Raw genomic sequence first — 54,515 nt, 5'->3', positions numbered from 1 at the left:
GATACGCGATCTCGTTCTCGATCTTCTCCGCCGGCAACATATTCAGCCGGCTGACGAGGATCGCGGCTTCAAGCACCGCGGCTTTCGCCCGGTTCATGCCGGTGAAAGGCCGGTGCTGACCCGAGGCGATCACCTTACAGAAATAGCGCGGCCGGGTGTCGTGTGCGGTGACGCTCTCAACCTGAAGCACGTCATGCGCCAGCGCCGCCTCGAGACGCGGGACCGGACAATTGTCGATCGCGGTCAGCGGCCAGTCCTTGCGGCCGGTGAGGCAGCCGGCAAAGATCTTCGCCTCGTCGGTGTAGTTGACGACAGCCAGGCCGTTCGCCGCGATGTTGGTCAGCGTTGTCGACGGCCGGAACGGCGCGATGACCCAACCATCCTTCTCCTCGATGATCCCCAGCGGCGCGAGATGGACTGTGCCGTCTGCCGAGACCGTCGTTAGAATGCTCTCGCGGATATAGGGCATCGTCTCAACTCCCCTCGCCGGTCTTCTTCGAATCTCGGCTCGCCGACCGGCCTGACGCTTTTTTTGCCTTCAAGGTATGGCCGGCGTCCTCCAGCCGGGTGCGGTCCACCGCTTCCCTCGGCAGGCCGACGCCGAAGTCGAGCGGCGTATCCTGGGCGTAGCGCTTGCCGAGCCGCCAGGCGATCTCCGCCTTCTGCAGTTCGGCCCCGAGATAGAAGGCGTGGCCGACATCGCCATCGACCGTGATATGCGGGAACAGATCGAAAGCATCGCGCGCCACCACATGAATGTCGCGATTGTAGAGATGGATGCCGTCCGCAGCGGTCTCGATCCGGTAGTTCCGGTCCTTGATCGACGCCGCCAGCGCGTCGAGCTCGTCCGGCGTGACGGTGAAGGGCTTGACGTCATGGACCTGCACCAGCGCGCTGGAATAGCCGCGCGGCAAGGCGTTGTCCTCGCGGGCGGCAAACAGCATGCGCCGCGCCGCGTCATGCTCGGCGATGGTCGCGCGGGTGTGCGGGCTGACATGGACGACGAGGAGATGGCCAATCGACAGCTCCGAGCAGATCCCGAGCAGCATCGCCGTGACGCCTGAGGTGTCGGCGTCGGTCAACTCGGTGAGGTTGCCCGTGCCCATCAGCATGGAAATGTCGGGATGGCGCCGGCGCAGCTCGTGATAGCGCGAGAGCGAGGCGGAAAAGCCGAAATGGATCGGATCGAGGATCGGGTCGGCGATAAAATCGATCCCCATCGCTTCGGCTTTGGCGATCGCCCTGTCGAGGGACTCAAGATCGTGCGGCACGACCGGCACCAGGATCGGCACCGCATCGCCCTCCATGGCGATCGCCAGCGTCGCCTCGTTGAGGCTGAGGAGGTAATCCGCCCCGGCGCGGTTGGCCCGCGACAATTCGCGCGGATTGGCGGAATCGACGCTGACCGCATGGCCGGCGGCCTTCAACGCCGCGATCGTGTCCTCCAGATGGTGGAACGGCGTGTCCGGCAGGCAGCCAAGATCGATGACGTCGGCGCCCTCGGTTCGCATCGCATTCGCCCGGGCAAGAATCACATCGATCGGATGGGCGGTCGCATCGACGATCTCGGCGAAGATCCGCATGGCGTGGCGCGAAAGATCCGGCGGCTCGCCCTTGCGGCCGAGAAAGGCCGGCAGATCGGCGAGTTCGTCCGGCCCGCGCACGAAGGGCACCTTGAACGTCTCCGCCAGCCGATCGAGATCGGCGCGGCAGCGGCCAGGCAAGATCACCCGATCCGCCTCGACAGGCCGCGCCAGCCGCCGTTCGATGATGTCGCCGGTCGCGAGCGCAGCGACCTTCACGCCGATATCGGCGATCGCCCAATCGAACTCCGGCGCATCCAGACCGGAGAGGATCCGTTCGAGCCGAGGGCGGGCCAGATGGCCGGTGAGAAAGAGGAACCGCGGTTTCGCCATGCCGGCTTTGTCAATCATTCGCCGGCGGTTGAAAAGGTTCGATCGGCGATGAGGGCCGCGATCATCCGGCCGCGGCGACGAGGCCCATTTCGAAGGCCGCGATGGTGTGGCCGGGAATCTTGCCCTCGGCAAAGCGCGAAGCCGCCTTGGACAGGTCGCCAGGGCCGGCCACATGCAACCGCGAGGCGCCCTTCAGATGCTCGGCGAACATCTCGTCGACGATCTGGGCGCCAACCAGCGCATCGACGCTCGCCCCGTCCGGCACGTCGATCTGCTTGATCAGGCAGAGATCGCCGGCCGCAAGCCGATGGGCGAGCCAGGCGGCGAGCGAGTCGGACGTGACGTTCCAATTCTCAGCGATCTCCGAGGTCCCAAGAACGACGTCGCGGGCGAGCCAGACCGGAATGCGCCCGGCCTCGAGCGCCGTCTCGATGTCGGCGCGGTCTTTCGCGCGGACCATGCGCGGCTCCATGCTGATCAGCGCAAGGCCGAACTGCTCCATGCCGAGGATCGCCATCTCATGGGCGGCGCGATCGTCAAAACCGAGTTTTGGCTGATAGCGGCGCACCGTATTGGCGAAGGGACCGCCGCCAGGCACCACCACCGTCGGCTGTTTAGCCTGACCGATCGCGGCCACCCATCGCGCCAGATCCGGCGAGGATGCCGAGCTGCCACCCAGTTTGACGACGAGGAGATCATCACGCGTACCCATTGCAACCTACCCCGACGCTTCCTTCCGACGGCGTGAGGCGGCAAGGTGAAATGCCAACGCCCTCGGCCGGCCTCTGACGAGCCGCTCTTTTGAAATCGCTTCAAATGAAACGCAAGCCAAGGCGTGGCGATCCGCGCCCCGATCACTGCCTGCAACATTCCTGAAATGGAAGTGAACGCCAAGAACGCGCCGCACGCAAGAGCCAATTCGCACCGACCGCTCTCCGGTCGCCCCTAAAATACCAACCGGTTTCGCAGATGACACAGTTCGGCCAGTACCTTCCTAAGCGGCAAGAGGGCGCGGGGCACGCGCTCTTGGCCCGACCGAAAAGCCACTCTCAGGAGGCCATCTCGCCCTGTCGGCGGGTCACTTCGATGCCGACGGCGCCCGGCCCAAGTTCGAGCTTGGCGATCGCAACGCTGACCTCGAAGACACGACCATCGCTCAAAATTTCCCGGCACAGATCGAGCGCCAGCGTCTCGACGAGATCGGTATGGCCGGCGTCCGCCCGCGCGCGGATGGCGTCGATCAGCACGTCGTAGGAATAGACCTCGGCGATGTCGTCGTGGCGGGTATCGATCCGGGCGATCTTCGCCTCGATGTCGAAGCGAACCTTCTGTCGGCGGCCATGCTCATGGCCGTAAGCGCCGATGTCGAGATCGAGAACAAAGTCGCGCACGAAAATGCGGTCGAGGGATTGCGGTCCCGGCCTGGGCGGTTCGCCCGCCGCCTGGCCGTCGCCCGTTCCGGCGATCAGCCGCGCAAGCCGCGCCACCTGTGCCGCGTCGATCCGCTCGCCCCGCGCGCCACGGGTCAACGCCCCGCGAAAGCCGAGATAATCAGGCCGCAGCGGCAACAGACGCGGGACGTCCGGCGGTTCGAGCGAGCCGGCCAATCCGGTCACGAGGTTGAAGGCGCGGGCTCTGGAGACGAAACGCGACAGGGCCGGCAGCGACAGCGTCGACAGCAATCCGTCGCCGCCCTTGCCCATCGTATCGATCATCGCCCCGTAAAAACCAGCGGCCGCGAGGGCCTCCAGAAGACCGAAATCGGGATCGCCGTCGGCAAAGAACACCGCCACCAGCCGAACCGTCTCGGCGAGACTTGCCAGCGCGTCGATCACCGCCAAACGCTCGGCCCGCGGCGCCGGAAACAGGCCGATCTTGACGAAGTCGGCTTGGCCCCGCGCCGCAACCGCGTCGATGACGGCAGCCGGCTGCATCGGCAGATCGCCGGCCACGGCCGAAACCGGCCGGCGCCCGGCGATCTCGCGTAGCGTCGCGGAAAGGATGGCGGGAGCCACCGCCCCCAGCGCGCCCTGAGCCGGATCCTTCAGATCGATGATGTCGGCGCCGCCGGCCAGCGCGATCGTGGCTTCCTCAGGACCGGTGACGCTTGCCAGAAGTTTCGTCACCGGGCCTTCTCCAGCTGCGCCTTCAACCGGGTCTTAAACAGATATTGCAAGCCACGATCCCAGCTTTCATCGGTGTTGGAGCGAATGTCGGCACTGCCCCGCGCGATCGTCTTGCCGCTTTTGATATCAAAGGCATAGGCGTTGATGTTGAGAATGAGGTTGGAGACCTTCTGCACGGTCCCGACCACGGCGACATCGGCACCGATCTGGCCGGCAAAGCGCAGCGCGCAGTTGCCGCAGCTCTGCAGATTGGCGTCCCCGGCTTGCTTTTCCACCGGCTGGATATCGACGATCTCATATCCCGGCAGCGCGCCGATATCCTCGCGCAGCATCGGCGCCATGCGCTTCAGCCGGGCATCCTGCGCCGCGTCGTCGCCCATCATCGATCCCTCCAGGCTCGAATCGATCAATTCGAAGTCGAAGACGGCGACCTTCTGCGCGGCCGCCATCGCCTGCCCCGCTACTGTCACGGCCCCTAAGGCGAGAACAACGGGAAAAAGTCGCGCTTGCCTCAAAAGGTTCACTCCGCAACACATCATAAGCGCAAACATTCGGCTCCTCCCTGAGCGCTGTGCCCAAGCCCTTGTGATAGAGCGCGGAATCGGAAGGAGCAATGAAGGCCGCACCGGGCCCGATCGCCGCCCGGCGCGCCAAGCGGGAGGAAAATCACCATGTTCGATCGTCGTCGCTTTGCCGGCGGGCTGCTGCCGTTCGCCCTTGCGTCACTTTTGATCGCTGTTCAGCCTTCACCATCGGCGTTCGCCCAACAGGCCGCGGGCACCACCGCCGCGCCAGTCGCTGGCCAGAAGACGATGGAAACCGTCCGGATCGGCTATCTGCGCAGCTACGAGCCGACCCTCGCCCTGTCGGTACTCGACGTGCCACCGGAAAATATTGGGCTCGCCGGCGCCAAGGTGGCAATCAAGGATAACGACACCACCGGATCCTTCATGGGCCAAAAATTCGTGCTCGATCCGGTGACGATCAAGCCGGGCGACGACGTCGCCGCGCCGGTACAGAAGATGCTCGATAGCGGCGATCACTACATCGTCACCGATCTGTCCGCCGACGACACGCTGAAGGCGGCCGATCTCGCCAAGGCCAAGGGCGCGATCGTCCTCAATGCCGGTGCGGAGGATGACCGCCTGCGCAACAAGGACTGCCGCGACAACATGTTTCACATCGCGCCGTCGCGCTCAATGCTGACCGACGGGCTGGCGCAATATCTGATGTGGAAGCAATGGCGCAACTGGGCGCTGGTCGAGGGCTCGCACCCGAACGACAAGCTGTTCGCCGAGGCGCTGAAGCGTTCGGCCAAGAAATTTGGCGGCAAGATCGTCGGCGAAAAGGTCTTCGAGGATCGCGGCAGCGCCCGCGAAACCGATTCGGGCCAAGCGCTGGTGCAAAAGCAGATCCCGCTGTTTCTCCAGAGCCTACCGGATCACGACGTCCTGCTCGTCGCTGACGAAAGCGAGGTGTTCGGCACCTATATCCCCTGGCGCACCTGGATTCCGCGGCCCGTCGCCGGCACTGCCGGCCTCGTCCCCGCCTCCTGGCATCCGGCCAGCCAGCAATGGGGCGGCGAGCAAATGCAAAGCCGTTTCCTGCGCGAGGCGGGCCGACGGATGCTGGCCAAGGACATGCAGGCCTGGACGGCGGTGCGGGTGATCGGCGAAGCGGCCTCGCGCACCCAGTCCGCCGATCCGGCCAAGCTCGACGCCTTCATCCGCAGCGACAAGTTCACCGTCGCCGCCTTCAAAGGCCAGCGCCTGACCTTCCGCGATTGGGACTGGCAGCTGCGCCAGCCGATCCTGCTCGCGACCTACAAGTCGGTCGTCTCGACCTCGCCGCAGGAGGGGTTCCTGCACCAGACCTCCGAACTCGACACGCTCGGCTTCGACAAGCCGGAAACCACCTGCAAGTTCGATCGATAGCCGCTACCATATCGGTCGCTTGAGATCCGGTGGAACCTCCGTCACGGCGACCCGCCGGAATGTCCCGGTTGAGTGCGAAATGGGAGCGTCCATGAGGCAGCAGACATCGGCCATTCCGTCCCCTTCGCGCGGTGGCTCGATGTCGCTGAAGGCCCGGCTCGCCGTCACGCTGGCCGTCGCATTCGTGGTGATCGTCGTCATCGGCTCGGTGCTGACCTTCTTTCAGGCCCGCGACACCATTCGAACCGAACTCGAGGCGGCACGCAGCGTGGCAACCAACCGGGTCGCCCAGCTCGTCGCCGAACTGCCGGCCTCGCGGGACGTTCCGGCGAAGCTTGCAGGCTTTGTGCGCACCTTCAACGGCGACCGCCGGGTGAAGATTCTTTTGATCGACTCGCTCGGCGTCATTCGCGATCAGTCGGTGCTCGGCGAGGACACGACCGCCCTGCCCGAGTGGTTCGTCAAACTGCTCGATGCCGATCCCTTGACCACCATCATGCCGCTGACGGCGGCCTCCGAACCGATCACCGCGGCGGCGATCGTCGTCGATCCGCGCAATGAACTGACCGATGCCTGGTTCGATCTGTTGACGTCCTTCGGCCTGCTGGTCTTGTTCCTATCGCTCGCCTTCGGCGCGGTCTGGGTGGTCGCCGACCGCGCGTTGCGGCCGCTGCGAGCGATCCACACCGCCTTCATGCGCATCGGCGACGGCGTCTACGCCGCGAAGGTCATGCCCGAAGGGCCGCCGGAAATGCGCGAGCTCGCCCACGGCGTCAACACGCTGATGGACCGGCTCGACGCGATCTCGACGCGCAACCGACGCCTTTCCGACCGGCTGCTGCATTTGGAGGACGAGGAGCGGGCGCAACTGGCGCGCGATCTCCATGACGACGTCGGCCCGCTGCTCTTTGCCATCGACGTCGACGCGTCGCGCATCCGCCGGGCGGCGAACACTTCGGCCACCGACGCGGAGGCGATTGCCGAGCGGGCCGCAGCGATCGTCTCGGCCGCTCACCAAGCCCGGCGCGAATTGAGGCGCATTCTCGGCAATCTGAGGCCCGGCACCATGCCCGGCCTTGGCCTGAAGGGCAGTATCGAGGAAATGATCGCCGACCTTGCGATGCGCCATCCGAACGTCGCCTTCGATGCTGCGCTTCCCGACGGCGATTTCGGCGCGACGATCGAGACCCTGGTCTATCGCGCCGTGCGCGAAGCACTCACCAATGCGCTTCGCCACGGCGATCCCGGCACGATTACACTACGGATCGAGGCGCGCGGCGCACAGTTGTATTTCGCGGTTGAAGACGATGGCGGCGGTTTTGCCGATGCGGCGCCGGAAAGCGGCTTCGGCTTGGTCGGCATGCGCGAGCGGATCGAGGCAGCGGGCGGCGATATGACGGTTGCCGAGATCCGCCGGCCGCGTGGCGTGCGGGTCTCGGGCGGCGTGCCGCTTTCAGCCAGCGCCCTTGCGGAGACCGACATACCGGCTGATAGAATGGAGCTTAGTGAGTCCACCGCGGCCAGCGCGACGACAGCAGTGAAGGACGGGCAATGAACATCCTGATCGTCGACGATCACAAGGTGGTTCGGGACGGTATCCGCAGACTCGTCGAGGATCTGGCGATCACCGGGATCTTCGAGGCCGAAAGCCCCTCCGAAGCGCTTGCTGAGTTCCGCAAGAGGCGGCCGGACATCACCATCCTCGACATCAATCTGAAGAACGGCAGCGGCCTCGACGTTTTGCGGCGCCTGCGGGCCGACGATCCGAAGGCGAAGATCGTCATCTTTTCGATGTATTCCGACCTTGTCTACGCCGTTTCGGCGAGGCGTGAGGGTGCACTCGGCTATGTCTCGAAAAGCGCCCCCTCCGACGAGTTGCTGATCGCGCTGGAAAAGGCGATGGCGGGCGAATCCTATGTCGACAGCGAAACCGCCGCCCTGATGAGCGAGCACACGACCCGGGAGACCGGCGTCAGCGACCTGACCCGACGCGAGCTGCAGATCCTGCACATGCTCGGTGAAGGCAAGAGCCTGTCGGAAATCGCCGATGGCCTCGGCGTCGCCTACAAGACGGTCGCCAACACCTCCACCCGCATGAAGGAAAAGCTTGGCATCGAGCGGACCTCGGACCTTGTCCGCTTCGCATTGGAGACCAAGGGCGGCCGGATGCTGGAGGCCGGCCACTGAGCTCGTTTGACCGGCTCGGCCATTCCGGGAACAGTTCCTGTTGCGCTCGGATGAAACCTTACGTTAGCACTTGCATTGTCGCCGGTCCGATCCGGCTCGTCTCTCCCAAGGACAAGCCGGATCGGACCGGATGGCACCGCAAGGGCCACCAAACACAATCTTCGGACGCGATCGTCGAGACCGCCGCGGAACGGGAGTCAATCCGCGACGACAGGGCCAGCGCCCCGCGCTTGAATGGCCAAGGCCCAGTTCGGACGGGCGTCGAGCCATCATCGGGATTGATCGGCCGGTCTTCGCAAGATCGACGGATCGAGACAGACAAAGGCCAGTCCCGGCGGCCGGAGGTGCGATGGCGATCGTCGCATGCTGCTTCGGGTTCGGCTCCAGGGAGGAATGATTGAGATCATTGTCTTTGACGGTGCTCGCCACCGCGCTCGTGCTGTCGGCCAGTCCCGCTTTCGCCTACAAGATCTTCGTCAGCAACGAGAAGGGCAACGACGTCACGGTGCTCGACTCGGACGGCTTCAAGGTGGTCGATACCTTCAAGGTCGGCCAGCGTCCGCGCGGCATCGCGATCAGCCCGGACGGCTCGAAAGTCTATATCTGCACCAGCGACAGCGACACGATCCAAGTCTACGACACCAAGACCCACGCCTTCCTGAACACACTGCCGTCGGGGCCGGACCCGGAGCTGCTCGCCCTCTCGCCGAACGGCGATCAGCTCTATGCGGCGAATGAGAACGACAATCTCGTCACCATCATCGACACCAAGAGCGGCGAGCGCATCGCCGAGGTGCCTGTGGGTGTCGAGCCCGAGGGCATGGGCGTTTCGCCGGACGGCGAGACGATCGTCAATACGTCGGAAACGACGAATATGGCCCATTTCATCGACCGCAAGAGCCAGCAGATCGTCGCCAATGTGCTGGTCGATTCACGGCCGCGCTTCGCCCAGTTCAAGACTGACGGCTCGGAGGTCTGGGTGTCGTCCGAGATCGGCGGCACGGTGGCGGTGATCGACGCCAAGACCAAACAGATCAAGCACAAGATCACCTTCCAGATCCCCGGCATCCGCTCCGAGGCGATCCAACCGGTCGGCATCAAGATCACCAAGGACGGCTCCAGGGCCTATATCGCGCTCGGACCTGCCAACCGCGTCGCCGTCGTCGACGGCAAGACTTACGAGGTGCTCAACTATCTGCTGGTCGGCCAGCGTGTCTGGCACATGGCGTTCTCGCCGGATCAGAAATACCTCTTCACCACCAACGGCCTGTCCAACGACATTTCGATCGTCGACGTCGCCGCGGACAAGGTGATCAAATCCGTTCAGGTGGGCCAACAGCCCTGGGGCGTCGCAGTGACGCCGAACTAGTGGTTCGATTCCGGCATTTGATACCGTGTCGTGGAGACTGTTCAGCTCATGTCGGAATCGAAGTGACCACGCGCCAAGGTTATGATCCTCGTGGATTTTTTCGAATTTGACATTGGATTCAATGGACGGCCCCAGCTGGGATTCAAATGTCGAATTCAATCCACCAGAGCGGCGCTTTGCATCGTCACGACGAACAGACGGGACAACTTTCGGGAGGGACACAATGAAATCACCCTGGCTGCCCATCCTCGCCACGGCGCTCGCCTTTGGCGTTGCCAGCGCACCGGTGAGCCGCGCGCTGGCTCAATCCGGCAGTGACGACGACGGCGACAAGCCGGCATCCGCCGCGACAGCCAAAGCCGGCGATTCCGACGATGACGACAATGTCAGCCACGGCGCCAAGATGGTGCCCGCGGCCGACGGGCTGACGATTCCGCCCGGATCGGACCTGATGCCGGCGGCGGCCCTCAATGGCGACCAGATCGGCCTGCCGAAGAAGACGCTGACGACGCAGATCATCACCCCGCTGGTGATGGGCGTCGACGGCAACTCGTTCCAGACCAACCACAAGGACTTCTACCTGCGTGCCGGCCAGCCCTATCGCTGGGACATCAAGTCGGCCGGCGACATCGAATACAAGTTCATCGCGCCGGACTTCTTCCGCAATGTCTGGATGAACCAGATCGTCATCAACGATCTCGAAGTCCACATGGCGGGCGCGCCGGCCTGGCTCGAATATGATTCCCACGGCACGATCACGGTGCAGTTCCAGACCGTCCGGCCGGGCCGCTACCACTGGCATCTCGGCAATCTCGACAAGAACCACGTCGTCGAAGGCACGATCACCGTGGTCCCTTAAGGCCTTGCCGCCCGCAGATTTGACGAACAGGCCGTGGCGTTGAATCGCCGCGGCCTCCCGTCACGGACGTCCCGTGCCCGATGATTTTTGCTAAAGTGCCGGGTGGGACCGCACAAAGACACGAGACCGACGCCATGCCGGACGGCAGCATCACCGCCACGACCAACCCGCGCGACGCCAGCATCAAGGCCCTGTCCGTCGAAGGCGTCAGCCATGCCTATGGCCAACGCAAGGCGCTCAACGACGTGTCGTTCCACGTTCCGCAGGGCTCCTTCACCGCCCTGCTCGGGCCGAACGGCGCCGGCAAGTCGACACTGTTTTCGCTGATCACCCGGCTGTTCAACGTTCGCCACGGCACCATCCGCATTCTCGGCCACGATCTCACACGCGAGCCGGGCGAGGCACTCCGCCGCCTCGGTGTGGTATTTCAGGCCCGCACCCTCGATCTCGACCTGTCGATCAGCCAGAACCTCGTCTACCACGCCGCCCTGCACGGCATCTCGCGCAAGCCGGCGAAAGCCCGGATCGCCGAGATTCTCGCCAGCTCGGAGCTGAGCAACCGGCTGCGCGAAAAGGCCCGCAACCTCTCCGGCGGCCAGCTGCGCAGCATCGAGATCGTGCGCGCCTTCATGCACCGCCCACGCCTGATCCTGCTCGACGAGCCGACGGTCGGGCTCGACATCCGCTCGCGCGCCGCGATCTTGTCCGAAGTGCGCCGGCTGGTGCGCGAAGAGGGCGTCAGCGTGCTCTGGGCGACCCATCTGATCGACGAGATCGGCGACAGCGACCGCGTTGTTGTCCTGCATCACGGCCAGGTGCTCGCCGAAGGTTTCGTTCCCGAAATTGTCGCAACGGAAGGCGCCAAGACCATCGGCGACGCCTTCACGCGGCTGACCGGAATTCGGACACGGCCGCCGGGCCCGCAGGAGGCTGCCGCATGAGCGATGCGACCATTCCCCACGCACCGCCGCTCAGCACGCGAAAAGGCTTTCCGCTCTCGGCCTATCTGATCTGCGCCGGCGGCATCATCTGGCGCGAGGCGCTGCGCTTTCTGCACCAGCGCCAGCGCTTCGTCTCGGCGATGGTGCGGCCCCTGCTGTGGCTCTTCATCTTCGCCGCCGGCTTCCGCCAGGTGCTCGGCGTCTCGATCATCCCCCCTTATGAGACCTACGTGCTCTACGAGGTCTATATCGCGCCGGGCCTGGTCGGGATGATCCTGTTGTTCAACGGCATGCAGTCGTCGCTGTCGATGGTCTACGACCGCGAGACCGGGACGATGAAGACGCTGTTGGTCTCGCCGCTGCCGCGGTGGTTCCTGCTGGTCTCGAAGCTTTTTGCCGGGGTCGCGGTCGGCATTCTGCAGGTCTACGTCTTTTTCGCCATTGCCTGGTTCTGGGAGGTGCAGCCGGATTGGATCGGCTATCTCTACGCTCTGCCGGCGATCATGCTCGCCGGGCTGATGCTCGGCGCCCTCGGCATGCTGCTTTCCTCGCTGATCCAGCAGCTGGAGAATTTTGCCGGGGTCATGAACTTCGTGATCTTTCCGATGTATTTTGCCTCCTCCGCACTTTATCCGCTCTGGCGGGTGCGCGAGTCGAGTCCGCTTCTCTATCAGATCTGCGTCTTCAATCCGTTCACTCACGCGGTCGAGCTGATTCGCTTCGCGCTCTACCAGCAGTTCAACCTCGACGCCTTCGTGATCGTTGTCGGCTGCACCGCGGTCTTTCTTGGCGGCGCGATCATCGCCTATGATCCGGCCCGTGGCCTGATCAGCCGAAAGCGCCAGTGAGCGCATCGATCGGTGGGCGCCGACAATTGATCATGGGAGGAACAATCATGGCGCGCAGCATCAGGATGAGCCGGAGGATCTTGGCCGCGACGCTTTGCGGCGGGTTGGCGGGCGCGATGGTTCTCCTCGCTCCCCTCGCCGCATCCGCCCAGGACGGAGCGAGCCCGAAGCCGATCCCGAAAAGCTTCGTCCTGCCCGGGCCGCCGCCGACCAACGCTCCGGCCGGCACCGGCAATGCACCGGACGCCAACGCTGCCCGGCCGCCGGCCACCAATCCCGCCGCCAAGCCGAGCACCGTCATCGGTGGCGGACAAACGGTGCAGAACCCGATGGCCTTCGCCAAGGCGCCACCGCCCGGCAAGACCAACTGGCCCTGTGTGCAGCGGCGGGTGGAAGAGATTTTCCCCGGCCAGATCTGGGGCGGTCCGCCGCTCCCCAAGCTCAGCGCGATCACCCCGGACGCGGATATGCGCCGCCTCGTCGACACGGTCGTAGCCCGCCGCATGCCGCTCGATGAGGCCGAAACGGCCGTCGCAGATTTCGTGTCCAAATATCCCAAGGCCGATCGGGGCGCAAAAGCCGGGACCATCGTGGTGATGCTGCTCAATCGCCTCAACACCGAGCGCGACCAGGTGATGCGCGGAATCGAACGCTACGGCGCCAAGCAAAAGGCGCTGGCGGCCAAGCTGCGGGGGGAAATCAAGACGCTCGACACCCGTCAGGACAACCCGACGGCCAACCCCACCGCCCTCGACGCCGCCCGCCAGGAGCTGCTCTGGGACACCCGGATCTTCCACGAGCGCCGCCAGTCTTTGAGCTATGTCTGCGAGGTGCCGACGCTGATCGAGCAGCGGGCGTTCGCCCTCGGCCGCGCCGCCGAACAAGCCCTGTGACGGCCGCAAGCGACGCTTCGACCGCCCCTGGCGGTGAACCGGTCAGCGTGACGTTGCGCGTCCTCGACGGCGCCTACGCCATCGCGCGTCTGGATCCGGATGCCGCCCTGCCCGACTGGGCGGACGGCTCCGGCTTCGTCTCGATCGCCCGCAGCGCGGAGGAGCTGTCGATCCTCTGCCGCGCCGACCGGGTGCCGGCGACGATTCGCGCCGATGCCGGCTGGCGGGGCTTCCAGTTTCTCGGTCCCTTCGCCTTCGATCAGACCGGCATAGCCGCTGCCGTGCTCACGCCGCTCGCGACAGCCAAGATCGCGGTCCTGCTGATCGCGACCTTCGACACCGATTATCTGTTCGTGAAAATCGAAAATGCCGGCCGCGCAGCCGAAATCCTGACCGCCAGCGGCCACGTCGTCGCAGCGGCCGCATAACCGTCACCGATCGGCGCGCCTTGCAGCACCAGCACAGAGCGCCGACGGCTGAGCAGAGGCGGAAATCTCGAGGATCAGAGGCTGAAACTGGCAGGGGCAGCAGGGCTCGAACCTGCGACCTGCGGTTTTGGAGACCGCCGCTCTACCAACTGAGCTATACCCCTTCAACCGGGCTGGGAATAAAGCTTCGGCAGCCCGGATGCAACAGCAATCTTACGCCGATCGACGCTTCGCAAGGCAGATCGGCACCGCGGCTTTCGCCGCGCGGTCGCCCGCCCGCCGATCGGCGCGAGATCAGCCTCGAGATCAGGCCGATATGCGCGCGCCCTGCGGCTGGTGACCGCGGCCCTCGGCGACGATCCGCCGGATCACCAGCATGATCACGATCACCATTCCATAGGCCAGAAGCTCGCTTGCCGAAGGCTGCGACGCATAGCCGAAGAGCACATGGGCGATGCGGCCGGGAATGCTTTGTTCGGACAAGATGCCGCTGGTGTTCCACAGCGGCGTCACCCAGTTCGCCAGCCAGCCGCCCTGGGCCAGAAAGCGCATCGCCTGGGCCGCCAGCCCCGCCGCAAGCAGGGTGATCAGCGCCGAGAGGACGCCGAAGAGATAGCGCAGCGGAATGGCGATCAGACCGAGATAGAGCAGTGCCGAGATCACCGCGCCGCCGGCAATGCCGATCAGCCCGCCGACGATGATGCTACTGGCCGTCGTCTGGCCCGCCGCCGCGACACCGTACAGAAAAAGCACCACTTCCGAGCCCTCGCGCAGCACCGCCACGGCGCAGACGATGGCGAGCGCCATCAGCGACTTACGGCCCGCCTTCACCTCCTCGCCGACGGCCTTGAGGCTTTGCGCGAGTTCGCGGCCGTGACTCGCCATCCAGGCGTTATGCCAAATCAGCATGGCCACGGCGACGAGCAGCACACCAGCGTTCAAGGTCTCCTGCCCGGAGCCCTCGAACAGGTCGGCAATCGCACCGGCGAAGAAAGCGACGCCACACGCCCCGAGAAATCCCGCCAAGATGCCGCCCGCGATGAAGCGGCCCCGGTCGACAAGGCCGCGGGTGGCGGCCAGCACGACGCCGACCACCAGACCGGCCTCGATGACCTCACGAAAGACGATGACGAACGCCGCCAGCATGGCGTTACTTCGCGATCACGACGCCGCGAGCGGTCGCCGAATGATATTCGCCCATGAACTTGTAGGTTCCCGGCTTCAGCGCCTGAACGCGGATAATGCTGGTCTTGCCGCCGCCGACGACCTTTTCGACGCGCAGATCGTCGGAGTCGAACTCGTCCGCCGACTTGTCGACGTTCTTCAAGCGGATCTTGAACGGCTTGCCGGCCGGCACCTCGATCTTGTCCGGCGAGAACTTGTGGTCCTTCAGCGTAACGTCGACGATATGGTTCGCCGAGGCGGCCATGGCAGGCGCCGCCACAAGGGCGATGGCGGAGGCCAGAACAAGCATGGCCGAGCGAGACTTCGAAAGCTTCATTGTCGTTCCAGATTGGGGATGGACTACACAAACGCCGCGCCAGCAACCTCAGCGATCGGGATCATGGCAAGCCACGGCAAAAGACGAATGCCGGGCGCACGAGTCCGATCGAAGCGGAAGCCGCGATGGCGGGCGCCAGACCCGCCGGCGCGGCGAGACATACCGCCGAACACGGAACGTTGACAGTTGCGATCAGTTTAAATGGCATTCACATTCCCGTGATCAATATCAAAACGAAAAATTTCCCGCAAGACGCGTGATTTATTATTGATATCTATTTTAAGATGACGAAATCAACAAGATGCTTTGCCCTTATGATCATAAAAAATACTTACAATCATCATAATTACACAGGTGTCATATTATATTCTTGTCGTTGCCAACGAGGACACCCCGCCTTCCTTTGCGACGACATTCTCTTGCCCCTTCCTGACGATCCAGAGCGAGGCTCGAGAACGCACCCTTCCGCCTCAAGGTCAAGGGCTCGTTGCGGTGAGCGCCGCCCGACCTTCAAGCGGCCGAGCAAGCGTTATTCGGCTCATTCGGCAGTGCAGACGCCTCGAACTTGTGGTCAAAGGACGCGGCGTCGCGTAAGCTGCCACTGAAGCGGGACATTCAGAATCAAGCCGGCGTGGGATGGGTCGAACCGGCCGTCATCCGGCCTTGGGAAAAGCGGCGTTGAGCATCCACACACAGTCTGAGAGGCAAGCGACCGAGAGCGGAGCGCGGCAGCGCTCGAGTGACTGGCTGTCGAAGCTGTGCCGGCAGGCGACCAAGCGGCTTTGGCGCCGTCCGACATTGCTCGTTCATCTGGTGACCTTCGCCCTGTTCGTCGTGATCCCGCCGCTGTTGTTCAGCGCATTTCTGATTGTCCAATTTTCCCAGCAACAGACCGAAATCGCCGCTGCCCAAGTCAACGACACCGCCGAGATCGTCTCCAACGCCGTCGACCGCGAAATCTATGGCCTGATGACCTCCGGTCGCGTGCTGGCCGCCTCGCCGACGCTGCTCGACGGTCGACTGGAGCAGTTCGATCAGCGCACCAAGGCCGCTCTCGCCGTTGCCCAGACCACCGCCGAACTGGTTCAACCCGACATGTCGGTGGTGGTCGACACGCAGGAGGCCTTCCCGCCACCCGTTACGCTGTTTCCCGAAAAGGCGGTTGCCGAGAAGGTCTTCGCCACCAAGCATGCGACGATCTCCGGCGTCAGCTTCCGCAAGAAGCGCGGCGAGTTCGTCTATCAGGTAGCATTGCCGGTCCACGATGGCGATACAATCAAATATGTTCTTGTCCTGTCCAAGGCGACCACCTCGTTCGAGGCGGTGATCGCCGATCGCAATCTGCCGCGCGAATGGTCGGCGATCATCAAGGACGCGGCCGGCAAACGCGTTTTTGCGGCGGTGACCAGCGATGGCCGGATGCGCGCCCGTCAGAGCGTCTCCTACGACAATCCGTCGATCGTCGAGGCCATCGGCAACACCGGAATGGGCGCGGATCTGATCGAGGCCTCGACGGTATCGAACCTATCCGGCTGGACGACGACGGTGGCGGTGCCGAACGCCGTGATCGGCCGACCGGTGATCCGCTCATGGCTGATGCTGATCGGCGCCGGTGCCGTCCTTCTGGCCTTTTCCGTCGCCCTCGGAATCACGTTCGGCCGGCGTCTCGCCGCACCCATCCTCAAGCTGAGCCGTCAGGCGGAACAGATCGGCCGCGGCGAACCGGCGACGATCATCGCCACCGACATCGCCGAAATCGGACAGGTCTCGAAGGTGCTGGCACAAGCCTCCCGCGAGCGGCGGGAGGCGGAAGAGCAGAACCGCTTCCTGATGCGGGAAATGAGCCACCGCGCCAAGAACCAATATGCGCTGATCGCGGCGATTGCCCGCCGCGCCGCCAATGAGAGCGCCGACACCACGCAGTTTCTGGCGACCTTGTCCGAGGCGCTGAACTCACTCGCCCGTTCAGCCGATCTTCTGTCCTCCGGGGGCTGGGAGAGCGTTTCGATGGTGCAGCTGGTCGAGAGTCAGCTCAAGGCCTTTGGCTCGAACAGCGAACAGATCGTCCACGAAGGCGCCGACCTCTCGCTCAATCCGACGGCGGCACAGACCATCGGCCTCGCTCTGCACGAACTCGCCACCAATGCCGCGAAATACGGCGCCCTCTCGACGCCTGAAGGCACCGTCCGCATCGCCTGGTCCGGCGGCACGGACTTCGCGCTGACCTGGCGCGAAAGCGGTGGCCCGCCGGTCGTCGCGCCGCGGCGCTCCGGCTTCGGCACCCTGGTTACCCAGAAGATGACGGCGCGCGGGCTCGGCGGCTCCGTCACCATGGACTACGCCGAATCCGGCGTCGTCTGGACGCTGACCGCCCCGCTCGATTCGATCACCCCGCGGCCGGACGCACCCAGTGGCGACACCCAGGCGTGACCTTGAGTTCAGCGGCGGCACTCAAGCCACCACTTGACCGGTCGTCGTGTGACAGTCAATGCCATCGATTATTCGACCTTGAAACGATCGTCTCGATGACGCATCCCACGCCATCAAGACCGAAGGACGACGACGCGCTGACGCGTCCGTGCCAGCGTCGAGGGCTTGGGCATTTGGAAGACCGCATATGATCGAGAGCTATCACTTCGACGGAACCAAAGTCGTGCATCAGGCCGTGAGCGCCGGCGAATTGTCGCCCGCCGCCATCTGGATCGATCTTCAGGCGCCAACCGTGGATGAAATCCGCGCCGTCGAGGCGCTCTGCGCCATCGCCATCCCGACCCGCGAGGAGATGAGTGAGATCGAGGTGTCGAGCCGGCTCTATTCCGAGGACGGCGCCGATGTGATGACCGCGAGCGTCGTGCATGGTGCCCAGAAGGGCGCGCCGGCCTTTGCGCCGGTAACTTTCATTCTGGCGCAGGGGCGCCTGGTGACCGTGCGCTACAGTGAACCGAAAAGCTTCAAGATCTTCGTCGCCAAGCTCTGCCGCGATCCCGCGACGCTGCCGCCTCATCACGACCACGCCGAAGCCGGCGAGATCGAACGCATCGCCGACCGGCCGCCCCGTGCCGAGCAGCTTCTCGTCGGTCTCCTGGAAGTCGTCGTCGACCGCATGGCCGATCTTCTGGAGATGATCTCCGCCGATCTCGACCGGATCGGCGACGATATCTTTTCCTCCTCCGCCCGCAAGAAGCCGACCGGCACCGGCGATTTCAAGAAGCTGCTGCAACGCATCGGCGCCGCCGGCGATCTGACGTCGCGGGTACGCGAGAGCCTCGCCACACTCGACCGCCTGCTGCCGTTCCTGCAGCTCGTGCTCGACAGCCGCAAGGGCAACGGCATGAAGGAAGGCAAGGCGCGCGTGAAGGTGATGGTTCGCGATATTCACTCGCTGAACGACTTCGTCTCGTTTCTCTCCAACAAGACCACCTTCCTGCTCGACACCACCGTCGGCATGATCTCGATCGAGCAGAACGCGATCATCAAGATCTTCTCGGTTGCCGCCGTCGCCTTTCTGCCGCCAACGCTGGTGGCCTCGGCATACGGCATGAACTTCAAGATCATGCCGGAGCTGGAATGGACCTACGGCTATCCCTATGCGCTGGTGCTGATGGTAGTCTCGGCGCTCGTGCCGCTAATCTATTTCCGCTACAAAAACTGGCTCTGAGCCGATGCGGGAGAACGACGAGCGCCGCCGGATCCTCGCCGTGCCGACCGGCACTGCCAAGACCGGACGACGCCGGCGCCCTCAGGCGGCCGACTGAACCGGCTTGAGCAATGTCTTGGCGAGCGGATCGACAAAAACAAAGACTTGCCCCCGCCCCCGGCGTTTGGCCTCGTACATCGCCATGTCGGCGGAGCGGATCAGATTGGTGACGGTGCAGTCTGGGGTGTTGCGCACCGCAACGCCGATACTTGCACCGATTTCGACGCGGCAATCGTCGACCCAATAGGGGGCCGAAATCTCCCGAAGCATCCGATCAGCCGCCGCCTTCGCCGCGGCGACGCAATTGCCGCTCGACAGAACCGTAAATTCGTCACCGCCGACGCGAGCGACGATGTCGGCGGGATCGCAGACCGAAACGAGCCGCGCCGCGACGGCCCGCAACACCGCGTCGCCGACGGCGTGGCCATATTTATCGTTGACCGGCTTGAAGCCGTCGAGATCGATGAAGATCGCCGCGACCGGCGCATCGCGCGGAATTTCCCCAACTGCCTCTTCGAAGGCGCGTGCGTTCAAGAGACCGGTGAGCACGTCGGTCCGGGCCGCCACGCGTTCGCGATAGCGGCCGTTGAACACCTCCATGAGGATCCGGCTTTGCTGATGGCTCATAGTGATCACGCTAAGCGGCAGAACGAACATCAGCGCCGCAACGGCAATCAATTCCGGCCGCCCCGACATCAGAATGAACGGGATCGCGCACAGCCCCGGCGCCATCGCCTGTGGCAGACCGATCAGCGGACGAACGGCGGCGTAATTGATCACTCCCATGGAAAAGGCGGCGAGCAGCGCCGACATGATTGCAAAGCTGAGATCGTCGCCTGCCATCGCGGTCATTCCCGTCGTCAAACCGACGCAGACCGCCGATGGAACGCCGAACATCGCGTAAAGCAATTGTAGCTTTTCGAGCAGCTCCCGACTCCGGATCCGACCAATCCGCTTTCTGAGGTGCAAGATAAGAACGGCGCGCGCGAACATGATCGACACGCCGACGGTCGATGTCCACAAGATCACGTGATTGCCAGTCCGGGCGTAAACGATCGACGCCGCTGTCGCGTAACTCATGCTGGCGGAAAAAACCGCGCCTCCGGACCCGAATAAAAATTTGACGACATCACGAAGGACGGAGAATTCAAGATGCCTCCCGAGCATCCTGCCGTAGAAATTCATCTGTGGTAAACTCCACTGAATATTCGGCGAACCCCTATGTCCGGCGAGTTTCGATATATTTAAAACGACCTGGAAAATTGCCCGAAGCGCCGCCCAGGCCCCGGCTGAACACTACCGTTGATATTATAATTTATTATTACCTTCTTTAAATTGAAAACCATCTCATCGTGAAAGCCGGGCTTGTGTCGACAATCGTTTCACCGCAATGCCACCACTCGCTGCAACCCATTCCGCGCTGTGAACACTGCGGCCACGGCCGACCGCCCCTCTTTTCGCGCGGCAAGAGTAGAGCCATCTCAAGCGCAGGACGTCGTGTCGCAATCGATCCGGAGCAACGATCATGCCCCTCTTCTCCGTTCTCGACCTTTCGCCGGTGCCCGATGGCAGCACAGTTCACGACGCCTTGCGCAACTCGGCCGCGCTTGCCCGCCACGCCGAGACGCTGGGCTATACGCGCTTCTGGATGGCCGAGCATCACAACATGCCCGGCATCGCCAGCGCCGCGACGGCGGTGGCGCTGACCTATATCGCCGGCCAGACGGAGACGATCCGCGTCGGCGCCGGCGGCGTCATGCTGCCCAACCACGCCCCGCTGGTAATCGCCGAGCAGTTCGGCACCCTGGCAACGCTTTACCCGGGCCGCGTTGATCTCGGCCTCGGCCGCGCGCCCGGCACCGACATGGGCACCGCCCGCGCCCTCAGACGCAACCTCGCCGGCGCCGACAGTTTCCCGCAGGACGTCGTCGAGTTGATGGATTATTTCGCGGATGCCCCAGCGGCGCGGGGCCCGCACGCGATCCCCGGCGTGGGCACGCAGGTGCCGGTCTTCATCCTGGGCTCGAGCCTTTACGGCGCACAACTCGCCGCCCATCTCGGTTTACCCTATGCCTTTGCGTCACATTTTGCGCCGGCGGCCCTCGATCAGGCTCTTGCGGTCTATCGCGAGACTTATCGCCCCTCCGAGCGTCATCCCCGACCCTATTTCATCCTCGCCGCCAACGTCTTCGCGGCCGAAACGGACGACGAAGGGGCGTTGCTGAAGAGCTCGATGGAGCAGGCTTTCGTCAATCTGCGCACCGGCAACCCGGGCAAACTCCCCCGGCCACAGGACGGATATCGCAATGGGCTCGACGGGGCGGCGCAGGCCATGCTCGATCAGGCGCTTGCGGTTTCCGCGGTCGGCTCGCTTGCCACGGTTCACGGCCAGCTCGCGGCCTTCGTCGAGCGCTGGCGCCCCGACGAGGTGATCCTGACCGGACAGATCCACAATCATGCCGCGCGACTGCGCTCCTTTACCATCGCCGCCGAAGCGATGCGCCGGATCAACGCGGCGCGCCAGGCCGCCTGAGGCAACACAAGACAGGCCGCGCCGCCATTGCCAGGCGCCCGGTGCAACGTAGGGGCAGGAAAACGCTTTTTCTCAAGCGCTCAGTGGGTTACAGCCTCAACGCCAAGGACACGTTGCCCCGATTGAGGAGAATGCATGATCACGCGCCGGCTCGTCTGCCTGTTTCCCGGCTTCGAACCGATGCGCGCCGATGCGCATATCAAACGCTTCCGACGCGGCGCGGAATGTGCCGCGGCGCTCTGGGATCTTGCGATCGGCATCGAGCAGCCAGCCGACAACGCCGGACCTCATAGCCTCTTCCCGCGCTTGCGGGTGCGCACCGGCGGCGGCGCGACCGGCAATCCGCCTTGGCGCACCGACACCGAGATCGTGATTTTCGACTGGGGTGACCTCATTCTTGCCTATGGCGCGCGGCCAGTCTGGAAACGACTTGCCACCGGCTATCTCGGCCTTGCCGACGTCTTCGCCTCCGGTACGGCGTTTCGCTATTTTCGCATCAGCTGGCGCTACGGCCTGTTCTATCTGTTTCCGATTCTCATCCTCTTCGGCGCGGGCGGTCTCGGCCTGTTGCTCGGCAGTCTTGCTAAGGGCCTTGCCGTCAACCTCGGCCCTCTTGCCGCCGCGGCCATCGGCATCGCGACGGGTCTCATCGTGCTTGGTGGCCTGCTGTTTCTCGCCCAGCGGCGCCTACATCTCCTCACCGCTCTCGACGATTGGGCGATGGCCCGTGACATCTGCCGTGACCGCAACCTCGACATCCGCAATCGCATCGCCTTACAAGCCCGTCAGCTCGCCACCTGCTTTGCCGAGGCCGGAGCCGATCCCGACACCGAAGTCGTCGTGGCCGCCCACAGCCTCGGCGCGGTGATGGCGGTCTCGGCGATGGCCCAAGCGCTGCAGGACAATGCTGGCGGCGGGCCGCAGCCGCATATCCTCACCGTCGGATCGAGCCTGATGAAGACGGCGCTGCATCCGGCCGCCCGCCAACAACGGACCGCGGTCAAGGATCTGACCGTGAAACACAAACTGCCCTGGACCGACTGCCAGGCGCTGTCCGATCCGATCAATTTCTACAAATCCAACCCCACCGCCTCTCTCGGCATCGAGGATGCCCGCACACCACGGGTCGTGCGGGTGCATTTCAAGAAGCTGGTGAAGCCGGACACCTACAAGCGCATCAAGCGTGACTTTTTCCGACTGCATCGCCAATTCGTGCTACCGGTCGAGCGGCGCGCGCCCTATTCGTTCCACCTGCTCTTGATCGGCCCGAATCGCCTCGCCCGCTTTGCCTATGACGAGAGCGTCGACGTGCCGCCGTTAAAAGCGCAGCCGGGGCCTCCCAAAGACATTTCGGCCAATGCGCCGAACGGAGAACCCGCATGACCACGGTCCTCACCGGCAAGATCGCCTGGGTGCTTTTGGTCATCGGCTGGTATGTGATCCGCTATCCGTTCGAGCGCCGGGCCAAGCGGCGCCGGGTGGAAAAGAGCGCCCGCGGCCGCGCCGAGACGATCCGCATGCTGATCTCGCTCTGCGGCCTCGGCATCGTGCCGGGGATCGTCGTTGCCACCGGCTTTCCGAGCGCAGCAAGCTACGTTCCGTCACCAATTCAGACCGGCCTCGGCCTTCTTGCGCTGGTCTTCGCCCTCGTCCTGTTTCGCCTGACCCATAAGGCGCTCGGCAAGATGTGGTCGGTCTCCCTCGACATTCGCGAAAAGCACGAGCTCGTCACCAAAGGTATCTATCGCCATGTCCGCCATCCGATGTACACGGCGTTCTGGACGATGGCGCTGGCGCAGGCGCTGCTTTTGCCGAATCTCGTGGCGGGTCTTGCCGGACTGATCGGCTTCGGCACCCTGTATTTTCTGCGCGTCGGCCCGGAAGAGGCGATGATGGAGGAGACGTTCGGCGACGAATATCGCACTTATCGCGCCCGGACGGCTCGGCTGATCCCCGGCATTTATTAAGACGGGAACCGGTTGCCGGCCTGCGAGTTCAAGGGGGCGACCCTGTCGATCGTCACTGTCACATAACGTTCGTTCAACGGGCCGCCTGCGGGCGGCACCCGGACGGATCCCAAAGGACGGCTGCCAGGGTGAGTGTTCACGCCGCATCTCCCCGCCGCCACCCAGGATTTCAAGGTGTCTGCAACCAGCACTCCGTCTCGTGACGGCGATCTGTCGGCAAAAAGCCGCTCGATCAGGGCGCTCTCTGCCCTCAATTTTTGCCTGGCCGACGTCCGCGACGGGCTCGGACCGTTTCTCGGCGTCTTTCTCATCGGCCAAGGCTGGGACGCCGCGACGATCGGCCTGGTGACGACCATCGGCGGGATCGCCGGCATGCTGGCGACGACGCCGCTCGGAGCGCTCGCCGACGCGACGCGGTTCAAACGAGCGATGGTGGCGATCTGCGCGGTGTTGACGATCATCGCCTCGCTGATCATCCTGTTCGTCCCGACCTTCACCGTCGTCGCCGCCTCGCAGGTCGCGACCGCCATCGCCGGCGCCGCCATCGCCCCGGCGATCGCCGCGCTCACCCTCGGCATCGTCGGCCAGAGCGGCCTTGCCCACCAGCTCGGCCGCAACGAGGCCTGGAACCACGGCGGCAACGGCATCGCCGCGGCGCTCGCCGGCATCTTCGGCTATTTCTACGGCCTGCCGGCGGTGTTCGCGCTGATGACCGTCTTGGCCGTGCTCTCGCTCATCGCGCTCTTCCGCATCTGCCCCAACGACATCGACCACGACGTCGCCCGTGGCCTCGAATCCGGCGCCGGCCAAAGCGAAACTCCGCAGCGCTTTCGCACGCTGTTCACCAATCCTCGCCTGCTGGTGATGGCCGGCACGCTGCTGCTCTTCCATCTCGGCAATGGCGCCATGCTGCCGCTGCTCGGCCAGCACATCGCCACGAACGGCGCTGTGAATTCCGCCGCCTATACCGCGATCACCATCATCATCGCTCAGGTGACGATGATCCCCCTGGCCCTCCTCGCCTCGCGGATCGCTGGTGCCAAGGGCTATTACTACCTCTTCCTCGCCGCCCTCATCGCGCTGCCCTTGCGCGGGCTGATCGCCGGGACTTGGGGCTCGCTCTATTCGGTGGTGCCGGTGCAGATGCTCGACGGCGTCGGCGCCGGTCTGCAAGGCGTTGCGGTGCCGGGGATGGTGGCGCTGATCATGCGCGGCACCGGCCGCGTCAATGTCAGCCTCGGCGCCGTTGCCACCGTCCAGGGCATCGGCGCGTCGCTGAGCCCGGCGCTCGGCGGCTACATCGCGACGGCCTACGGCTTTCCGACCGCCTTCCTGTCGCTCGGCGCCATCGCGGTTCCCGCCGTCGTCATGTGGCTGGCCTTCGGCCCGATGATGCGCCCGGCGCTCGCCGCCGAGCGTGAACGCGAGACGAGACGAGCCGAGGCCACACAGTCCGCATGACGACGCTGTACCTGCCCGAGACCCGGACGCTGGCGACCGCGGCGATCTCCGCTGTGGCGATCGGCGGCGTGATCATCCGCCCCTTCGGCTGGCCGGAATGGATCTTTGCGACCGTCGGCGCGGTGATTCTCGTTGCCGCCCAGCTCCTGCCTGTCGCGGACGGCTGGCAGGGCATCGCATCTGGAACCGACGTCTATCTGTTCCTCGCCGGCATGATGCTGTTGTCGGAAATCGCCCGGCGCGAGGGCCTGTTCGATTATCTCGCCGCACGAGCTGCGCGGGCCTCCAGCGGCTCACCCGTCCGTCTGTTCAGCCTCGTCTTCGCCGTCGGCACCATCGTCACCGTGTTTTTGTCGAACGACGCAACCGCCGTGGTGCTGACGCCGGCCGTCATCGCCGTCACCCGTGCGGCGAAGGCCAAGGATCCGATCCCCTATCTTTTGATCTGCGCCTTCGTCGCCAATGCCGCGTCTTTTGTTCTTCCGATCTCCAACCCGGCCAATATCGTGGTGTTCGGCGCGAATATGCCGCCGCTCGGCGATTGGCTGGCGCGCTTCGCCCTGCCCTCGCTGGCGGCGATCGCCGCGACCTATCTTGCGCTGCTGCTGGTGACGAAGACCCGGCTCGGCGAGACGATCGATTCCGATGCCGAAACGCCCGCCCTCACCCGCGGCGGTCAGATCGCCGCCTTCGGCCTCGTCCTCGCCATTCTGGCGCTGCTGACGGCCTCGGCGCTCGGCGCGGAGCTCGGCCTGCCGACGGCCGCCGCGGGGCTCGCAACCCTCGTCTTCGTTGCGATCGGCGAGCGGCGGAGCCCGGTTCCAGCACTGGCCGGCATCTCCTGGTCGACCCTGGTTCTCGTCGCCGGGCTGTTCGTCATCGTGCGGGCACTGGACCGGATCGGCCTCGAGGCGGCGCTCGTCGCGGCGCTGCATCAGCTCGTGCAAGAGGCCGCTACCCTTGCCGCTCCGATCGCCGGCGCCACCGTCGCCGTCGCCACCAACCTCACCAACAACCTGCCGCTTGGTCTCGTCGCGGGCGGCGTGGTGGACGCTGCCCATGTGCCGACCGCGATCACAAGCGCGGTGCTCATCGGCATCGATCTCGGCCCGAACATCTCGGTCACCGGGTCGCTGGCGACGATCCTCTGGCTGCTGGCGCTGCGGCGCGAGGGCATCGAATATGGCGCTTTGCGGTTCCTGAAGGTCGGTCTGGTGGTGACGCTGCCGGCGCTGGTGCTGGCCCTCGCCGTTCTGACAATCACCGCTTAAGCGCATCGGCCCGAAAACCGGAGGCGATTTTCGGGCCGAAATTGACAGTCCAGTCGAGCGCGCTGGGCCTCAGCCCTTGGAGCGTTTGGGCTTGCGCGGCCTTTCATGCGGCGGCGTGGACGGCGCGCTGTCCACGCCCTCTGGTCGCGGCCCCTTGCGATGCGGCTTCTTGGCGCGGGGCGGCTGATCGAAACCGGGCTTGTCGCCGCCGCGGCCTTTACCGCCCTTGGCGAATTTGCCACCCGGGCCACCCGGTCCGCGCCGCTCGCCCTTGCCGAACTTGCCGCGCGGTGCTTCCGCCCCGCCCGGTCCGTCGGCAAGCGAAATGGTGATGTCGTCGCCGTCGCTGACCTCAGCCGCCGCCGCGAATTTCTTCGCCACCGCCTCAGCGACCTCGAACTTGGTCTCGCGATCATAAATCTTGATCGCACCGATCTCCTGGCGGGTGATTTTCCCGCGCCGGCAGATCAGCGGCAAAATCCACTTCGGATCGGCATTGTTGCGCCGGCCGACATCCATGTGGAACCAGGTGACCGGCCCGCCGCGGGCATGGTCCTTGCCGCCGCGTTCGCCGCGCTCGCGGCCCTTGCCGGCAAATTCGCGGGCTTTCAGGTCAGGGCCGAAGCCCGGATCGAAGACGTCTTCCGGCGCCGGCAGTCGCGCGCGATAAAGCCGCACCAGCGCCGCCGCCAGATCCTCGGCGCTGCGGGTTTCGAGCAGCCGCTTGGCCACCGACAGCTCGTCTTCGCTGGCCGGATCGGTCAGCAACGGATCGGCAAGCAGCCGCTCCTCGTCGAGCCGGCGGATCGTCTCGGCAGACGGCGCGCCGCACCACACCGCCTCGACATTGGCTTCGCTGAGCAGACGTTCGGCCTTGCGGCGGCGGGAGATCGGAACGAGCAGCGCCGACACGCCTTTGCGCCCGGCCCGGCCGGTGCGGCCCGAGCGGTGCTGCAGCGTCTCGGCATCGCTCGGAAGTTCGGCGTGGATGACGAGGCCGAGGCTCGGCAGATCGATGCCGCGCGCCGCGACATCGGTGGCAACGCACACCCTCGCGCGGCCATCGCGCAGGGCCTGCATCGCCTGGTTTCGCTCGGCCTGGCCCAGCTCGCCCGACAGCGTCACCGCCGAAAAGCCGCGCTCGATCAACCCCGAGGAGAGATGCCGGACGGATTCGCGGGTGTTGCAAAAGACGATGGCGCTCGGCGATTCCGCTTCGCGTAGGATATTGACGATGGCGTGTTCGACCTCGTTCGGCGCGATGCGGATCGCGCGATATTCGATGTCGGCATGGCCGGATGCGCCGCCTGTCACCTCGATGCGCATCGCGCCGCGCTGATAGCGTTTGGCCATCGCCATGATGGTCTTCGGCAAGGTGGCGGAGAAGAGCAGCGTGCGGCGCTCGGCCGGGGTCGCTTCAAGCAGGAATTCGAGATCCTCGCGAAAGCCGAGATTGAGCATCTCGTCGGCCTCGTCGAGCACCAGCGCGCGCAAGGCGCCGATCTGCAGCGCTCCGCGCTCCAGATGATCGCGCAGCCGGCCGGGCGTGCCGACGACGATATGGGCGCCGCGTTCGAGCTTGCGCCGCTCGGCGCGCGGATCCATGCCGCCGACGCAGGTGACGATCTCGGCGCCGCTGTGCGCATAGAGCCAGGTCAGCTCGCTGGTCACCTGAATGGCCAGCTCGCGCGTCGGCGCAACGACCAGTGCCATCGGCTCTCCGGCCGGGGCAAAGCGGTCGTCCTCGCCGAGCAGCGTCCCGGCGATCGCCAAGCCGTAAGCGATCGTCTTGCCGGAGCCCGTCTGGGCCGAAACCAGGAGATCGCGGGTTTCCGTCCCCTCTTCCAGAACCGCGTCCTGAACCGGCGTCGGCTCTGCATAGCCACGCTCGGCAAGCGCACGCACGAGCGGAATAATGGTCGTTCGAAACGGCATAAACTGTCCTTGGAAAGGGCGGCCCGCGGCCTTTACGGCGCGCGACGTCGAAATGGCTCCACCCGCCGCTCCTATGACACAGGGCGTTCGCGGGTTCAAATGATCGATGGGATTTTGCAGCTCGGCGGCTTCGACAAAGCGGCGCTCGTCATCCGCGGGCTCCCACCCGAGGATGACGAACGTCTCAGTCAGCGCTCGATCCGGCCAACAGCCGCGACGGGTCGCACCCCCTCACTCTCTCACCCTGCGATATCCACCACGCCGGCCTCGCCGCTCTCGGCGCCGAAGGCGAGCAGGCGGCCGGCCCGGTCCCAAGCCATGGTCCTGACCGGCGATGATCCGCCCCGGCGCAGCAGCGCCTCCTTGGAGTCGGCAAAGCGCACGGCAAGGATCATCCCGTCATTGTAGCCGATCGCCAGCATGTCCTCGGCCGGATGGCAGGCCACGGCGGTGACCATCGCGTTGCCTCTGGTGCCAAGCTCGATCGGCGCCTTGCCCATCGGCCCATCCTTGCCGGAAAACGGCCAGAGGATCGCCGCCGGCGCGCCGGATGTCGCCAGGAACTTGCCCTTGGCGGACCACGACCAATCCTTCACCTTGGCGGGATAGCCGGTCATGCGCATGTGCTTGCCGTCGTCGAGACGCCACCCATGCAGAGCGTTCTCCTGCATAATCGTAACGAGGAAACGGCCGTCCGGCGAAAAGGCAGCGTCAAGATGCGCGCCCTTCCAGCCGAGCATCGCCGGCCCGGCATCGGTCGCCGGGAAAAACAGCGAGGCGCCGTCGTAGTGAGCGGTGGCAACGCGCAAGCCCTTCGGGGCAAAGGCCAGGCCCTCGACCGTGCGCGGATGCTTCAGTTCCTTCAGCGCGCCCTTGGCCGGCACGACATAGGCACTGCGCCCTGAAGCAAAGCCGACCGCACCATTCGGCCCGCCGGCAACGGCGCCGATCCACCTGCGGCCGATCGCGGCGATCTCCTCGATCTGTTCGCCATCGATTGTGGCGACGACCCGGCCGTCCTCACCGCCGGTCAGAAGCCGTTTGCCGGAGCTGTCATAAACCGCGGAGAGCAACCCGCCCTCATGCAGAACGAGGCTGGTCTCGCCGCCGGCCGGCAGACGCAACGTGCCGTCGGCCAGCGCAAAGGCCGGCCGATCCTTTAGAAAACATACCGTCTCGATGAATTCGGGAAAGTCGTAAGCGGCAATCGACGGCATCAGGCCGGAGCCTTTGCTTTGGCGGCACAGGCGGCAAAACCGGCTTCGAGCTCCTCATGGTCGAGTTGCCGGCCGATGAAGACCAGACGGCTGACGCGCGCCTCGTCCTCGCGCCAGGGGCGCTGATGATCGCCCTCGATGATCATGTGGACGCCCTGCACGACATAGCGGTCGGGGTCGTCATTGAACGCGATGATGCCCTTCAGCCGCAGGATGTTCGGCCCCTGCTCCTGGGTCAGTGCCTGGATCCAGGGGAAGAACTTCTTCGGCTCCAGCGGCCCGCCCTTCAGGGAAATCGAGGTCACCGTCACATCATGGATCGGCGAGACGCCCTCGCCGTGATGATTGTGGTGGTGGTGCTCATGATCGCAATCCGGGCCGCAAGCGTGATCGTGGTGGTCATGGTCATGATCGTGCGTGTGAGCGTGCGCCTGGGCCTCCTTCGCCGCATCGATGAAGTCCGGGTCACCGTCGAGCACGCGCTTCAGGTCGAAGGCCTTCTGATCAAGGACCTTCGATATCTCGATCCCGGCCCGTTCGGTGCGGTGGATCACGGCATGCGGGTTGATCGCCCGCACCGTCGCCTCGACGGCAACGAGTTCGTCCGCCGTGACCAGATCCGTCTTGTTGAGGAGGACGACGTCGGCAAAGGCGATCTGATCCTCGGCTTCGCGCGAGTCCTTGAGCCGATGCGGCAGGTGCTTGGCGTCGACCAGCGCGACCACGGCGTCAAGTTGCGTCTTCGTCCGAACATCGTCGTCCATGAAGAAGGTCTGGGCGACCGGCACCGGATCGGCAAGGCCGGTGGTTTCGACGATAATCGCGTCGAACCGGCCCTTGCGGCGGGTCAGCCCTTCGACGACGCGGACGAGATCGCCACGCACCGTGCAGCAGACGCAGCCATTGTTCATCTCGTAGATCTCTTCGTCGCTCTCGACGATCAGATCGTTGTCGATACCGATCTCGCCAAATTCGTTGACGATAACCGCATATTTCCGTCCATGATCCTCGGAGAGAATACGGTTGAGCAGCGTCGTCTTGCCGGAGCCGAGATAGCCGGTGAGAACGGTCACGGGAATCGGCTGAGCCGTGCTGGCTGTCTCGGACATCGGGGTCTCCTCGTCTTGCAAAAATTTTTGACGCCGACCGCATATAATCGTCGCGGATGTGGAATGCACGCCTTTCAAACCGCGCCGTTTCACTCTCGGTGCCGCCGCTCGCTTGGTCGGCGTGGTCTTGCCTTCGGCATCTTCGCGTCGCTTATGAGGGCGAAGTTCGGCGTGATTTGTCCGATTCTGCACTGAAGGCTGACGAGGTTTGGAAATGAACAAAAGCGACGTAACGCCGAAAGGCGAACTCACCGTTCGCATTCCGGCGATGCCGGCCGACGCCAATTCCAATGGCGACATTTTCGGCGGCTGGGTCGTCTCGCAGATGGATCTCGCCGCCGGCATCCGCGCCTCGGAGCGGGCGCGCGGCCGCGTCGCGACGGTTGCCATCAACACACTGGTGTTCAAAAAGCCGGTAAAGATCGGCGACACGCTCTGCGTCTACACGGCCATCGAAGAGGTCGGCCGCACGTCGATCACACTGGCACTCGAAGCCTGGACGTCGGGGCTCACCTCGCGCGCCCGCACCAAGGTCACCGAGGGCGTGTTCGTCATGGTCGCAATCGACGACAATGGTCTTCCGATGCCGGTTCCCGCCGAGTCCGTCGACTGAAGCCTTCCTTTACAGTGCCCCTAGTGCCGAAGCCTGAGGTTGAATATCGGCGGACAACACGATCGGGCGTCCTGGCCTTCTGCCGGCGCTCAAAATGTCGGCGGGAACGCTGTAAAGGAAGGACGATCGATTTGGGCACGGCGCTCGGATTTTCCGCGATCTTGATGTGGGCCTTGCTGGCGCTGCTGACGTCCTTGAGCGGCGACGTTCCGCCGTTCCAGCTCGCGGCGATGAGCTTTGCCGTCGCCAGCGCCATCGGTCTCACCATGCTGAAGCTGCGCGGAGCGAACTGGCGCGTGTTTCGCCAGCATCCGATGGTCTGGCTCGTCGGCGTCGGCGGACTGTTCGGCTATCACGCGCTTTATTTCGGCGCGCTCCGCCATGCGCCAGCGGCCGAAGCGAGCCTGATCGCCTATCTCTGGCCGTTGCTGATCGTCATCGGCTCCGCCTTCATGCCCGGCGAGCGGCTGCGCTGGTTCCACATTCTCGGCGCGCTTTTCGGCTTGTGCGGCGCAGCGCTCATCGTCACCCGCAACGGCGGTTTCGCGCTCGATTCCCGCTACCTTCTCGGCTACGGGCTGGCAGTTCTCTGCGCGCTGACATGGTCGAGCTACTCGCTTCTTTCGCGCCGTTTCGCAACCGTGCCGAGCGACGTCGTCACCGGCTTTTGTCTGGTCACAGCAGCCCTTGCGCTCGTGGCCCATCTCGCGTTCGAAACCACCATCTGGCCGGGGAGCGTGGTCTCCTGGGTCGCGGTGCTTTTGCTCGGCCTGCTGCCGGTCGGCGGCGCCTTCTATGTCTGGGACTACGGAGTCAAGCACGGCGACATCCAGATCATCGGCGCGGCCAGCTATGCCGCGCCGCTGTTGTCGACGCTGATCCTGATCCTCGCGGGCAATGCGGCGATGCGCTTCGAAATCGCCGCGGCGGCAATGTTGATCACCGCTGGGGCCGCGCTCGCCGCCCTGCCCGTCTTCAAACGCCTGCTGCAGCAGGCCAAGGCCTGATCGCGTCAGCTCTTGCGCGGCGTCGGGCGCCAATCCTTCGGCGCCATTTCAAAGGCCTTGAAGTCGAAGCCTGGGGCAACCGTACAGCCGACCAGCGTATATTCGCCGAGCGAGGTTGCCGTCTGCCAGCATCCGGCCGGCACGACGAATTGCGGCCGCTCCCCCACTTCAATGTTCGGCCCAAGGCGGTGGGCCGAGGCGTCGTGGCCGTTTTCCGATACGGTGATCACCAACGGCGCGCCGGCATACCAGTGCCAAACCTCGGCGGCATCGCGCACCCGGTGCCACTCCGACGTCTCGCCGGCCTCGAGAAGATAATAGATCGCGGTCGAGCGGGATCGCCCGCCCTTGTCCGTGCGCTCGTCCCGGAATGTCTCGCGATACCAGCCGCCTTCGGGATGCGGCTTCATATCCAAGCTCCTGACGATTTTGAGCGCGGCAGAACTCATCAGTACTGATCCCTTTTCTTTCTGATCGCTGCGAAAACCTCCGCCGGATCGGCGCCGGTCATCCCCATGGCGGAGATGAGATCCGGATGGTCGGCCCGCAAGAACGGATTCGTCTTCTTCTCCCGCTCGAGCAGCACGGGCAAGGTCGGACGGCCATTGCGACGCAATTCATCCACCTCGCGAGCGCGCTCCTGCAAGGCGACATTGTCCGGATCGACGGAGAGCGCGCATTGGGCGTTGGTGGCGGTGTATTCGTGGCCGCAATAGAGCATGGTCTCGCCGGGCAGAGCGCGCAGCCGCTTGAGCGATTCCCACATCATCGCCGCGTCGCCTTCGAACAGGCGCCCGCAGCCGAGCGAAAACAGCGCGTCGGCGGCAAACACCGCCCGCGCCTCCGGCAGATAGTAGGACACCTCGCCGAGCGTGTGCCCCGGTGTTGCGATCACCTCGACACGCACCCCGCCGACATCGATGGTTTCGCCGCCGGCCACCGTGCGGTCGAGACCGGGGATCTTCAGCCGTTCCTTGTCGGGTCCGATGATTTCGGCCTGAAAGCGCGCCTTCAGCGCCTCGTTCGCTTCAACATGGTCACCATGATAGTGCGTGGTGAGAATATGCGTCAGTTGCCAGTTCTCCGCCGCCAGCGCGTCGACGATCGGCGCTTCCTCCGGTGCGTCGATCGCGATGGTCGTGCCGGTTTCGGCTTCGTGAACGAGCACACCGAAATTGTCGCTTCGGCAGGAAAACTGCCGGATTTCAAAGGATGCCATACTCGCCGATCCCCTCTTCTGCAGCGGGAGAAAATTTTGCGCCGCCAGTCACCGCCGCCGCCTGCCGCCACGTCTTGCTGCTTCTTTGGCCACCCGCCTGACGCGAAGCCACGGCCGAAAACGGCCCGACGACGGTTTCGGACCAGCCTTGCTTGACCTTATATGGGATAAAGCCGCCGTGCTGAAACCTTCGTGCGCCGGGCGTCCTCTGCATAAGAGGAACAGGCCAACACTTTGAATCTGCGCGTCGCGCCTTCGAGAGCCGATCGAAGTTCGCGGGCCGATCCGGGAGGAGACTGCGCCCTGTCGACCAATGCCGACATCATCGATCTGTGCGATTTCTACGCATCGCCCCTTGGCATCACTGCAGCCCGATCAATTTCGCTGGCGCTCTCGCCGCTCTGGCGGCCAATCTCGGAAGAGCGGCTTTTGGGTCTTGGCTATGCGACGCCGTATCTTTCACGTTTCGAGGGCGGCTGCGAACGCTGCCTTGCCTTCATGCCGGCCGGCCAAGGGGCCGAGCGCTGGCCGGCCGGACAGCCGCTGCGCACCGCGCTGGTCGGCATCGAGGAGATGCCGCTCGGCGATTCCTCCGTCGACCGCATCCTGATGATCCATGCCCTGGAGTTTGCCGAAAACCCCGAGGCTCTGATCGCCGAAGCCTGGCGGGTGTTGGCGCCGGGCGGCAGCCTGATCGTCGTGGTGCCGCATCGGCGCGGCGTCTGGGCCCGTTTCGAACACACGCCCTTCGGCTCCGGCCGCCCGTGGTCGCGCAGCCAATTGACGGGCCTGTTGCGCTCCGCAACCTTTACGCCCCATGCCTGGGGCGAAGCTTTGTTGTTTCCGCCCTTCCGCCGTCGCTCGCTGCTCGGCTTCGCGTCGGCATTGGAGCGCGTCGGCCGCAAATTCTGGCCGATCTTCGCCGGCGTCGTGATCATCGAGGCGGTGAAGCAGCTGCATCGCGGCATCCCGGTGACCTCTGCCGCCAAACAGCGCAAGGTCGCCAAGCCGGTGCTCGTGCCCGCCGGCGCCGGCGCCGGTGCCCGCGCGATGCTGTGCAAGCGTGAGACATAACGCGACGAACGGCGGACGAGGTCCATGGAAAAGCCGCGTCCCCCGACACACTGTGGTGTCTGTCGGCGTCAAGCGCAGGCCGGGATGGAGGGGGAAACGCGATGCGGTCGATCATCAAGCCGGTTCGATGGGCGGCCCTTGCCCTTTTGCCCGCCGTTCTGCTCGGCGCAGCGACGATCAAGGGCCCCGATCTCTACACCGCGACCACCTTCGTAACCGGACAGCGCCTGGAAACCCGCAAGCCGGGGATCGAAGAGGCCATGAAGACTGTCCTGCAGAAGGTGACGGGCGCAGCGCGCATTCTGGCAAGCCGCGACCTCGACGCTGTTCTCGCCACCTCGGAAAGCGCAGTCGTTCGCTACAGCTATCACGACCGCATGGAAGGCATTCCCCACCACGACGAACAGGGCTCGCGCGACCGCCCCTATGACCTCACGGTCCATTTCGATCCGGCGAAAATCGACGCGATCGTCGCGACGCTCGGCTATCGCAAATGGCCTTTGCCGCGCCCGACGATCACGCCGCTCGTGCGGGTGGATTTTGAAAGCAATCGCTTTTTCGTCGCCAGCGACGCCGAGATGGGAACCGGCGAACGAGACGCCCTTCTGGCCGAGGCCGCCAAGCGGGGGCTGCCGCTCGCCCTGCCCGATCGATCGATGCTGCAGCAGGCGAACGCCGCGTCCCTCGACATGGACGCCCCGCCCCCCGCCTCGCTCGTTGCGATCGCCAAGCGCGCCCACGGCGCGGCCGTTCTGGTCGGCATTCTTGACTGGGACGCCGACAAGCTGGTTTGGAAATCCCGATGGCTGATGCCGTCCGAGGGGACGATGTCGCGCTGGCAAGCCACCAGCGAGACATTCGACGGCGCGTTTCGCGCCGGCCTCAACGGCGCCGCGGCGCTCCTGTCAAAGCAGCCCTGAAGCGTTCGCTACACTGGCGAGCGCTTGAAGCTTAGGCTTAATCGCCCGCCCTTCGAGGCGCCGACTTTGCGTCAACACCGGACCGATACCTGACCAACGTGGTCCCCGCGCACACCATCAACCACCCGCAACTCCCTGCATGCGCCGTGCATTCGACCGGACGCGCCGAGGACGCTCGCAATCATGGCGTTTCAGCATCCTGCTTTGCGACAATCGATTCCAATTTTCGACCTCTGCCGTTGCGCTCACGCGCTTGGCGCGGCCGCCCAGACCGGAAACGGATCGGGCATCTCCGTATAGGCCGAGAGGCAGAACTCGGACGTATCGTCAACGAGGCAGGCGTCGAGCGCCGCGCGGATCGCCGCCTCGTCCATGCCGGCGCCAATGAAGACGATCTCCTGGCGGCGATCGCCCCACATGTCGCTCCAGTTCTTCGCCACCATCGCCCGCCATTCGGGGTGTTCCGGCCACCGGCTTTCCGGCAGCGATGCCCACCAGCGACCGAGCGGCGTGATCCGGGCCAGCGCCCCGGCAAGAGAAAATTCGCCAACCCAGTCCGGCCGCGTCGCCAGCCAGAAATGTCCCTTGGCGCGGATCAGACCAGGAAAGGTGAGCTTGCCGAAGGCATCGAACTTGACAGGATCGAAGGGCCGACGGGCCCGATAGACGAAGCTCGACACGCCGTATTCATCAGTCTCTGGAACGTGGCTCTCATAGCCATAAAGTTCCTTGGCCCAGAGTGGACGCTGCTGTGCCTTTTCCTCGTCGAAGAGGCCGGTTTCCAGCACCTCGGACAGCGGCACTTGGCCGAAATCGGCTTCGATGATCTTCGCGTCGGCATTGAGGCCGCGCACCACCTTGCGCACCTGATCGGCGGTGTCCGGCGCAACATCGGAGATCTTGTTGATCACCACCACATCGGCGAATTCGATCTGCTCGACATGCAGATCGACGAGGGTGCGCTCATCTTCCTCCCCGGCGATCTCGCCCCGATCCTTCAGGAACAGATGCGAGCCGTATTCGCGCAAGAGGTTCACCGCATCGACGACGGTGACCATCGTGTCGAGCCTGGCGATGTCAGACAGGCTCTGCCCGGCTTCGTCGCGGAAGGAAAAGGTCGCCGCCACCGGCAGCGGCTCGGCAATCCCCGTGCCCTCAATCAAAAGATAGTCGAAGCGCCCCTCTTGCGACAGCCGTCGGACCTCCATCAAGAGATCGTCGCGCAAGGTGCAGCAGATGCAGCCATTGGTCATCTCGACGAGCTTTTCGTCGGTGCGCGAGAGACCGGCGCCGCCGCCGCGCACCAGATCGGCGTCGATGTTCACCTCGCTCATATCATTGACGATGACAGCGACGCGCCGCCCCTCGCGATTGTCGAGGACGTGATTGCGCAGCGTCGTCTTGCAGGCCCCGAGGAAACCGGACAGAACGGTGACAGGCAAGCTGGCAAGCGCCCCACGCACCGCATTCCCGGCCGTGCCCGCCAAATTCCGCGCCATTGCCCGTTTTGTCGGCCGTTCGGGATTTCCATTCCGCTGCGAAATCGCTAGCAAGCCTGTCAGGGCACATCACTGGAGAGCTTGCATGAAAACACGCGCTGCCGTCGCCTTCGAAGCCAAGAAGCCGCTGGAAATCGTCGAACTCGACCTGGAAGGCCCGAAACAGGGCGAAGTGCTGGTCGAGATCATGGCGACCGGGATCTGCCACACCGACGCCTACACGCTCGATGGGTTTGATTCGGAAGGCCTCTTTCCGTCGATTCTCGGCCATGAGGGCGCGGGTATCGTGCGCGAGGTCGGCGCCGGCGTTACCTCGGTGAAGCCCGGCGATCACGTCATTCCGCTGTACACGCCCGAATGCCGCCAGTGTAAGTCGTGCCTGTCCGGCAAGACCAATCTGTGCACCGCGATCCGCGCCACGCAAGGCAAAGGCCTGATGCCGGACGGCACCACGCGCTTTTCCTACAAGGGCCAGCCGATCTACCACTATATGGGCTGCTCGACCTTTTCGAACTTTACCGTTCTGCCGGAAATCGCCCTCGCCAAGATCCGCCACGACGCGCCCTTCAAGACCGCCTGCTATTGCGGCTGCGGCGTGACCACCGGCGTCGGTGCCGTGGTCAACACGGCAAAAGTCGAGCCGGGCGCCAATGTCGTCGTCTTCGGCCTTGGCGGCATCGGTCTCAACGTCATCCAGGGCGCCAAGCTCGTCGGCGCCGACAAGATCGTCGGTGTCGACCTCAACAACGACAAGAAGGCGTGGGGCGAAAAGTTCGGAATGACGCATTTCGTCAACCCGAAGGAGATCGACGGCGATATCGTCGCCCATCTCGTCGAGCTGACCGGCGGCGGCGCCGACTACACCTTCGACTGCACCGGCAACACCACGGTGATGCGCCAGGCGCTCGAAGCCTGCCACAGAGGCTGGGGCGTTTCGGTGGTGATCGGCGTGGCCGAGGCCGGCAAGGAGATTTCCACCCGGCCGTTCCAGCTGGTCACCGGCCGCGTCTGGAAGGGCTCGGCCTTCGGCGGCGCGCGCGGGCGTACCGACACGCCGAAGATCGTCGACTGGTATATGGACGGCAAGATCCAGATCGACCCGATGATCACCCACACCCTCAGCCTCGAGGAGATCAACAAGGGCTTCGATCTCATGCATGAGGGCAAGTCGATCCGCTCGGTGGTGGTGTTCTGAGCGGCCCGGTGGACGAGATCGCGCTCCGCTGGAGCGCGTTCGACGAATTGTCAGGGCGGGAGGTCCACGACCTCCTGCGCCTGCGCATGGATGTGTTCGTCGTCGAGCAGGCCTGCGCCTTCGCGGAGATCGACGGCAAGGACATCGACGCGCTGCATCTTAGGCAATTTTCCGGCGAGACGCTGATCGGTTGCCTGCGGGTGCTGTCACCGGAGGGCGAGCCGGTGCGCATCGGCCGGATCGTCACGGCGAAGGATTTTCGCAGCCAGGGCCTCGGCCACGAGATGCTGGTCGAAGCGTTGCGCTATGTCGCCGATCGCTTCGCCGAGCGCGAAGTCGTGCTCTCGGCGCAGGCCCAACTGCAGGGCTTTTACGCCCAGCATGGCTTCGAACCGGCCTCCGCTCCCTACGACGAGGACGGCATCGCCCATATCGACATGAAACGTCCCGCGCCACGGCACTGAGCGGAGCCGGCGCATCGTGCCGCGAGGCGGATCGACGTCTTGGCTGCGGCGCGACAGCAATTGGAGAACGACCAATGACGATCAAAACCGTTTCGACCAACTTGACCCATGGCGGCGTTCAGGGCGTCTATCAGCACGCTTCGAAGGAAACCGGCACTGAGATGACCTTCTCGGTCTTCGTGCCGCCCCATGCAGAAGGCGCAACTCTCCCGGTGGTCTGGTATCTCTCGGGCCTCACCTGCACCCATGCCAACGTCACCGAAAAGGGCGAATTCCGCAAAGCCTGCGCCGAACTCGGCCTGATCTTCGTCGCGCCGGACACCTCGCCGCGCGGCGAGAGCGTGCCGGACGACGTCGAGGGCGCCTACGACTTCGGCCTTGGCGCCGGCTTCTATGTCGACGCCACCGAAGCGCCATTCGCCACGAACTACCGGATGTGGTCCTATGTGACCGAGGAGCTGCCGGCCCTCATCGCCGACGAGTTTCCCGTCGCCGACATGAGCCGGCAGTCGATCATGGGCCACTCGATGGGCGGCCACGGCGCGCTGACAATCGGCCTCACCTTCCCGGATCGTTTCAAGGCGGTCTCGGCCTTCGCGCCGATCGTCGCGCCGAGCCAGGTGCCCTGGGGCCACAAGGCCCTGCCCGGCTATCTGGGTGAAGACAAAGCGCGTTGGCGCAAGCACGACGCCGTCGCGCTGATCGAGGACGGCGCCCGGGTCGAGGCCCTGTTGGTCGATCAGGGCACCGCCGACAACTTCCTCGAAGGCCAGTTGAAGCCGGAGCTTTTGAAGACCGCCTGCGCCAGCGCCGGGATCGATCTGACCCTGCGCCTGCAGGAGGGCTACGACCACAGCTACTATTTCATCTCGACCTTCATGCCGGACCATCTCGCCTGGCATGCCGCGCGGCTGAAATAGACCACTTCGGTCGATTCGATCGATTGAGCGAAACCAGGACGGGCGAGCGCGAGATAATTTTGGGCTCGCCCTTTTCGTTGTCGCGGCTCAGTGAAGCAGCGGATCGAGAACCGGCAGGCCGAAAAGACACGCCGCCGCGATCAGACTGAGAGCGATCGCCCGAAACGTCGCTTCGCTGGCGAAGCCGAACAGCTGCGTGCCGCCATAAAGACCGAGCCCGTAGAGTGGTCCGGTGACGCAGGCGAGCGGCACCAGCGGCCAGATGAACAACCCGCCCATCGTGTAGCTTGCGACCGTGATCACCGTCGACACGGCGAAATAGCCGACAATATTGGCACGCACGATATCCTGGCTGGCGGGGCTGCCAAGCCAATAGGCGACGACGGGGGGCCCGCCGGTGCCAGCCGCCCCGGAAAACACGCCTGAGATCGCCCCGACAAGCACCGTCAGCGGCGGCGTCGGGCGACCGCGATAACGCCGGCCTGATGCCAGTAGCGCCAAGAGCAGCGCAACGACGGCGGCAATCATCCAGCGCAGCGCGAGCGGATCCATCGTCGCCAGAAGATGCGCGCCGAGCGGCACACCGATCAGCCCGCCGATCACCATCACGGCGATGTTGCGTTTGTCGGCCTTGGGCCAGGCGTCGGGCAAAAGCCCGAGCGAGGCGATCCCGTCGACGATCAGCAGCAAAGGGGCGGCGAGCTTCGGGCCGACCACAGCGCTCGCCAGCGGCATGAAAATCAGCGCCGCGCCGAAGCCGGCAAAGCCGCGGGCCAAGCCCGCGATGAAGGCCGCGGCCGCAATCAACAGCATCTGCGGACCCGTGCGGTCCGCCATCAGGAAATCCAGCATCGAAAGCCCAAAGCCCGGCAAACGCTTGCAGCCCTTGGCCGAAGCGACTGGCCTCTATCATCGTGTTTCGGAAGGTCCGCCGGCGCCCGGCGCGAGCGCATCACGGAATCACCCAAGCCGGATCGCTTATACGCCGATCAGCGTTTCAGCACGAACACCGCCTGCTGGCCGAAAAGGTTCCAGAACCACCAGGGCATCTTCATGCCCATTTTCTGACCGGTCGCGTTGATCGCGATCGCGGTCTCGACGGTCGCGCCCAGCTCGTTCTCGGCCAGTTCGACGAAGTCGCGGATGGTGCAGAAATGAATGTTCGGCGTCTCGTACCAGGCATGGGCGAGATTGGCCGTCACCGGCATGCGGCCGCGAAAGCCGAGCGCATAGCGGATCGACCAATGACCGAAATTCGGGAAGGAGACGATGGCCCGCTGACCGATGCGCAAAAGCTCCGACAAAACGACCTTTGGATTGCGCGTCGCCTGGATCGTCTGGGAGAGGATCACATAGTCGAACGCATCGTCCTGATAATGGACGAGATCGCTGTCGGCATCCCCCTGGATGACCGACAGGCCGCGCGCGACACACTCGTTGACGCCGGTCTGGCTGAGCTCGATGCCGCGCCCGTCGACCTGCCGCCGCGCTTCAAGCAACGCCAATAAGGCCCCGTCGCCGCAGCCGATATCGAGCACGCGCGACTTCGCCGTGACGAGCTCGGCGATCACCGCCAGATCGAGGCGAATCGCAGCCGGTGCGGCCAGCTCGCCATTCGCACCTGAGGCGACCGGCCGGCCTTCGACAGAGGACATCATCGGGAAAGCCCCCTCGCCCGCGCCGCCGACGAGACGAAGCCGTCGATCGCGTCGAAGAAATGCGGCTCGTCGAGCAGAAACGCGTCATGGCCTCGGTCGGTCTCGATCTCGACGAACGAGACCGACGCCGCCGCCGCGTTCAGCGCATGGACGACCGCCCGGTTCTCATCCGTCGGAAACAGCCAATCGGATGAGAAGGAGACCAGACAGAAGCGCGTCTGCGAACCCTGGAAGGCGCGCGCCAACGATCCCCCGTAGTCGGCAGCGATGTCGAAATAGTCCATCGCCCGAGTCATGTAGAGATAGGAGTTGGCGTCGAAACGGTCGACGAAGGTCATGCCCTGATGGCGCAGATAGCTCTCGATCTGGAAATCGGCGTCGAAGCCGAAGCCGAAGGCTTCGCGATCCTGCAGGTTGCGGCCGAATTTGCGCTGTAGCGCCAGCTCCGACAGATAGGTGACATGCGCCGTCATCCGGGCAACGGCGAGGCCCTTGACCGGCCGCTTGCCCTGCAAGAGATAGCGCCCGGCGGCCCAGTCCGGATCGGCCATCACCGCCTGGCGGCCCACTTCGTGAAAGGCGATGTTTTGAGCCGAATGGCGCGCGCCGGTGGCGATCGGTAAGGCGGCGAACACCTTGTCCGGATAGCTGACCGTCCATTGCAGCACCTGCATGCCGCCCATCGAGCCGCCAATCACCGCAAACAGCGTGTCGATGCCGAGCCGCTCAACCAGCATCTTTTGCGCCCGCACCATATCACGAATGGTGATCACCGGCAGGCTGAGGCCATAGGGCTCGCCGGTCTCCGCATTGATCGAGGCCGGTCCGGTCGAGCCGAGACAGCCGCCGATCACGTTGGAGCAAATGACAAAGTAGCGGTCGGTGTCGATCGGCTTGCCGGGACCGATAATCGACGACCACCAGCCGGGCTTGCCGGTCACCGGCGACTGGCTGGCGGCGTAGTGATCGCCTGTGAGCGCATGGCAGACGAGGATCGCGTTCGACCGGTCGGCGTTCAGCGCACCGTAGGTATTATAGGCAAGCTGGAACGGCGCGAGATCGATGCCGGCATCGAGATGCAGCGGCTCGTCATGGCCGAACACCGCCACGGGGCTGGAAGGCTCCAGCGCCTCGCGATTTCCCGCCGCGCTGGTCGCGGCGGCGTTGGCGGTGTCGACGGTCGTTGGCGACGTCACGGTCTCAAGTCTGCCTTATTGGATCAGCCCCACTAGAGCGGAATGCGATAAACTGGAATCGCCATTCCGCTCTAAGCCATTGTTTTGCCGCATGATGTGACCCGAAAAGTCATGCAACTTTTCGGCAACATGCTCTAATGGATCGGCTTGACCTGAACGAACTGGACATTTGCGGTCGCGGCCGGGGCAGATGCAAACGCCCCTGTCCTTCAACCGGTTGACCTCAGCCTTTCAGGATCGCCTCGATATGCTCGCTCACCTCGTTGATCGGCGCCATGCCGTCGATCGAGCGCAGCGTGCCCTTGCAATGGTAGTATCCCACCAGCGGCGAGGTTTCCTTGTAATAGGCCCGCAGCCGCGAGCGCATCGTCTCGGCATTGTCGTCCGGACGCCGCTTGAATTCGGCCGATCCGCAAGTGTCGCAGACCCCCTCGGCCTTCGGCAGGCGGTCCTCGTCATGATAGACCGTGCCGCACTTGGCACAGGAAAAGCGCCCCGAAACCCGCTTCACCAGGACGTCGTCCTCGACCCGCATCTCGATCACGTGGTCCAGATGTTGTCCGCGTGTCTTCAGCAGCGACTCAAGGGCGTCGGCCTGCTTGAGCGTCCGCGGATAACCGTCGAGGATGAAACCGTTGGCGCAATCGGCTTCGTCCAGACGATCGGCGACAATGGCGTTGACCACGTCGTCCGGCACCAGATCGCCGGCATCCATGATCGCTTTTGCCGTCTTCCCCACTTCAGTTCCGGCCGCGACCGCCGCCCGCAGCATGTCTCCTGTCGATAGCTGCGGAATGTCGTGACGATTGATCAGACGCTGTGCCTGCGTTCCCTTCCCCGCTCCCGGCGGGCCCAGCAAAATCAGCTTCATCTGGCTCCTCGTTTCCCCCCTCTGAGTTTTGCCTTCTTGACGAGGCCTTCGTACTGGTGTGCCAGGAGATGGCCCTGGACCTGCGCTACCGTATCCATCGTCACGCTGACGACGATGAGCAGCGACGTGCCACCGAGATAGAACGGAACGCCTGCGGCCGAGATCAGGAATTCGGGCAGCAGACAGATCAGCACGAGATAGATCGCGCCGATCACTGTGATTCGGGTCAGAACATAATCAATGTACTGTGCCGTGCGCTCCCCCGGACGAATGCCCGGAATGAAGCCACCATGCTTCTTCAGATTATCGGCGGTGTCCTGCGGATTGAAGACAAAGGCCGTGTAGAAGAAGGCGAAGAAGGCGATCAGGCCCGCATAAAACACCATATAAAGCGGCTGGCCATGGCCGAGCGAGGCAACGATCGCGGTCGCCCAGCCGGGCAAGTCCTGGGTGTTGGTGAAGTTCGCCACGGTCACCGGCAGCAGCAGCAGCGATGACGCGAAGATCGGCGGAATGACGCCGGCGGTGTTCAGCTTCAGCGGCAGATGCGAGGTGTCGCCCTGGAACATCCGGTTGCCGACCTGGCGCTTCGGATATTGGATCAACAACCGCCGCTGCGCGCGCTCCATGAAGACGATGAAGGCGATGCAGGCGATGGCGACGACGATGACCAAAAGGATGACCGTGGTCGACAGCGCGCCGGTGCGGCCGAGTTCCAAGAGGTTCGCCACGGCCGCCGGCAGATGCGCGACGATACCGGCGAAGATGATCAGCGAGACGCCGTTGCCGATGCCGCGCGAGGTGATCTGCTCACCGAGCCACATCAGGAACATCGTGCCGCCGACGAGGGTGATCACCGCCGAGATACGGAAAAACCAGCCCGGATCGATGACGAGGCCGGCCTGGGTCTCAAGCCCGGCGGCGATGCCGTAGGCCTGGAAGGTCGCCAGAAGCACCGTGCCGTAGCGGGTGTACTGATTGATCACCTGCCGGCCCTGCTCGCCCTCCTTCTTGAGATTCTCGAGCGAGGGAATCACCGACGTCATCATCTGGACGATGATCGAGGCCGAGATATAGGGCATGACTCCGAGGGCGAAGATCGCCATGCGCCCAACGGCGCCACCGGAAAACATGTTGAAGAGGCCGAGAATGCCGGTCGACTGCTGCTGAAACGCCCGCGCCAGCGCGTCAGGGTCAATACCGGGCATCGGAATATAGGTTCCGAGGCGGTAGACCAAGAGAGCGCCGAGGGTGAACCAGATGCGCTTCTTGAGATCCTCGGCCTTGGCGAAGGCCGAAAAATTCAGGTTTGCGGCCAGTTGTTCCGCTGCCGATGCCATGACGAGGAGCTCCCCGGTTTGTCCCGCATGAGGCCGAGCAGCGCGTCAGGCGCCCGACCGAACTCGGGCAGAAGACGGACCTTTTGCCGAGACCCGTCAGATAAGCGGGTGAGCTTCGCCACGCAAGCGCCCAATTTCGTTCCACTTCGAACCGGCGCGTGAATTCGTGGATGCCCCACCCGTGAGGTGACGTCGGCCGGACGGATCCGGCCGACAACAATGCACGGATCGGACCGAGATCAGGCCTCGGCCGATTCGCCGCTCTTGCGGGCGACGGTCGTGGTGAGCGAACCACCGGCCTTCTCGACCTTCTCCGCCGCCGACTTCGACGCACCGGCAACGGTGATCGTCAGCTTGGCGCTCAGATCGCCGTCGCCGAGGAGACGCACGCCGTCCTTGGCGCGGCGCAGGACGCCCGCCGCGATCAGCGCCGCCGCATCGACCGGGGCCGAGGCGTCGAGCTTACCCGCATCGACGGCCTGCTGCAGGCGGCCGACCGAAACGACGTTGTACTTCTTGGCGAAGATGTTGACGAAGCCGCGCTTCGGCAGACGCCGGTAGAGCGGCATCTGGCCGCCCTCGAAGGCGTTGATGGCGACGCCCGAACGGGACTTCTGGCCTTTGACGCCGCGCCCGCCGGTCTTGCCCTTGCCCGACCCGATACCGCGACCCAGACGCTTACGCGAATGGGTGGCGCCGTCCATGTCGGAAAGCTCGTTGAGTTTCATGTCTCTTCTCCTTGGCCACCGCGTGAGCTGCATTCAGCGCTTCGACGGGCCGCCTGGTAAAAGGGGTTCGAAGGCCCGCAAAAGCGCGGGCCCCGCACTGCCGAATGGATGTCAGGCTTCGTCGACGACGCGAACCATGTGAGCGACCTTGGCGATCATCCCGCGAATAGCGGGCGTGTCTTCCAGGGTGCGCCGACGGTTCATCTTGCCGAGGCCGAGGCCGACCAACGTCTGGCGCTGGTCCTTCGGACGACGGATGGGGCTGCCGATCTGCTGGACGGTGACCGTCTTGCCGGCGGGCGTGTTCTTGGCCATGCTCAGGCTCCTTCAAACGATGGCACGAAGGCCGGCCAGGTTATTCCGCCGCAGCGGCTTCTTCGGCAGCAGCCGGAGCCGCACCGGTGTGATCACGGCGGCGAGCCTGCAGCGTCGAATACTTGATGCCGCGGCGCGCAGCGACGTCTTTCGGATGGGTCGCGTTCTTCAACGCATCGAAGGTGGCGCGAACCATGTTGTACGGGTTCGACGAGCCGAGCGACTTGGCGACGACGTCATGCATGCCGACGGCTTCGAACACGGCACGCATCGGGCCACCGGCGATGATACCGGTACCGGCCTCGGCGGTGCGCAGGATGACCTTGCCGGCACCATGGCGGCCCGCGACGTCGTGATGCAGCGTGCGGGCGTCGCGCAGCGGCACGAAAATCAGATCGCGCTTGGCGGCTTCCGTCGCCTTGCGGATCGCTTCCGGCACTTCGCGCGCCTTGCCGTGACCGAAGCCGACGCGGCCCTTCAGGTCGCCGACGACGACGAGCGCGGCAAAGCCGAAGCGACGGCCGCCCTTCACGACTTTCGCGACACGATTGATGTGGACGAGCTTGTCAACAAAGCCGTCGTCATGATCGTCACGGCGATCATTGCGTTCATTGCGAGGCGCCATATCCTGTTCCTTGTTCTTTTCCGGAGGCGTCCATGGGAACGGCCGCCCTCATCAGGCGGCCGCGTGATGCGATAGCGCATTCACGCCATCGAATAAAGCCTTTTGGGCCGATCAGAAGTTCAGACCGGCCTCGCGCGCGGAGTCGGCAACTGCCTTGACCCGCCCGTGATAGATGAAGGCGCCGCGATCGAAGACGACGTCGGTGACGCCGGCTTCCTTGGCACGCTCGGCGACGAGCTTGCCAACGGCCTGGGCCGCGGCGACGTCGGCGCCGGTCTTCAGCTCCTTGCGGAGCGACGGCTCGAGACTCGAGGCCGAAGCAAGCGTACGGCCCGCCTCATCATCGATGACCTGAGCGTAGATGTTCTTCGACGAACGGTGCACGGACAGCCGCGGACGACCATTCGCAACCTTCTTCAGCGAGCGGCGGATCCGCGAAGCACGGCGCCGCAGCGATTCCTTAGGAGTAGCCATGACGAACCTTACTTCTTCTTGCCTTCCTTACGAACGATCGTCTCGTTCGCGTACTTCACACCCTTGCCCTTGTAAGGCTCGGGACCGCGATACTCGCGGATCTCCGCGGCGACCTGGCCGACGCGCTGCTTGTCGATGCCCGACACGATGATTTCGGTCGGCTTCGGCACCTGGATCTGAATGCCCTCGGGCGTCTGGTAGACGACCTCGTGGGAGAAGCCCAGCGACAGCTGCAGGTTCTTGCCCTGCATGGCGGCGCGGTAGCCGACACCGTTGATCTCGAGCTTCTTCTCGAAGCCCGTCTTCACACCCGCCAGGATGTTGGCGATCATCGTGCGCGACATGCCCCACTTGGAGCGGGCATCCTTCGACTGATCGCGCGGATCGACCGAGATGGCGCCGTCCTCGAGCTTCACCAGAACCTCGTCGTTGACGACGAAGGACAGTTCGCCCTTGGGGCCCTTGGCCTTGACCGTCTGGCCGTCGACCGCGGCGGTGACGCCATCGGGAATGGCCACCGGCTTCTTACCAATACGAGACATTTCGAAACCCTGTTTCGTTCATGGCCGCCTTGTGCCCGTGAAGGCGACGGGTCCATGCGTGGCTTAAATGCGCGGGAACGGCGAACGCAGCGTCAAGCCGCCACGATCGCCGCTCTATCGCATATCTGACACCGGATCAGAAGACCCGGCAGAGAATCTCGCCGCCCACGTTCTGCTCGCGAGCATTGTGGTCGGCCATCACGCCCTTCGGCGTCGACAGCACCGAGATACCGAGGCCGTTGGCGACCTGCGGGATCGTCTTGGCCGACACATAGACGCGGCGCCCGGGCTTGGAAACGCGGGCGATCTCACGGATCACCGGCTGGCCCTCGTAGTACTTCAGCTCAATCTCGAACTCGGACTTGCCGTTATCGAAATCGGTGAGCGTATAGCCGCGGATGTAGCCCTCGTCCTTCAAGACGTCGAGCACGCGGCCACGCAGCTTGGAAGCCGGCGTGGAGACCGAGGACTTGTTGCGCAGCACCGCATTGCGGATGCGGGTCAGCATATCGCCGAGCGGATCAGACATCGACATAGCGTATCCTCCTTACCAGCTCGACTTCACGATGCCAGGAATCTGGCCGTTATTGCCCAGTTCCCGGAGCGCGATACGGCTCATCTTGAGCTTGCGATAGTAGGCGCGCGGGCGACCGGTGACTTCGCAGCGATTGCGAATGCGCACCTTCGACCCGTTGCGCGGCAGCTCGGCGAGCTGCAGCTGCGCCTTGAAACGCTCTTCCATCGGAGCGTCGGCATTCTTGGTGATCGCCTTCAGAGCAGCCCGCTTGGCGGCGTATTTCGCCACCATGTTCTGGCGGCGCTTGTTCTGCTCGATCATGCCCTTCTTGGCCATTGTCTCGTCCTTTGCTCGTCTGCCGTTACAGGCGTCAATGCTGGCGGAAGGGGAAGTTGAACGCCTTGAGAAGGGCGCGCGCTTCCTCGTCCGTCTTGGCCGTCGTACAAACGATGATGTCCATGCCCCACATCTGATCAACCTTGTCGTAGTTGATCTCGGGGAACACGATGTGCTCCTTGATGCCCATGGCGAAGTTGCCACGGCCGTCAAAGCTCTTCGGGTTGAGGCCACGGAAGTCGCGGACCCGGGGCAGAGCGACCTGGATCAGACGATCCATAAACTCATACATGCGCTCGCGGCGCAGCGTGACCTTGCAGCCGATCGGCATGCCCTCACGCACCTTGAAGCCGGCGATCGACTTCGTGGCGCGGGTGATGACCGGCTTCTGACCGGCGATCTTGGCAAGATCCTCGGCGGCGACCGACGGCTTCTTGGAATCGCCGGTGGCTTCACCGACGCCCATGTTGATCACGATCTTGTCGAGCCGCGGAACCTGCATGTTGTTCTCGTAGGAGAACTGCTCCTGCATGGCCTTGCGGATGTCCTCGCGATAGACACGCTTCAGGCGAGGCTCGTAAGTGGCGGCTTCAGCCATTGATCTCTTCCCCTGAACGCTTGGCGACGCGCAGCTTCGTGCCGTCCTCCAAGATCTTGATGCCCACCCGGGTCGGCTTGCCATCCTTGGGATCGGCATAGGCCAGATTCGACAGGTGAATCGGCGCTTCCTTGGCGATGATCCCGGCCTCCTGCGAGGCGGTCTGACGCTGGTGGCGCTTGACCATGTTGATGCCACGAACCAGCGCACGGTTCTCCTTCGGCATCACCTGGATGACTTCACCCGACCGGCCCTTGTCCTTGCCGGCGAGCACGACGACGGTGTCGCCCTTGCGGATCTTCTGCATCGTCCGCTCTCCTCTTAAAGAACTTCGGGGGCGAGCGACACGATCTTCATGTGGTTCTTACCGCGAAGCTCGCGGGGAACCGGGCCGAAGATACGGGTGCCGATCGGCTCCTTCTTGTTGTCGATCAGGACGGCGGCGTTCCGGTCGAACCGGATCACCGAACCGTCGGCGCGGCGGATGTCCTTGGCGGTACGCACCACCACGGCCTTCATCACGTCGCCCTTCTTGACGCGGCCCCGCGGGATCGCCTCCTTGACGGACACGACGATGACGTCGCCGACCGAGGCGTACTTCCGCTTCGAACCGCCCAGCACCTTGATGCACATGACACGACGGGCGCCGGAATTATCGGCCACGTCGAGGTTTGTTTGCATCTGAATCATGTCAGGCCGCCTTCAAAAGATTACCACCGGGAGCGCCGCTGGGTGCGGCGAACCTGGCGAAAAAGTTCAACTTGCTGCTCGGCTCGTCGCACTGGAGACGACGATCCAGCTTTTGTCCTTCGAGATCGGTCGCGACTCTTCGATGGAGACGATATCGCCAACCTTGCACTGATTGCTTTCGTCATGCGCCTTGTACTTCTTCGACCGGCGCACGGTCTTCTTCAGCAGTGGATGGGCGAAACGGCGTTCCACCAGCACCACCACGGTCTTGTCATTCTTGTCGGAGACAACCGTCCCCTGCAGGATGCGTTTCGGCATTGTCTCGTCCTTCAGGCCTTGGCCGTGTCCGCCTTGGCGCGGACAGCCGTCTTGATCCGCGCGATGTCGCGGCGGACCTGGCGCACGCGCGCAGTGTTTTCGAGCTGACCCGTGGCCCGCTGGAAACGCAGGTTGAACTGCTCTTTCTTCAGCTTGGCGAGCTCGTCGGTGAGTTCGTCCGGGGTCATCGATCTGACGTCGGAAGCTTTCACGTCAAACTCTCCTATTATTCCGCAATGCGCTGGATGAAGCGCGTGCGCACCGGAAGCTTCGCGGCGCCGAGGCGCAGAGCCTCGCGGGCGATATCCTCGGGAACGCCGTCGATCTCGAACATGATCCGGCCAGGGTGAACCCGCGCCGCCCAGTAGTCGACGCCGCCCTTGCCCTTACCCATGCGGACTTCGGTCGGCTTCGACGTCACCGGAAGATCCGGGAAGATCCGGATCCACACCCGGCCCTGACGTTTCATCTGACGCGTGATCGCACGGCGGGCTGCCTCGATCTGGCGAGCGGTCACCCGCTCCGGCTCCAGGGCCTTCAGGCCGTAGGCGCCGAAATTGAGTGCCGTTCCGCCCTTGGCGGTACCGTGAATGCGTCCCTTGAACGCTTTCCGGTACTTCGTACGCTTTGGCTGCAGCATCTTTTCAACTCCGAATTCTCAAAAGGCCTCAGGCGACCTCAGGCGTGCTCGCGGCGACGGCCGCCCTGCCCCTCGCCCTCGACCTGACGGCGCTCGGCGGCCATCGGATCGTGTTCGAGGATCTCGCCCTTGAAGATCCAAACCTTGACGCCGCAGATGCCGTAAGCCGTCTCGGCCTCCGCGGTGCCGTAGTCGATGTCGGCGCGCAGCGTGTGCAGCGGCACCCGGCCCTCGCGATACCACTCGGTGCGGGCGATTTCCGCACCGCCGAGACGACCGCCACAATTGATGCGGATGCCTTCGGCACCGAGGCGCATCGCCGACTGGACCGCGCGCTTCATCGCCCGCCGGAAGGCCACGCGACGCTCGAGCTGCTGGGCGATCGACTGGGCGACCAAGGTCGCGTCGATCTCGGGCTTGCGCACCTCGACGATGTTAATATGCGTCTCGGCATTGGTCATCTGCGACAGCTTGCGGCGCAGCTTCTCGATGTCGGCGCCCTTCTTGCCGATCACGATGCCCGGACGCGCCGAGTGGATCGTGATGCGGCACTTCTTGTGCGGCCGCTCGATGACGATCTTCGAAACAGCCGCCTGCTTCAGCTCGTTCATCAGGTAGTCACGGATCTTCAGATCCTCGTGGAGGAGCTGGCCGTACTCGCCCTTGTTCGCGAACCAGCGCGAGTCCCAGGTGCGGTTGATGCCGAGCCGAAAGCCGGTCGGATTGATTTTCTGACCCATTACGCGGCCTCCTCGACTTCCTCGACTTCGCGCACGACGATGGTCAGATGCGCGAACGGCTTTTCGACCCGGCTCGCGCGGCCACGGCCACGGGCATGGAAGCGCTTCATCGTGATCGACTTGCCGACATAGGCTTCAGCGACCACCAGAGCGTCGACATCGAGATCATGGTTGTTCTCGGCGTTTGCGATGGCGCTTTCCAGCGTCTTCTTGACCGTTTCGGCGATCCGCTTGCGCGAGAAGGTGAGGTCCGCCAGGGCCCGATCGACCTTCTTGCCGCGAATCATCTGCGCGACCAGGTTGAGTTTCTGCGGGCTGACGCGGATGGAACGGGCGATCGCCTTCGCCTCGTTGTCCGCAAGCCGACGCTCGGCTTTCGCCTTGCCCATGGTTACTTCCTCTTCGCCTTCTTGTCGGCGCCGTGGCCGTAATAGGTCCGGGTGGGAGCGAATTCGCCGAACTTGTGTCCGACCATGTCCTCGCTCACTGCGACCGGAATGTGCTTGTTGCCGTTGTAGACGCCGAAGGTCAGACCGACGAACTGCGGCAGAATCGTCGACCGCCGGGTCCAGATCTTGATGACGTCGTTGCGACCGCTCGATTGGGCCTTCTCGGCCTTCTTCAGCAGAAAGCCATCGACGAATGGGCCCTTCCAGACAGAACGTGCCATTGAAAGTTTCCCTTATTTCTTGCGCTGGTGGCGCGAACGCATGATGAACTTGTCGGTCGACTTGTTCTGGCGCGTGCGCTTGCCCTTTGTCGGCTTGCCCCACGGGGTCACCGGATGACGGCCGCCCGAGGTGCGGCCTTCACCACCGCCGTGCGGATGGTCGACCGGGTTCATCGCGACGCCGCGAACATGCGGCCGCTTGCCGAGCCAGCGCGAGCGGCCCGCCTTGCCGAGATTGATGTTGCCGTGGTCCGGGTTGGACACCGCGCCAACCGTCGCAAAACACGACGACGGCACGAGGCGCTGTTCACCCGAATTGAGGCGCAGGATCGCCATGCCCTGGTCGCGGCCAACGAGCTGCGCGTAGGCACCCGCCGAACGGGCGATCTGACCGCCCTTTTCCGGTTTCATCTCCACATTGTGGACGATGGTGCCCACCGGCATGGCCGCCAGCGGCATCGCGTTGCCCGGCTTCACGTCGACTCCCGAGAGACCGGCGACGACCGTGTCGCCCGCCGACAGGCGCTGCGGCGCGAGGATATAGGCGAGTTCGCCGTCCTCGTACTTGATCAGCGCGATGAACGCGGTGCGGTTCGGATCGTATTCGAGCCGCTCCACCGTCCCCGGCACGTCGAGCTTGCGACGCTTGAAGTCGATGATGCGGTAGGTCCGCTTGTGACCGCCGCCCTGATAGCGCGCGGTCACGCGACCGGTGTTGTTGCGCCCGCCCTTCTGGGTGAGGCCCTCGGTCAGATGCTTGACCGGCTTGCCTTTGTGCAGGCCCGAACGGTCGACGATGACCAGCTGACGCTGGCTCGGCGTGTTCGGTTTGAAGTTCTTCAGTGCCATCTCGCTATTCCTCCGGTCCCGCTCAGAGTCCGGTCGACACGTCGATCGACTGGCCCTCGGCCAACGTCACGACGGCTTTTTTCTGATCGCTCTGGCGTCCGATGCGGCCGCGGAAGCGCTTGACCTTGCCCTTGCGGACGAGGATGTTCACGGCGGTGACCTTGACGTTGAAGAGGCTTTCCACCGCAGCCTTGATCTGCGGCTTCGTCGTCGTCAGCGGCACATTGAAGACCACCTGATTGGACTCCGACAGGAGCGTCGACTTCTCGGTGATCACCGGCGAGGTGATGACGTCATAGTGGCGCAGATCGGTCATTTGAACCGCTCCTCGAGAGCCTCGACTGCGGCCTTGGACAGAACCAGCGTCTGCCGGCGCAGAATGTCATAAACATTGATGCCCTGCACCGGCAGGACGTCGATGTGCGGAATGTTGCGAGCCGAGCGCGAGAAGTTCTCGTCGAGTTCGGCGCCGCCGATGATCAGCGCGTTGGCAAGGCCGAGATCGGCGAAGCGCTTGACCGTTGCCTTGGTCTTGGCCTCGTCAGCCTTCAGCTCGTCGACGACGATGATGCCGCCCGACTTCGCCTTCGCCGACAGAGCATGCTTCAGCGCCAGCGCGCGGAACTTCTTCGGCAGGTCATGGGCATGGCTGCGCGAAACCGGCCCATGGGCCTTGCCGCCGCCGCGGAACTGCGGCGCGCGGGCCGAGCCGTGACGGGCACGACCGGTTCCCTTCTGCCGGTAGAGCTTGGCGCCGGTGCGGGCGATTTCGGCCCGTCCGAGAGTCTGATGCGTGCCCTGCTGACGCTTGGCCAACTGCCAGCGCACCATACGCTGGAGGATGTCCTCGCGCGGCTCGAGACCGAAGATCTCGTCGGCCAGCGTCACTTTGCCGGCGTCGGACCCGTCGAGGCTCTTGATCGTGATATCCATTATTCGGCCCCCTCGGACTCGGTCGCTTCGACTTTCGCCGCATCGTTGGCCGCCGTCCGGATCGCCGCCGGCTTCGGCGCGCTGTCCGGCAGCGAAGCCTTCACCGCGTCGCGAACCTCGATCCAGCCGCCCTTCGAACCCGGCACGGCGCCGCGAACGAGGATCAAGCCCTTTTCCGGATCGGTGCGCACGATTTCGAGGTTCTGCGTGGTCACGCGAACCTGACCCATGTGGCCGGCCATCTTCTTGTTCTTGAAGACCTTGCCCGGATCCTGGCGCTGACCGGTCGAACCGTGCGAGCGATGCGAGACCGACACACCGTGGGTGGCGCGAAGACCACCGAAGTTGTGTCGCTTCATCGCGCCGGCAAAGCCCTTACCGATCGACGTGCCGGTCACGTCCACCATCTGACCGGGAACGAAATGATCGGCGGTGATTTCGGCACCGACGTCGATCATGTTGTCCGCGGAAACGCGGAACTCGACGAGCTTGCGCTTCGGCTCGACGGAGGCCTGGGCGAAGACGCCCCGCATGGCCTTCGACGTATTCTTCACCTTCGCAAGACCCGCACCGAGCTGAACGGCCGTATAGCCGTTCTTCTCCTGGGTCCGCTGGGCGACGACCTGTAGGTTCTCGACCTTCAGGACGGTGACCGGAACATGCTCGCCGGCGTCGTTATAGACGCGGGTCATGCCGACCTTCTGTGCAATCACACCTGAACGCATGGGCGTTATCCTTCCCGTGCTCGGATCAGAGCTTGATCTCGACGTCAACGCCGGCGGCGAGGTCGAGCTTCATCAGCGCATCGACCGTCTGCGGCGTCGGATCGACGATGTCGAGAAGCCGCTTGTGGGTGCGCATTTCGAACTGCTCACGCGACTTCTTGTCGACGTGCGGCGAGCGGTTGACGGTGAACTTCTCGATGCGCGTCGGCAGCGGGATCGGCCCGCGCACGTTCGCGCCGGTGCGCTTGGCCGTCGACACGATCTCGCGCGTCGAAGCGTCGAGGACCCGGTGGTCGAACGCCTTCAGACGGATGCGGATATTCTGGCCGTTCATGTTTTCTTGTCCTCTGTCGGAAGTGACCGGCAAGCCAGCCCTTCTCCGAGCGCTTGTCATTCTTCTCTTCAGCCAAATCGAAGCGCGGGTGCCCGTCCCGCATGCGCCCCTCTTCCAAGGGGAGCAAAAGGCCGGCGCCGAGCGATCCTGATCGACCGCGGCGCGCCGGCCCTTGAGCGAAACCGTCGCTTACTCGACGATCGAGGCGACGATGCCGGCGCCGACGGTGCGGCCGCCTTCGCGGATAGCGAAGCGCAGCTTTTCTTCCATCGCGATCGGCACGATCAGCGCCACGTCCATGGTCACGTTGTCG

General features: G+C 64.3%; 65 protein-coding genes and 1 tRNA gene (1 of these 66 running past the window's edge). 24 read left to right on the top strand and 42 right to left on the bottom strand.

The window, feature by feature from the left end:
- The 5 genes from J1C48_RS15095 to J1C48_RS15075 form a co-directional block, all read right to left on the bottom strand.
- Positions 1–469 carry the 5' portion of a DUF447 domain-containing protein gene (locus tag J1C48_RS15095; RefSeq protein ID WP_207258828.1) on the bottom strand. 107 nt of this gene lie to the left of the window's left edge, so the window shows 469 of its 576 coding nt (coding positions 1–469); it begins with the start codon at positions 467–469; its stop codon lies off the left edge, out of view.
- A gap of 4 nt (positions 470–473) precedes the next feature.
- Positions 474–1,916: a DUF6513 domain-containing protein gene (locus J1C48_RS15090; RefSeq protein WP_207258827.1), complete on the bottom strand. Its 1,443-nt coding sequence runs from the start codon at positions 1,914–1,916 to the stop codon at positions 474–476.
- Positions 1,917–1,977: 61 nt separating this feature from the next.
- A complete protein-coding gene (locus J1C48_RS15085) occupies positions 1,978–2,628 on the bottom strand; it encodes an amino acid kinase family protein (protein ID WP_207258826.1) in 651 nt (216 codons plus the stop codon).
- A 337-nt stretch (positions 2,629–2,965) separates the two neighbouring features.
- Entirely contained in the window at positions 2,966–4,042 is a 1,077-nt protein-coding gene (locus tag J1C48_RS15080; RefSeq protein WP_207258825.1) for a (5-formylfuran-3-yl)methyl phosphate synthase, read from the bottom strand.
- Entirely contained in the window at positions 4,039–4,491 is a 453-nt protein-coding gene (locus J1C48_RS15075; protein WP_231081815.1) for a DUF3280 domain-containing protein, read from the bottom strand. The genes J1C48_RS15080 and J1C48_RS15075 overlap by 4 nt, the downstream gene beginning before the upstream one ends.
- A gap of 222 nt (positions 4,492–4,713) precedes the next feature.
- Between J1C48_RS15075 and J1C48_RS15070 the strand changes: the two genes are divergently transcribed.
- From J1C48_RS15070 to J1C48_RS15030, 9 genes are all read left to right on the top strand, one after another.
- Positions 4,714–5,976, top strand: coding sequence for an ABC transporter substrate-binding protein (locus tag J1C48_RS15070; RefSeq protein ID WP_231081814.1), 1,263 nt, complete (start codon positions 4,714–4,716; stop codon positions 5,974–5,976).
- A 91-nt stretch (positions 5,977–6,067) separates the two neighbouring features.
- Complete coding sequence (locus J1C48_RS15065; protein ID WP_231081813.1) at positions 6,068–7,531, top strand: sensor histidine kinase; 1,464 nt, start codon at positions 6,068–6,070, stop codon at positions 7,529–7,531.
- Positions 7,528–8,163 carry a response regulator transcription factor gene (locus J1C48_RS15060; RefSeq protein WP_207258823.1) on the top strand — a complete coding sequence of 212 codons (636 nt, stop codon included), beginning with the start codon at positions 7,528–7,530 and terminating at the stop codon, positions 8,161–8,163. The genes J1C48_RS15065 and J1C48_RS15060 overlap by 4 nt, the downstream gene beginning before the upstream one ends.
- A 397-nt stretch (positions 8,164–8,560) precedes the next feature.
- On the top strand, positions 8,561–9,532 hold the full coding sequence (locus J1C48_RS15055) for a YVTN family beta-propeller repeat protein (RefSeq protein ID WP_207258822.1): 972 nt from the start codon (positions 8,561–8,563) through the stop codon (positions 9,530–9,532).
- 223 nt (positions 9,533–9,755) lie between these two features.
- Positions 9,756–10,391 carry a hypothetical protein gene (locus tag J1C48_RS15050; protein ID WP_207258821.1) on the top strand — a complete coding sequence of 212 codons (636 nt, stop codon included), beginning with the start codon at positions 9,756–9,758 and terminating at the stop codon, positions 10,389–10,391.
- 134 nt (positions 10,392–10,525) lie between these two features.
- Positions 10,526–11,332 (top strand): ABC transporter ATP-binding protein, encoded by an 807-nt coding sequence (locus J1C48_RS15045; protein ID WP_207258820.1) that lies wholly within the window; start codon positions 10,526–10,528, stop codon positions 11,330–11,332.
- Positions 11,329–12,180, top strand: a complete 852-nt coding sequence (locus J1C48_RS15040) for an ABC transporter permease (RefSeq protein ID WP_207258819.1) — start codon at positions 11,329–11,331, stop codon at positions 12,178–12,180. The genes J1C48_RS15045 and J1C48_RS15040 overlap by 4 nt, the downstream gene beginning before the upstream one ends.
- A 47-nt stretch (positions 12,181–12,227) precedes the next feature.
- Complete coding sequence (locus J1C48_RS15035) at positions 12,228–13,073, top strand: hypothetical protein (protein ID WP_207258818.1); 846 nt, start codon at positions 12,228–12,230, stop codon at positions 13,071–13,073.
- 47 nt (positions 13,074–13,120) lie between these two features.
- Complete coding sequence (locus tag J1C48_RS15030) at positions 13,121–13,501, top strand: ACT domain-containing protein (protein WP_343217704.1); 381 nt, start codon at positions 13,121–13,123, stop codon at positions 13,499–13,501.
- Between the two features lie 88 nt (positions 13,502–13,589).
- On the opposite strand, the gene J1C48_RS15025 is transcribed toward J1C48_RS15030, so the two are convergent.
- From J1C48_RS15025 to J1C48_RS15015, 3 genes are all read right to left on the bottom strand, one after another.
- A tRNA-Trp gene (locus J1C48_RS15025) sits at positions 13,590–13,665 on the bottom strand.
- 142 nt (positions 13,666–13,807) lie between these two features.
- A complete protein-coding gene (locus tag J1C48_RS15020; protein WP_207258816.1) occupies positions 13,808–14,647 on the bottom strand; it encodes an FTR1 family iron permease in 840 nt (279 codons plus the stop codon).
- Between the two features lie 4 nt (positions 14,648–14,651).
- Positions 14,652–15,002: a cupredoxin domain-containing protein gene (locus J1C48_RS15015; RefSeq protein ID WP_207258815.1), complete on the bottom strand. Its 351-nt coding sequence runs from the start codon at positions 15,000–15,002 to the stop codon at positions 14,652–14,654.
- Here J1C48_RS15015 and J1C48_RS15010 point away from each other — a divergent pair.
- The 3 genes from J1C48_RS15010 to J1C48_RS15000 all read left to right on the top strand — a co-directional run bounded on the left by J1C48_RS15010 (position 15,002) and on the right by J1C48_RS15000 (position 18,660).
- Positions 15,002–15,262 carry a hypothetical protein gene (locus tag J1C48_RS15010; RefSeq protein ID WP_207258814.1) on the top strand — a complete coding sequence of 87 codons (261 nt, stop codon included), beginning with the start codon at positions 15,002–15,004 and terminating at the stop codon, positions 15,260–15,262. The two genes, J1C48_RS15015 and J1C48_RS15010, sit on opposite strands and share 1 nt — an antisense overlap.
- A 418-nt stretch (positions 15,263–15,680) precedes the next feature.
- Positions 15,681–17,432 (top strand): sensor histidine kinase, encoded by a 1,752-nt coding sequence (locus tag J1C48_RS15005; protein WP_207258813.1) that lies wholly within the window; start codon positions 15,681–15,683, stop codon positions 17,430–17,432.
- A gap of 187 nt (positions 17,433–17,619) precedes the next feature.
- Positions 17,620–18,660 (top strand): magnesium transporter CorA family protein, encoded by a 1,041-nt coding sequence (locus J1C48_RS15000; RefSeq protein ID WP_207258812.1) that lies wholly within the window; start codon positions 17,620–17,622, stop codon positions 18,658–18,660.
- 81 nt (positions 18,661–18,741) lie between these two features.
- On the opposite strand, the gene J1C48_RS14995 is transcribed toward J1C48_RS15000, so the two are convergent.
- Positions 18,742–19,551, bottom strand: a complete 810-nt coding sequence (locus J1C48_RS14995; RefSeq protein WP_207258811.1) for a GGDEF domain-containing protein — start codon at positions 19,549–19,551, stop codon at positions 18,742–18,744.
- Positions 19,552–20,224: 673 nt separating this feature from the next.
- Here J1C48_RS14995 and J1C48_RS14990 point away from each other — a divergent pair.
- The 5 genes from J1C48_RS14990 to J1C48_RS14970 all read left to right on the top strand — a co-directional run bounded on the left by J1C48_RS14990 (position 20,225) and on the right by J1C48_RS14970 (position 25,931).
- A complete protein-coding gene (locus J1C48_RS14990) occupies positions 20,225–21,232 on the top strand; it encodes an LLM class flavin-dependent oxidoreductase (protein WP_207258810.1) in 1,008 nt (335 codons plus the stop codon).
- A gap of 135 nt (positions 21,233–21,367) precedes the next feature.
- Positions 21,368–22,615 (top strand): hypothetical protein, encoded by a 1,248-nt coding sequence (locus J1C48_RS14985; RefSeq protein ID WP_207258809.1) that lies wholly within the window; start codon positions 21,368–21,370, stop codon positions 22,613–22,615.
- The gene (locus tag J1C48_RS14980) at positions 22,612–23,199 is read left to right on the top strand and encodes a protein-S-isoprenylcysteine O-methyltransferase (RefSeq protein WP_207258808.1); all 588 of its coding nucleotides are present in this window, start codon (positions 22,612–22,614) and stop codon (positions 23,197–23,199) included. Before J1C48_RS14985 ends, J1C48_RS14980 begins: the two co-directional genes overlap by 4 nt.
- Positions 23,200–23,373: 174 nt before the next feature.
- Positions 23,374–24,660 (top strand): MFS transporter, encoded by a 1,287-nt coding sequence (locus tag J1C48_RS14975; protein WP_207258807.1) that lies wholly within the window; start codon positions 23,374–23,376, stop codon positions 24,658–24,660.
- A complete protein-coding gene (locus J1C48_RS14970) occupies positions 24,657–25,931 on the top strand; it encodes an arsenic transporter (RefSeq protein ID WP_207258806.1) in 1,275 nt (424 codons plus the stop codon). Before J1C48_RS14975 ends, J1C48_RS14970 begins: the two co-directional genes overlap by 4 nt.
- A 69-nt stretch (positions 25,932–26,000) precedes the next feature.
- On the opposite strand, the gene J1C48_RS14965 is transcribed toward J1C48_RS14970, so the two are convergent.
- The 3 genes from J1C48_RS14965 to J1C48_RS14955 all read right to left on the bottom strand — a co-directional run bounded on the left by J1C48_RS14965 (position 26,001) and on the right by J1C48_RS14955 (position 30,192).
- On the bottom strand, positions 26,001–27,866 hold the full coding sequence (locus J1C48_RS14965) for a DEAD/DEAH box helicase (protein WP_207258805.1): 1,866 nt from the start codon (positions 27,864–27,866) through the stop codon (positions 26,001–26,003).
- A 239-nt stretch (positions 27,867–28,105) separates the two neighbouring features.
- Positions 28,106–29,083 carry a WD40 repeat domain-containing protein gene (locus J1C48_RS14960; RefSeq protein ID WP_207258804.1) on the bottom strand — a complete coding sequence of 326 codons (978 nt, stop codon included), beginning with the start codon at positions 29,081–29,083 and terminating at the stop codon, positions 28,106–28,108.
- On the bottom strand, positions 29,083–30,192 hold the full coding sequence (locus tag J1C48_RS14955) for a CobW family GTP-binding protein (protein WP_207258803.1): 1,110 nt from the start codon (positions 30,190–30,192) through the stop codon (positions 29,083–29,085). The genes J1C48_RS14960 and J1C48_RS14955 overlap by 1 nt, the downstream gene beginning before the upstream one ends.
- Before the next feature lie 214 nt (positions 30,193–30,406).
- Between J1C48_RS14955 and J1C48_RS14950 the strand changes: the two genes are divergently transcribed.
- Complete coding sequence (locus tag J1C48_RS14950; protein WP_207258802.1) at positions 30,407–30,805, top strand: acyl-CoA thioesterase; 399 nt, start codon at positions 30,407–30,409, stop codon at positions 30,803–30,805.
- Positions 30,806–30,969: 164 nt separating this feature from the next.
- Positions 30,970–31,812 (top strand): aromatic amino acid exporter YddG, encoded by an 843-nt coding sequence (yddG, locus tag J1C48_RS14945; RefSeq protein WP_231081825.1) that lies wholly within the window; start codon positions 30,970–30,972, stop codon positions 31,810–31,812.
- Positions 31,813–31,817: 5 nt separating this feature from the next.
- On the opposite strand, the gene J1C48_RS14940 is transcribed toward yddG, so the two are convergent.
- Both J1C48_RS14940 and gloB read right to left on the bottom strand, forming a co-directional pair.
- Complete coding sequence (locus J1C48_RS14940; protein WP_207258800.1) at positions 31,818–32,261, bottom strand: cupin domain-containing protein; 444 nt, start codon at positions 32,259–32,261, stop codon at positions 31,818–31,820.
- Positions 32,261–33,031, bottom strand: a complete 771-nt coding sequence (gloB, locus tag J1C48_RS14935) for a hydroxyacylglutathione hydrolase (RefSeq protein ID WP_207258799.1) — start codon at positions 33,029–33,031, stop codon at positions 32,261–32,263. The genes J1C48_RS14940 and gloB overlap by 1 nt, the downstream gene beginning before the upstream one ends.
- Positions 33,032–33,334: 303 nt before the next feature.
- Between gloB and J1C48_RS14930 the strand changes: the two genes are divergently transcribed.
- Positions 33,335–34,105, top strand: a complete 771-nt coding sequence (locus tag J1C48_RS14930; protein ID WP_207258884.1) for a class I SAM-dependent methyltransferase — start codon at positions 33,335–33,337, stop codon at positions 34,103–34,105.
- Between the two features lie 101 nt (positions 34,106–34,206).
- The gene (locus J1C48_RS14925; RefSeq protein ID WP_207258798.1) at positions 34,207–35,025 is read left to right on the top strand and encodes a DUF2066 domain-containing protein; all 819 of its coding nucleotides are present in this window, start codon (positions 34,207–34,209) and stop codon (positions 35,023–35,025) included.
- Between the two features lie 245 nt (positions 35,026–35,270).
- Here J1C48_RS14925 and J1C48_RS14920 read toward each other — a convergent pair whose 3' ends face one another.
- The gene (locus J1C48_RS14920; RefSeq protein WP_207258797.1) at positions 35,271–36,524 is read right to left on the bottom strand and encodes a GTP-binding protein; all 1,254 of its coding nucleotides are present in this window, start codon (positions 36,522–36,524) and stop codon (positions 35,271–35,273) included.
- A gap of 85 nt (positions 36,525–36,609) precedes the next feature.
- On the opposite strand from J1C48_RS14920, the gene J1C48_RS14915 reads away from it, so the two are divergent.
- The 3 genes from J1C48_RS14915 (at position 36,610) to fghA (ending at position 39,103) form a co-directional block, all read left to right on the top strand.
- The gene (locus J1C48_RS14915; protein WP_207258796.1) at positions 36,610–37,719 is read left to right on the top strand and encodes an S-(hydroxymethyl)glutathione dehydrogenase/class III alcohol dehydrogenase; all 1,110 of its coding nucleotides are present in this window, start codon (positions 36,610–36,612) and stop codon (positions 37,717–37,719) included.
- 8 nt (positions 37,720–37,727) lie between these two features.
- Positions 37,728–38,183, top strand: coding sequence for a GNAT family N-acetyltransferase (locus J1C48_RS14910; RefSeq protein ID WP_231081812.1), 456 nt, complete (start codon positions 37,728–37,730; stop codon positions 38,181–38,183).
- 74 nt (positions 38,184–38,257) lie between these two features.
- A complete protein-coding gene (gene fghA, locus J1C48_RS14905) occupies positions 38,258–39,103 on the top strand; it encodes an S-formylglutathione hydrolase (protein WP_207258795.1) in 846 nt (281 codons plus the stop codon).
- A gap of 87 nt (positions 39,104–39,190) precedes the next feature.
- Here fghA and J1C48_RS14900 read toward each other — a convergent pair whose 3' ends face one another.
- From J1C48_RS14900 to J1C48_RS14770, 27 genes are all read right to left on the bottom strand, one after another.
- Positions 39,191–39,940 carry a sulfite exporter TauE/SafE family protein gene (locus J1C48_RS14900; protein WP_231081811.1) on the bottom strand — a complete coding sequence of 250 codons (750 nt, stop codon included), beginning with the start codon at positions 39,938–39,940 and terminating at the stop codon, positions 39,191–39,193.
- Between the two features lie 152 nt (positions 39,941–40,092).
- Positions 40,093–40,758, bottom strand: a complete 666-nt coding sequence (gene metW / locus J1C48_RS14895; RefSeq protein ID WP_207258882.1) for a methionine biosynthesis protein MetW — start codon at positions 40,756–40,758, stop codon at positions 40,093–40,095.
- The gene (gene metX / locus J1C48_RS14890; RefSeq protein WP_207258793.1) at positions 40,758–41,957 is read right to left on the bottom strand and encodes a homoserine O-acetyltransferase MetX; all 1,200 of its coding nucleotides are present in this window, start codon (positions 41,955–41,957) and stop codon (positions 40,758–40,760) included. Before metX ends, metW begins: the two co-directional genes overlap by 1 nt.
- A 223-nt stretch (positions 41,958–42,180) precedes the next feature.
- Positions 42,181–42,828 (bottom strand): adenylate kinase, encoded by a 648-nt coding sequence (locus J1C48_RS14885; RefSeq protein ID WP_207258792.1) that lies wholly within the window; start codon positions 42,826–42,828, stop codon positions 42,181–42,183.
- Complete coding sequence (gene secY / locus J1C48_RS14880) at positions 42,825–44,168, bottom strand: preprotein translocase subunit SecY (RefSeq protein ID WP_207258791.1); 1,344 nt, start codon at positions 44,166–44,168, stop codon at positions 42,825–42,827. Before secY ends, J1C48_RS14885 begins: the two co-directional genes overlap by 4 nt.
- A 239-nt stretch (positions 44,169–44,407) precedes the next feature.
- Positions 44,408–44,896, bottom strand: coding sequence for a 50S ribosomal protein L15 (gene rplO, locus J1C48_RS14875; protein WP_207258790.1), 489 nt, complete (start codon positions 44,894–44,896; stop codon positions 44,408–44,410).
- Between the two features lie 111 nt (positions 44,897–45,007).
- On the bottom strand, positions 45,008–45,211 hold the full coding sequence (gene rpmD, locus J1C48_RS14870; protein WP_207258789.1) for a 50S ribosomal protein L30: 204 nt from the start codon (positions 45,209–45,211) through the stop codon (positions 45,008–45,010).
- Positions 45,212–45,251: 40 nt separating this feature from the next.
- Positions 45,252–45,836, bottom strand: coding sequence for a 30S ribosomal protein S5 (gene rpsE, locus J1C48_RS14865; RefSeq protein WP_207258788.1), 585 nt, complete (start codon positions 45,834–45,836; stop codon positions 45,252–45,254).
- 111 nt (positions 45,837–45,947) lie between these two features.
- Positions 45,948–46,310, bottom strand: coding sequence for a 50S ribosomal protein L18 (gene rplR / locus J1C48_RS14860; RefSeq protein ID WP_207258787.1), 363 nt, complete (start codon positions 46,308–46,310; stop codon positions 45,948–45,950).
- A gap of 8 nt (positions 46,311–46,318) precedes the next feature.
- Positions 46,319–46,852 carry a 50S ribosomal protein L6 gene (gene rplF / locus J1C48_RS14855; RefSeq protein WP_207258786.1) on the bottom strand — a complete coding sequence of 178 codons (534 nt, stop codon included), beginning with the start codon at positions 46,850–46,852 and terminating at the stop codon, positions 46,319–46,321.
- Positions 46,853–46,988: 136 nt separating this feature from the next.
- The gene (gene rpsH, locus J1C48_RS14850; protein WP_207258785.1) at positions 46,989–47,387 is read right to left on the bottom strand and encodes a 30S ribosomal protein S8; all 399 of its coding nucleotides are present in this window, start codon (positions 47,385–47,387) and stop codon (positions 46,989–46,991) included.
- Between the two features lie 12 nt (positions 47,388–47,399).
- Positions 47,400–47,705 carry a 30S ribosomal protein S14 gene (gene rpsN, locus J1C48_RS14845; RefSeq protein ID WP_207258784.1) on the bottom strand — a complete coding sequence of 102 codons (306 nt, stop codon included), beginning with the start codon at positions 47,703–47,705 and terminating at the stop codon, positions 47,400–47,402.
- A gap of 34 nt (positions 47,706–47,739) precedes the next feature.
- Positions 47,740–48,303 (bottom strand): 50S ribosomal protein L5, encoded by a 564-nt coding sequence (gene rplE, locus J1C48_RS14840; protein WP_207258783.1) that lies wholly within the window; start codon positions 48,301–48,303, stop codon positions 47,740–47,742.
- A complete protein-coding gene (gene rplX / locus J1C48_RS14835) occupies positions 48,296–48,610 on the bottom strand; it encodes a 50S ribosomal protein L24 (protein ID WP_207258782.1) in 315 nt (104 codons plus the stop codon). Before rplX ends, rplE begins: the two co-directional genes overlap by 8 nt.
- A 14-nt stretch (positions 48,611–48,624) precedes the next feature.
- On the bottom strand, positions 48,625–48,993 hold the full coding sequence (gene rplN, locus J1C48_RS14830; RefSeq protein WP_163461331.1) for a 50S ribosomal protein L14: 369 nt from the start codon (positions 48,991–48,993) through the stop codon (positions 48,625–48,627).
- Between the two features lie 66 nt (positions 48,994–49,059).
- Complete coding sequence (gene rpsQ, locus J1C48_RS14825; RefSeq protein ID WP_207258781.1) at positions 49,060–49,311, bottom strand: 30S ribosomal protein S17; 252 nt, start codon at positions 49,309–49,311, stop codon at positions 49,060–49,062.
- An 11-nt stretch (positions 49,312–49,322) separates the two neighbouring features.
- Positions 49,323–49,523, bottom strand: a complete 201-nt coding sequence (gene rpmC, locus J1C48_RS14820; protein ID WP_207258780.1) for a 50S ribosomal protein L29 — start codon at positions 49,521–49,523, stop codon at positions 49,323–49,325.
- Between the two features lie 14 nt (positions 49,524–49,537).
- On the bottom strand, positions 49,538–49,951 hold the full coding sequence (gene rplP, locus J1C48_RS14815; protein ID WP_207258779.1) for a 50S ribosomal protein L16: 414 nt from the start codon (positions 49,949–49,951) through the stop codon (positions 49,538–49,540).
- Between the two features lie 38 nt (positions 49,952–49,989).
- Positions 49,990–50,691: a 30S ribosomal protein S3 gene (gene rpsC, locus J1C48_RS14810; RefSeq protein ID WP_207258778.1), complete on the bottom strand. Its 702-nt coding sequence runs from the start codon at positions 50,689–50,691 to the stop codon at positions 49,990–49,992.
- On the bottom strand, positions 50,691–51,080 hold the full coding sequence (rplV, locus tag J1C48_RS14805; RefSeq protein ID WP_207258777.1) for a 50S ribosomal protein L22: 390 nt from the start codon (positions 51,078–51,080) through the stop codon (positions 50,691–50,693). Before rplV ends, rpsC begins: the two co-directional genes overlap by 1 nt.
- Before the next feature lie 2 nt (positions 51,081–51,082).
- Positions 51,083–51,361 (bottom strand): 30S ribosomal protein S19, encoded by a 279-nt coding sequence (gene rpsS / locus J1C48_RS14800; RefSeq protein ID WP_207258776.1) that lies wholly within the window; start codon positions 51,359–51,361, stop codon positions 51,083–51,085.
- A gap of 12 nt (positions 51,362–51,373) precedes the next feature.
- Positions 51,374–52,210, bottom strand: a complete 837-nt coding sequence (rplB, locus tag J1C48_RS14795; RefSeq protein WP_207258775.1) for a 50S ribosomal protein L2 — start codon at positions 52,208–52,210, stop codon at positions 51,374–51,376.
- 22 nt (positions 52,211–52,232) lie between these two features.
- Positions 52,233–52,526: a 50S ribosomal protein L23 gene (locus tag J1C48_RS14790; RefSeq protein WP_207258774.1), complete on the bottom strand. Its 294-nt coding sequence runs from the start codon at positions 52,524–52,526 to the stop codon at positions 52,233–52,235.
- Positions 52,523–53,143 (bottom strand): 50S ribosomal protein L4, encoded by a 621-nt coding sequence (gene rplD, locus J1C48_RS14785; protein ID WP_207258773.1) that lies wholly within the window; start codon positions 53,141–53,143, stop codon positions 52,523–52,525. The genes J1C48_RS14790 and rplD overlap by 4 nt, the downstream gene beginning before the upstream one ends.
- Positions 53,143–53,868 (bottom strand): 50S ribosomal protein L3, encoded by a 726-nt coding sequence (gene rplC / locus J1C48_RS14780; protein ID WP_207258772.1) that lies wholly within the window; start codon positions 53,866–53,868, stop codon positions 53,143–53,145. Before rplC ends, rplD begins: the two co-directional genes overlap by 1 nt.
- A 25-nt stretch (positions 53,869–53,893) precedes the next feature.
- Entirely contained in the window at positions 53,894–54,202 is a 309-nt protein-coding gene (gene rpsJ / locus J1C48_RS14775) for a 30S ribosomal protein S10 (RefSeq protein ID WP_006205468.1), read from the bottom strand.
- 189 nt (positions 54,203–54,391) lie between these two features.
- Positions 54,392–54,515, bottom strand: a 124-nt coding sequence (locus J1C48_RS14770; protein WP_484825357.1) for an EF-Tu C-terminal domain-related protein, incomplete at its 5' end; no start/stop codon positions are given.

It is taken from the genome of Jiella flava, from assembly GCF_017349315.1.
Classification (GTDB): Bacteria; Pseudomonadota; Alphaproteobacteria; order Rhizobiales; family Rhizobiaceae; genus Jiella; species Jiella flava.
The sequence above is the reverse complement of the archived record's forward strand: the minus strand, read 5'-3'. Positions and strand labels throughout refer to the sequence as shown.

Bases quoted from the DNA above. Each gene is read 5' to 3' on its own strand.
- J1C48_RS15050 (WP_207258821.1), top strand. From the start codon at position 9,756: ATGAAATCACCCTGGCTGCCCATCCTCGCCACGGCGCTCGCCTTTGGC.
- rplF (WP_207258786.1), bottom strand. From the start codon at position 46,852: ATGTCTCGTATTGGTAAGAAGCCGGTGGCCATTCCCGATGGCGTCACC.
- metW (WP_207258882.1), bottom strand. From the start codon at position 40,758: ATGTCCTCTGTCGAAGGCCGGCCGGTCGCCTCAGGTGCGAATGGCGAG.
- yddG (WP_231081825.1), top strand. From the start codon at position 30,970: ATGTGGGCCTTGCTGGCGCTGCTGACGTCCTTGAGCGGCGACGTTCCG.
- J1C48_RS14885 (WP_207258792.1), bottom strand. From the start codon at position 42,828: ATGAAGCTGATTTTGCTGGGCCCGCCGGGAGCGGGGAAGGGAACGCAG.
- J1C48_RS14970 (WP_207258806.1), top strand. From the start codon at position 24,657: ATGACGACGCTGTACCTGCCCGAGACCCGGACGCTGGCGACCGCGGCG.
- rplR (WP_207258787.1), bottom strand. From the start codon at position 46,310: ATGGCTACTCCTAAGGAATCGCTGCGGCGCCGTGCTTCGCGGATCCGC.
- rpsN (WP_207258784.1), bottom strand. From the start codon at position 47,705: ATGGCCAAGAAGGGCATGATCGAGCAGAACAAGCGCCGCCAGAACATG.
- J1C48_RS15015 (WP_207258815.1), bottom strand. From the start codon at position 15,002: ATGAAGCTTTCGAAGTCTCGCTCGGCCATGCTTGTTCTGGCCTCCGCC.
- J1C48_RS15045 (WP_207258820.1), top strand. From the start codon at position 10,526: ATGCCGGACGGCAGCATCACCGCCACGACCAACCCGCGCGACGCCAGC.
- rpsS (WP_207258776.1), bottom strand. From the start codon at position 51,361: ATGGCACGTTCTGTCTGGAAGGGCCCATTCGTCGATGGCTTTCTGCTG.
- J1C48_RS15000 (WP_207258812.1), top strand. From the start codon at position 17,620: ATGATCGAGAGCTATCACTTCGACGGAACCAAAGTCGTGCATCAGGCC.
- rplB (WP_207258775.1), bottom strand. From the start codon at position 52,210: ATGGCACTGAAGAACTTCAAACCGAACACGCCGAGCCAGCGTCAGCTG.
- rpsE (WP_207258788.1), bottom strand. From the start codon at position 45,836: ATGGCGCCTCGCAATGAACGCAATGATCGCCGTGACGATCATGACGAC.
- secY (WP_207258791.1), bottom strand. From the start codon at position 44,168: ATGGCATCGGCAGCGGAACAACTGGCCGCAAACCTGAATTTTTCGGCC.
- J1C48_RS14925 (WP_207258798.1), top strand. From the start codon at position 34,207: ATGCGGTCGATCATCAAGCCGGTTCGATGGGCGGCCCTTGCCCTTTTG.
- J1C48_RS15020 (WP_207258816.1), bottom strand. From the start codon at position 14,647: ATGCTGGCGGCGTTCGTCATCGTCTTTCGTGAGGTCATCGAGGCCGGT.
- J1C48_RS14980 (WP_207258808.1), top strand. From the start codon at position 22,612: ATGACCACGGTCCTCACCGGCAAGATCGCCTGGGTGCTTTTGGTCATC.
- J1C48_RS15070 (WP_231081814.1), top strand. From the start codon at position 4,714: ATGTTCGATCGTCGTCGCTTTGCCGGCGGGCTGCTGCCGTTCGCCCTT.
- J1C48_RS15060 (WP_207258823.1), top strand. From the start codon at position 7,528: ATGAACATCCTGATCGTCGACGATCACAAGGTGGTTCGGGACGGTATC.
- rpsJ (WP_006205468.1), bottom strand. From the start codon at position 54,202: ATGAACGGCCAGAATATCCGCATCCGTCTGAAGGCGTTCGACCACCGG.
- fghA (WP_207258795.1), top strand. From the start codon at position 38,258: ATGACGATCAAAACCGTTTCGACCAACTTGACCCATGGCGGCGTTCAG.
- rplX (WP_207258782.1), bottom strand. From the start codon at position 48,610: ATGCAGAAGATCCGCAAGGGCGACACCGTCGTCGTGCTCGCCGGCAAG.
- J1C48_RS14960 (WP_207258804.1), bottom strand. From the start codon at position 29,083: ATGCCGTCGATTGCCGCTTACGACTTTCCCGAATTCATCGAGACGGTA.
- rplV (WP_207258777.1), bottom strand. From the start codon at position 51,080: ATGGGCAAGGCGAAAGCCGAGCGTCGGCTTGCGGACAACGAGGCGAAG.
- J1C48_RS15090 (WP_207258827.1), bottom strand. From the start codon at position 1,916: ATGGCGAAACCGCGGTTCCTCTTTCTCACCGGCCATCTGGCCCGCCCT.
- rplD (WP_207258773.1), bottom strand. From the start codon at position 53,143: ATGGATATCACGATCAAGAGCCTCGACGGGTCCGACGCCGGCAAAGTG.
- rplP (WP_207258779.1), bottom strand. From the start codon at position 49,951: ATGCTGCAGCCAAAGCGTACGAAGTACCGGAAAGCGTTCAAGGGACGC.
- J1C48_RS14790 (WP_207258774.1), bottom strand. From the start codon at position 52,526: ATGACCGATCTGCGCCACTATGACGTCATCACCTCGCCGGTGATCACC.
- J1C48_RS15085 (WP_207258826.1), bottom strand. From the start codon at position 2,628: ATGGGTACGCGTGATGATCTCCTCGTCGTCAAACTGGGTGGCAGCTCG.
- J1C48_RS14900 (WP_231081811.1), bottom strand. From the start codon at position 39,940: ATGGCGGACCGCACGGGTCCGCAGATGCTGTTGATTGCGGCCGCGGCC.
- J1C48_RS14920 (WP_207258797.1), bottom strand. From the start codon at position 36,524: ATGGCGCGGAATTTGGCGGGCACGGCCGGGAATGCGGTGCGTGGGGCG.
- J1C48_RS14990 (WP_207258810.1), top strand. From the start codon at position 20,225: ATGCCCCTCTTCTCCGTTCTCGACCTTTCGCCGGTGCCCGATGGCAGC.
- J1C48_RS15065 (WP_231081813.1), top strand. From the start codon at position 6,068: ATGAGGCAGCAGACATCGGCCATTCCGTCCCCTTCGCGCGGTGGCTCG.
- rplN (WP_163461331.1), bottom strand. From the start codon at position 48,993: ATGATTCAGATGCAAACAAACCTCGACGTGGCCGATAATTCCGGCGCC.
- rplC (WP_207258772.1), bottom strand. From the start codon at position 53,868: ATGCGTTCAGGTGTGATTGCACAGAAGGTCGGCATGACCCGCGTCTAT.
- rplE (WP_207258783.1), bottom strand. From the start codon at position 48,303: ATGGCTGAAGCCGCCACTTACGAGCCTCGCCTGAAGCGTGTCTATCGC.
- rpmD (WP_207258789.1), bottom strand. From the start codon at position 45,211: ATGGCCAAGAACACGCCCGCCGGCAAGACGGTCACCGTCCAGCAGATC.
- J1C48_RS14965 (WP_207258805.1), bottom strand. From the start codon at position 27,866: ATGCCGTTTCGAACGACCATTATTCCGCTCGTGCGTGCGCTTGCCGAG.
- J1C48_RS14950 (WP_207258802.1), top strand. From the start codon at position 30,407: ATGAACAAAAGCGACGTAACGCCGAAAGGCGAACTCACCGTTCGCATT.
- J1C48_RS14940 (WP_207258800.1), bottom strand. From the start codon at position 32,261: ATGAGTTCTGCCGCGCTCAAAATCGTCAGGAGCTTGGATATGAAGCCG.
- J1C48_RS14955 (WP_207258803.1), bottom strand. From the start codon at position 30,192: ATGTCCGAGACAGCCAGCACGGCTCAGCCGATTCCCGTGACCGTTCTC.
- J1C48_RS15040 (WP_207258819.1), top strand. From the start codon at position 11,329: ATGAGCGATGCGACCATTCCCCACGCACCGCCGCTCAGCACGCGAAAA.
- rplO (WP_207258790.1), bottom strand. From the start codon at position 44,896: ATGAAACTCAACGAGCTTTCCGACATGGACGGCGCCACCCATTCGCGT.
- rpsC (WP_207258778.1), bottom strand. From the start codon at position 50,691: ATGGGTCAGAAAATCAATCCGACCGGCTTTCGGCTCGGCATCAACCGC.
- J1C48_RS14915 (WP_207258796.1), top strand. From the start codon at position 36,610: ATGAAAACACGCGCTGCCGTCGCCTTCGAAGCCAAGAAGCCGCTGGAA.
- J1C48_RS14995 (WP_207258811.1), bottom strand. From the start codon at position 19,551: ATGACCGCGATGGCAGGCGACGATCTCAGCTTTGCAATCATGTCGGCG.
- gloB (WP_207258799.1), bottom strand. From the start codon at position 33,031: ATGGCATCCTTTGAAATCCGGCAGTTTTCCTGCCGAAGCGACAATTTC.
- J1C48_RS15075 (WP_231081815.1), bottom strand. From the start codon at position 4,491: ATGGCGGCCGCGCAGAAGGTCGCCGTCTTCGACTTCGAATTGATCGAT.
- rpsQ (WP_207258781.1), bottom strand. From the start codon at position 49,311: ATGCCGAAACGCATCCTGCAGGGGACGGTTGTCTCCGACAAGAATGAC.
- J1C48_RS15035 (WP_207258818.1), top strand. From the start codon at position 12,228: ATGGCGCGCAGCATCAGGATGAGCCGGAGGATCTTGGCCGCGACGCTT.
- J1C48_RS14985 (WP_207258809.1), top strand. From the start codon at position 21,368: ATGATCACGCGCCGGCTCGTCTGCCTGTTTCCCGGCTTCGAACCGATG.
- rpsH (WP_207258785.1), bottom strand. From the start codon at position 47,387: ATGTCGATGTCTGATCCGCTCGGCGATATGCTGACCCGCATCCGCAAT.